The organism is Escherichia sp. MOD1-EC5990, from assembly GCF_002965285.1.
Taxonomy (GTDB): Bacteria; Pseudomonadota; Gammaproteobacteria; order Enterobacterales; family Enterobacteriaceae; genus Escherichia; species Escherichia coli_F.
Window position 1 is genome coordinate 115,344 of record NZ_PTRV01000010.1, and the last position, 57,671, is coordinate 173,014.

General features: G+C 48.6%; 49 protein-coding genes, 1 pseudogene and 1 riboswitch (2 of these 51 cut by a window edge). Of the genes and pseudogenes, 22 read left to right on the forward strand and 28 right to left on the reverse strand.

Annotation, left to right across the window (positions count from 1 at the left end):
• From BEB42_RS13945 to BEB42_RS13955, 4 genes are all read left to right on the forward strand, one after another.
• Positions 1-1,069: the 3' portion of a terminase ATPase subunit family protein gene (locus tag BEB42_RS13945; RefSeq protein ID WP_105267421.1), read on the forward strand. 704 nt of this gene lie to the left of the window's left edge; the window shows 1,069 of its 1,773 coding nt (coding positions 705-1,773); its start codon lies off the left edge, out of view; the stop codon is at positions 1,067-1,069.
• Positions 1,069-2,103, forward strand: coding sequence for a phage portal protein (locus BEB42_RS13950; protein WP_000038157.1), 1,035 nt, complete (start codon positions 1,069-1,071; stop codon positions 2,101-2,103). The genes BEB42_RS13945 and BEB42_RS13950 overlap by 1 nt, the downstream gene beginning before the upstream one ends.
• A gap of 503 nt (positions 2,104-2,606) precedes the next feature.
• The gene (locus tag BEB42_RS27025) at positions 2,607-3,056 is read left to right on the forward strand and encodes an AAA family ATPase (protein ID WP_272897075.1); all 450 of its coding nucleotides are present in this window, start codon (positions 2,607-2,609) and stop codon (positions 3,054-3,056) included.
• An 8-nt stretch (positions 3,057-3,064) separates the two neighbouring features.
• Positions 3,065-4,822: an AAA family ATPase gene (locus BEB42_RS13955; protein ID WP_272897076.1), complete on the forward strand. Its 1,758-nt coding sequence runs from the start codon at positions 3,065-3,067 to the stop codon at positions 4,820-4,822.
• A 223-nt stretch (positions 4,823-5,045) separates the two neighbouring features.
• Here the strand turns inward: BEB42_RS13955 and BEB42_RS13960 are convergent, their stop codons facing one another.
• The 8 genes from BEB42_RS13960 to BEB42_RS13990 form a co-directional block, all read right to left on the reverse strand.
• The gene (locus BEB42_RS13960) at positions 5,046-7,337 is read right to left on the reverse strand and encodes a replication endonuclease (protein ID WP_105267422.1); all 2,292 of its coding nucleotides are present in this window, start codon (positions 7,335-7,337) and stop codon (positions 5,046-5,048) included.
• Entirely contained in the window at positions 7,327-7,602 is a 276-nt protein-coding gene (locus BEB42_RS13965; protein ID WP_000027664.1) for a DUF5405 family protein, read from the reverse strand. The genes BEB42_RS13960 and BEB42_RS13965 overlap by 11 nt, the downstream gene beginning before the upstream one ends.
• Positions 7,599-7,823 carry a TraR/DksA C4-type zinc finger protein gene (locus BEB42_RS13970; RefSeq protein WP_001113264.1) on the reverse strand — a complete coding sequence of 75 codons (225 nt, stop codon included), beginning with the start codon at positions 7,821-7,823 and terminating at the stop codon, positions 7,599-7,601. The genes BEB42_RS13965 and BEB42_RS13970 overlap by 4 nt, the downstream gene beginning before the upstream one ends.
• Before the next feature lie 2 nt (positions 7,824-7,825).
• Positions 7,826-8,125 (reverse strand): DUF5405 family protein, encoded by a 300-nt coding sequence (locus BEB42_RS13975; protein ID WP_001277898.1) that lies wholly within the window; start codon positions 8,123-8,125, stop codon positions 7,826-7,828.
• Positions 8,125-8,349: a DUF2732 family protein gene (locus BEB42_RS13980; RefSeq protein ID WP_000557703.1), complete on the reverse strand. Its 225-nt coding sequence runs from the start codon at positions 8,347-8,349 to the stop codon at positions 8,125-8,127. The genes BEB42_RS13975 and BEB42_RS13980 overlap by 1 nt, the downstream gene beginning before the upstream one ends.
• 63 nt (positions 8,350-8,412) lie before the next feature.
• Positions 8,413-8,913 carry a hypothetical protein gene (locus BEB42_RS13985; RefSeq protein WP_000217671.1) on the reverse strand — a complete coding sequence of 167 codons (501 nt, stop codon included), beginning with the start codon at positions 8,911-8,913 and terminating at the stop codon, positions 8,413-8,415.
• Entirely contained in the window at positions 8,910-9,080 is a 171-nt protein-coding gene (locus BEB42_RS26490) for a hypothetical protein (protein WP_001005162.1), read from the reverse strand. The genes BEB42_RS13985 and BEB42_RS26490 overlap by 4 nt, the downstream gene beginning before the upstream one ends.
• A gap of 10 nt (positions 9,081-9,090) precedes the next feature.
• Positions 9,091-9,366 (reverse strand): regulatory phage cox family protein, encoded by a 276-nt coding sequence (locus tag BEB42_RS13990; RefSeq protein ID WP_000043869.1) that lies wholly within the window; start codon positions 9,364-9,366, stop codon positions 9,091-9,093.
• 114 nt (positions 9,367-9,480) lie between these two features.
• Between BEB42_RS13990 and BEB42_RS13995 the strand changes: the two genes are divergently transcribed.
• Together BEB42_RS13995 and BEB42_RS14000 are read left to right on the forward strand one after the other, a co-directional pair.
• Entirely contained in the window at positions 9,481-9,780 is a 300-nt protein-coding gene (locus BEB42_RS13995; protein ID WP_001350698.1) for a helix-turn-helix domain-containing protein, read from the forward strand.
• A gap of 115 nt (positions 9,781-9,895) precedes the next feature.
• Positions 9,896-10,909, forward strand: coding sequence for a site-specific integrase (locus BEB42_RS14000; RefSeq protein ID WP_000985260.1), 1,014 nt, complete (start codon positions 9,896-9,898; stop codon positions 10,907-10,909).
• Between the two features lie 276 nt (positions 10,910-11,185).
• On the opposite strand, the gene BEB42_RS14010 is transcribed toward BEB42_RS14000, so the two are convergent.
• Positions 11,186-11,503: a hypothetical protein gene (locus tag BEB42_RS14010; RefSeq protein ID WP_001353116.1), complete on the reverse strand. Its 318-nt coding sequence runs from the start codon at positions 11,501-11,503 to the stop codon at positions 11,186-11,188.
• Positions 11,504-11,916: 413 nt separating this feature from the next.
• Between BEB42_RS14010 and yegS the strand changes: the two genes are divergently transcribed.
• Complete coding sequence (gene yegS, locus BEB42_RS14015; protein WP_000807383.1) at positions 11,917-12,816, forward strand: lipid kinase YegS; 900 nt, start codon at positions 11,917-11,919, stop codon at positions 12,814-12,816.
• Between the two features lie 81 nt (positions 12,817-12,897).
• Here yegS and BEB42_RS14020 read toward each other — a convergent pair whose 3' ends face one another.
• The 8 genes from BEB42_RS14020 to fbaB all read right to left on the reverse strand — a co-directional run bounded on the left by BEB42_RS14020 (position 12,898) and on the right by fbaB (position 20,427).
• Positions 12,898-13,671: a DeoR/GlpR family DNA-binding transcription regulator gene (locus BEB42_RS14020; protein ID WP_001295426.1), complete on the reverse strand. Its 774-nt coding sequence runs from the start codon at positions 13,669-13,671 to the stop codon at positions 12,898-12,900.
• A 105-nt stretch (positions 13,672-13,776) separates the two neighbouring features.
• A complete protein-coding gene (gene gatD / locus BEB42_RS14025) occupies positions 13,777-14,817 on the reverse strand; it encodes a galactitol-1-phosphate 5-dehydrogenase (RefSeq protein WP_000844255.1) in 1,041 nt (346 codons plus the stop codon).
• A gap of 47 nt (positions 14,818-14,864) precedes the next feature.
• Entirely contained in the window at positions 14,865-16,220 is a 1,356-nt protein-coding gene (locus BEB42_RS14030; protein ID WP_000490663.1) for a PTS galactitol transporter subunit IIC, read from the reverse strand.
• Between the two features lie 3 nt (positions 16,221-16,223).
• The gene (gene gatB, locus BEB42_RS14035; protein ID WP_000823264.1) at positions 16,224-16,508 is read right to left on the reverse strand and encodes a PTS galactitol transporter subunit IIB; all 285 of its coding nucleotides are present in this window, start codon (positions 16,506-16,508) and stop codon (positions 16,224-16,226) included.
• A 34-nt stretch (positions 16,509-16,542) separates the two neighbouring features.
• Positions 16,543-16,992, reverse strand: coding sequence for a PTS galactitol transporter subunit IIA (gene gatA / locus BEB42_RS14040; RefSeq protein ID WP_000182883.1), 450 nt, complete (start codon positions 16,990-16,992; stop codon positions 16,543-16,545).
• 9 nt (positions 16,993-17,001) lie between these two features.
• Positions 17,002-18,264, reverse strand: a complete 1,263-nt coding sequence (gene gatZ / locus BEB42_RS14045) for a tagatose-bisphosphate aldolase subunit GatZ (protein ID WP_074500748.1) — start codon at positions 18,262-18,264, stop codon at positions 17,002-17,004.
• Between the two features lie 28 nt (positions 18,265-18,292).
• The gene (gene gatY, locus BEB42_RS14050; RefSeq protein WP_000558569.1) at positions 18,293-19,147 is read right to left on the reverse strand and encodes a tagatose-bisphosphate aldolase subunit GatY; all 855 of its coding nucleotides are present in this window, start codon (positions 19,145-19,147) and stop codon (positions 18,293-18,295) included.
• Positions 19,148-19,374: 227 nt separating this feature from the next.
• Positions 19,375-20,427: a class I fructose-bisphosphate aldolase gene (gene fbaB / locus BEB42_RS14060; RefSeq protein ID WP_000129551.1), complete on the reverse strand. Its 1,053-nt coding sequence runs from the start codon at positions 20,425-20,427 to the stop codon at positions 19,375-19,377.
• Positions 20,428-20,683: 256 nt separating this feature from the next.
• Here fbaB and BEB42_RS14065 point away from each other — a divergent pair, with 256 nt between their 5' ends.
• From BEB42_RS14065 to BEB42_RS14075, 3 genes are read left to right on the forward strand one after another with little or no spacing between them, the layout of a single operon-like run.
• On the forward strand, positions 20,684-21,961 hold the full coding sequence (locus BEB42_RS14065; RefSeq protein WP_000858470.1) for a nucleoside permease: 1,278 nt from the start codon (positions 20,684-20,686) through the stop codon (positions 21,959-21,961).
• Positions 21,958-22,962 (forward strand): ADP-ribosylglycohydrolase family protein, encoded by a 1,005-nt coding sequence (locus BEB42_RS14070; protein ID WP_000846199.1) that lies wholly within the window; start codon positions 21,958-21,960, stop codon positions 22,960-22,962. The genes BEB42_RS14065 and BEB42_RS14070 overlap by 4 nt, the downstream gene beginning before the upstream one ends.
• On the forward strand, positions 22,959-23,924 hold the full coding sequence (locus tag BEB42_RS14075) for a carbohydrate kinase family protein (RefSeq protein WP_000011987.1): 966 nt from the start codon (positions 22,959-22,961) through the stop codon (positions 23,922-23,924). Before BEB42_RS14070 ends, BEB42_RS14075 begins: the two co-directional genes overlap by 4 nt.
• Here BEB42_RS14075 and BEB42_RS14080 read toward each other — a convergent pair.
• The 5 genes from BEB42_RS14080 to rcnR all read right to left on the reverse strand — a co-directional run bounded on the left by BEB42_RS14080 (position 23,898) and on the right by rcnR (position 27,659).
• On the reverse strand, positions 23,898-24,644 hold the full coding sequence (locus tag BEB42_RS14080) for a GntR family transcriptional regulator (RefSeq protein ID WP_000434038.1): 747 nt from the start codon (positions 24,642-24,644) through the stop codon (positions 23,898-23,900). The two genes, BEB42_RS14075 and BEB42_RS14080, sit on opposite strands and share 27 nt — an antisense overlap.
• Positions 24,645-24,695: 51 nt before the next feature.
• Complete coding sequence (locus BEB42_RS14085) at positions 24,696-25,514, reverse strand: glycoside hydrolase family 25 protein (RefSeq protein ID WP_001353115.1); 819 nt, start codon at positions 25,512-25,514, stop codon at positions 24,696-24,698.
• Between the two features lie 64 nt (positions 25,515-25,578).
• A complete protein-coding gene (gene thiD, locus BEB42_RS14090) occupies positions 25,579-26,379 on the reverse strand; it encodes a bifunctional hydroxymethylpyrimidine kinase/phosphomethylpyrimidine kinase (protein ID WP_000822293.1) in 801 nt (266 codons plus the stop codon).
• Positions 26,376-27,164 carry a hydroxyethylthiazole kinase gene (gene thiM, locus BEB42_RS14095; protein ID WP_001195624.1) on the reverse strand — a complete coding sequence of 263 codons (789 nt, stop codon included), beginning with the start codon at positions 27,162-27,164 and terminating at the stop codon, positions 26,376-26,378. The genes thiD and thiM overlap by 4 nt, the downstream gene beginning before the upstream one ends.
• A gap of 34 nt (positions 27,165-27,198) precedes the next feature.
• A riboswitch (TPP riboswitch) is annotated at positions 27,199-27,295 on the reverse strand.
• A 91-nt stretch (positions 27,296-27,386) separates the two neighbouring features.
• Complete coding sequence (gene rcnR, locus BEB42_RS14100) at positions 27,387-27,659, reverse strand: Ni(II)/Co(II)-binding transcriptional repressor RcnR (protein WP_000019944.1); 273 nt, start codon at positions 27,657-27,659, stop codon at positions 27,387-27,389.
• A gap of 120 nt (positions 27,660-27,779) precedes the next feature.
• Between rcnR and rcnA the strand changes: the two genes are divergently transcribed.
• A complete protein-coding gene (gene rcnA / locus BEB42_RS14105) occupies positions 27,780-28,601 on the forward strand; it encodes a nickel/cobalt efflux protein RcnA (RefSeq protein WP_000134587.1) in 822 nt (273 codons plus the stop codon).
• A 218-nt stretch (positions 28,602-28,819) separates the two neighbouring features.
• Positions 28,820-29,158, forward strand: coding sequence for a Ni(II)/Co(II) efflux transporter accessory subunit RcnB (gene rcnB, locus BEB42_RS14110; RefSeq protein WP_000153074.1), 339 nt, complete (start codon positions 28,820-28,822; stop codon positions 29,156-29,158).
• Between the two features lie 81 nt (positions 29,159-29,239).
• Here rcnB and BEB42_RS14115 read toward each other — a convergent pair whose 3' ends face one another.
• From BEB42_RS14115 to apbC, 6 genes are all read right to left on the reverse strand, one after another.
• Positions 29,240-30,274, reverse strand: a complete 1,035-nt coding sequence (locus BEB42_RS14115) for a putative fimbrial-like adhesin protein (protein ID WP_000702197.1) — start codon at positions 30,272-30,274, stop codon at positions 29,240-29,242.
• Between the two features lie 15 nt (positions 30,275-30,289).
• Positions 30,290-32,770 (reverse strand): fimbrial biogenesis outer membrane usher protein, encoded by a 2,481-nt coding sequence (locus BEB42_RS14120; protein WP_105267423.1) that lies wholly within the window; start codon positions 32,768-32,770, stop codon positions 30,290-30,292.
• Between the two features lie 15 nt (positions 32,771-32,785).
• Entirely contained in the window at positions 32,786-33,460 is a 675-nt protein-coding gene (locus BEB42_RS14125) for a fimbria/pilus periplasmic chaperone (RefSeq protein WP_000677343.1), read from the reverse strand.
• Positions 33,461-33,540: 80 nt separating this feature from the next.
• Entirely contained in the window at positions 33,541-34,083 is a 543-nt protein-coding gene (locus BEB42_RS14130) for a fimbrial protein (protein ID WP_105267424.1), read from the reverse strand.
• A gap of 295 nt (positions 34,084-34,378) precedes the next feature.
• Positions 34,379-34,660 carry a YehE family protein gene (locus BEB42_RS14140; protein ID WP_001046488.1) on the reverse strand — a complete coding sequence of 94 codons (282 nt, stop codon included), beginning with the start codon at positions 34,658-34,660 and terminating at the stop codon, positions 34,379-34,381.
• Between the two features lie 262 nt (positions 34,661-34,922).
• Positions 34,923-36,032 (reverse strand): iron-sulfur cluster carrier protein ApbC, encoded by a 1,110-nt coding sequence (apbC, locus tag BEB42_RS14145; protein ID WP_001005448.1) that lies wholly within the window; start codon positions 36,030-36,032, stop codon positions 34,923-34,925.
• Positions 36,033-36,163: 131 nt separating this feature from the next.
• Between apbC and metG the strand changes: the two genes are divergently transcribed.
• The 10 genes and pseudogenes from metG to BEB42_RS14195 form a co-directional block, all read left to right on the forward strand.
• Positions 36,164-38,197 (forward strand): methionine--tRNA ligase, encoded by a 2,034-nt coding sequence (gene metG / locus BEB42_RS14150; protein WP_010359719.1) that lies wholly within the window; start codon positions 36,164-36,166, stop codon positions 38,195-38,197.
• 140 nt (positions 38,198-38,337) lie between these two features.
• Positions 38,338-42,135 (forward strand): DUF4132 domain-containing protein, encoded by a 3,798-nt coding sequence (locus tag BEB42_RS14155; RefSeq protein WP_105267425.1) that lies wholly within the window; start codon positions 38,338-38,340, stop codon positions 42,133-42,135.
• A gap of 12 nt (positions 42,136-42,147) precedes the next feature.
• On the forward strand, positions 42,148-45,942 hold the full coding sequence (locus BEB42_RS14160) for a DUF4132 domain-containing protein (protein WP_105267426.1): 3,795 nt from the start codon (positions 42,148-42,150) through the stop codon (positions 45,940-45,942).
• Between the two features lie 9 nt (positions 45,943-45,951).
• Positions 45,952-49,596 (forward strand): annotated as a pseudogene (locus tag BEB42_RS14165) (DUF4132 domain-containing protein).
• Positions 49,597-49,656: 60 nt separating this feature from the next.
• Complete coding sequence (gene yehK, locus BEB42_RS14170) at positions 49,657-49,974, forward strand: protein YehK (RefSeq protein WP_000636945.1); 318 nt, start codon at positions 49,657-49,659, stop codon at positions 49,972-49,974.
• A gap of 915 nt (positions 49,975-50,889) precedes the next feature.
• Positions 50,890-51,978 carry an ATP-binding protein gene (locus BEB42_RS14175; protein WP_001353106.1) on the forward strand — a complete coding sequence of 363 codons (1,089 nt, stop codon included), beginning with the start codon at positions 50,890-50,892 and terminating at the stop codon, positions 51,976-51,978.
• 10 nt (positions 51,979-51,988) lie between these two features.
• Positions 51,989-54,268, forward strand: a complete 2,280-nt coding sequence (locus BEB42_RS14180; protein WP_001294347.1) for a DUF5682 family protein — start codon at positions 51,989-51,991, stop codon at positions 54,266-54,268.
• The gene (locus BEB42_RS14185; RefSeq protein ID WP_001353104.1) at positions 54,261-55,397 is read left to right on the forward strand and encodes a VWA domain-containing protein; all 1,137 of its coding nucleotides are present in this window, start codon (positions 54,261-54,263) and stop codon (positions 55,395-55,397) included. Before BEB42_RS14180 ends, BEB42_RS14185 begins: the two co-directional genes overlap by 8 nt.
• On the forward strand, positions 55,394-57,385 hold the full coding sequence (locus tag BEB42_RS14190; protein WP_001087214.1) for an SWIM zinc finger family protein: 1,992 nt from the start codon (positions 55,394-55,396) through the stop codon (positions 57,383-57,385). Before BEB42_RS14185 ends, BEB42_RS14190 begins: the two co-directional genes overlap by 4 nt.
• Before the next feature lie 131 nt (positions 57,386-57,516).
• A protein-coding gene (locus BEB42_RS14195; protein ID WP_001353103.1) for a YehR family lipoprotein crosses the window boundary here: on the forward strand, positions 57,517-57,671 show its start. 307 nt of this gene lie beyond the right edge of the window; 155 of the gene's 462 nt are visible here — the first part of the coding sequence; its start codon is at positions 57,517-57,519; its stop codon lies beyond the right edge, outside the window.

Sequence of the window (57,671 nt, forward strand, 5' to 3'; positions counted from 1 at the left end):
TCTCGGCACCAACTCCAACACCGCACAGAGCCATAACGGCGACCTGTACGTCGACGAGATTTTCTGGATCCCGAATTTTCAGGTACTGCGTAAGGTGGCATCAGGTATGGCCTCACAGAGTCACCTGCGCTCGACCTATTTCTCCACCCCGTCCACGCTGGCGCACGACGCCTACCCGTTCTGGTCAGGTGAACTGTTCAACCGGGGACGCGCCAGCGCCGCCGAACGCGTGGAAATCGACGTCAGTCATAACGCCCTTGCCGGTGGGCTTCTCTGTGCGGACGGCCAGTGGCGGCAGATTGTCACCATTGAGGACGCCCTGAAAGGTGGCTGCACGCTGTTCGACATTGAACAGCTCAAACGCGAAAACAGCGCCGACGATTTTAAAAACCTGTTCATGTGTGAATTTGTTGACGACAAGGCGTCGGTGTTCCCGTTCGAGGAGCTGCAACGCTGCATGGTCGACACGCTGGAAGAATGGGAAGACTATGCGCCGTTTGCCGCCAATCCGTTCGGCTCCCGCCCGGTCTGGATTGGTTACGACCCGTCACACCGTGGCGACAGCGCCGGATGCGTGGTACTGGCACCGCCGGTGGTGGCCGGTGGCAAATTCAGAATACTTGAGCGTCACCAGTGGAAAGGCATGGACTTTGCCACTCAGGCGGAATCCATCCGCAAACTCACCGAAAAATACAACGTCGAATACATCGGTATTGATGCCACCTGCCTCGGTGTCGGCGTGTTCCAGCTCGTGCGCTCGTTCTATCCCGCCGCGCGCGATATCCGCTACACGCCGGAAATGAAAACCGCAATGGTGCTCAAGGCAAAAGACGTCATCCGCCGTGGCTGTCTGGAATATGACGTCAGCGCCACCGACATCACCAGCTCGTTTATGGCTATCCGCAAGACCATGACCAGCAGCGGACGCAGCGCCACTTATGAGGCCAGCCGCAGCGAGGAAGCCAGCCACGCCGACCTCGCCTGGGCGACCATGCACGCCCTGTTAAATGAGCCACTCACCGCCGGTATCAGCACCCCGCTGACATCCACCATTCTGGAGTTTTACTGATGAGCAAGAAAAAAGGGAAAACACCGCAACCTGCGGCAAAAAAAATGACCGCCAGCGCCCCGAAAATGGAGGCATTCACCTTTGGTGAGCCGGTGCCGGTACTCGACCGCCGTGACATTCTGGATTACGTCGAGTGCATCAGTAACGGCAGATGGTATGAGCCGCCGGTCAGCTTTACCGGTCTGGCGAAAAGCCTGCGTGCTGCCGTGCATCACAGCTCACCGATTTACGTTAAACGCAATATTCTGGCCTCGACATTTATCCCGCATCCGTGGCTTTCGCAACAGGATTTCAGCCGCTTTGTGCTGGATTTTCTGGTGTTCGGTAATGCGTTTCTGGAAAAGCGTTACAGCACCACCGGTAAGATCATCAGACTGGAAACCTCACCGGCAAAATATACCCGCCGTGGCGTGGAGGAGGATGTTTACTGGTGGGTGCCGTCCTTCAACGAGCCGACACCTTTCGCGCCCGGTTCCGTGTTTCACCTGCTGGAGCCGGATATTAATCAGGAGCTGTACGGCCTGCCGGAATATCTCAGCGCCCTTAACTCTGCCTGGCTGAATGAGTCGGCCACGCTGTTCCGCCGCAAGTATTACGAAAACGGCGCGCATGCCGGATACATCATGTACGTCACCGATGCCGTGCAGGACCGCAACGATATCGAAATGCTTCGCGAAAACATGGTGAAGTCGAAAGGCCGCAATAACTTTAAAAACCTGTTTCTCTATGCCCCACAGGGGAAAGCCGACGGCATTAAAATTATCCCGCTCAGTGAAGTGGCGACGAAGGACGATTTTTTTAATATCAAAAAAGCCAGCGCCGTTGACCTGCTGGATGCGCACCGCATCCCCTTTCAGTTGATGGGCGGCAAGCCGGAAAACGTCGGGTCTCTGGGTGATATTGAGAAAGTGGCAAAGGTCTTTGTCCGCAATGAACTTATCCCGCTACAGGACAGGATTCGGGAAATAAACGGCTGGCTCGGTCAGGAGGTCATCCGCTTTAAAAACTACTCACTGGACACTGACAACGGCTGAACATCGCCGCCTGCGGGCGGCTTTTTTACACCCCGTCATCACGCCCTCACACGCTCACCACCGCACAAAACACCCCGCAGACACACCAGCGCCTCAACGGGCAGACTAAGCGCCGTCACGACGCGCTGAGACGCTGAAAAAATAAAATCAGCACCACCGCCAGCGCGCAGTGCTTTCCCCGCCTCGCCCGCCCGCTTCATGGGGCGGTTTTAATGCAGTTGCATGATGAAACTGAAATCACATCAGCACTGACCGAAACTGACAAAAAGAATAGTATCTGACACATGCAAAAACACGCACTTAATATACGCCTATCTATAGCTCCTACAGGATTGTCAAAAAACGACCAACTCGTCATAGCGTAAACACATTTGGCTCAACGAACACTTACGTTATATGCCTCTTGAACATATCAAAGTCTTAAGGTAGATCTTTACCACTAAGTGGCTATATTAAGCTGCTTTTTTACATACAATAAAAGCTTTATCGTATGAGGCATAAAAATGGAACTTAGATTAAAAAATGTTACCAGTTATAAGAAAGACGCCTTCACAATACTGAATCTTGAAAAAAGAGTAAACATACTATACGGCCAAAATGGTTGTGGCAAATCTACCATTTCAAATTATTTCTACGACTCTACACACACAGATTATAACGAGTGTGAATGTACCCTTCTTGACAATTACAAACCTCTTGTTTACAACACTAAATTTATTGAAGATAACTTCTATAATGCACAGGAACAAAAAGGTGTTTTTACATTAAGTAAAGAAAATGCAGATATTGAAAAACAATTAATTGAAAAAGAAGCAATTAAACAGCAACTCACAGAGCAATATAGACAAAAAAAAGGAGTGTTATTGAAATTAGAAGCAGAAATGGAAAAAAAAGAAAATGAATACATCGAATCGATCTGGAAAAAACAGAACCAATCAGAAACTCTGTACTAAAAACCTTAATGAAAGGTAAAGTTGGCTATAAAAGACCTTTTTTTGAGATGATAAAATCATCCTCACCAATCACCTTTATTAATTTAAATGATATAGCAAAAGAATACTCTATACTATTAGAAAATAGAAACAATGAAACCGCATTAATAACTCCTTTACATCCATATATCCCATCAATTGATGATGTAAATACATTAGCAACACCTATAATAGATACAAGCAATAGCTATTTATCAGAAACCATTAATAAACTTCATAATCTTGACTGGGTAAAAAAAGGTAAAGAACATTATTTAGACGGTTCTACATGTCCGTTTTGTCAGGAAAAAACTATTAGTCACGAATTTTTAAATGCCCTTAAATCAATATTTGACGAAAGTTATTCAAAGAAAGTAAAACATCTCTCAGATATAAAGTCAGTTTATGAGAAAAATACCATATATCATTTTAACGAAATACAAAACAATATATCATCATGTGCACTAATCAATGAGAAAGATAAAGAGAACATTATTTCCAATATTAAAATATTGCAAAACATTGCAGAAAAAAATTTAATAAACATTATTGATAAGATCAACAATCCATCAACATGCGTTACATTAGAAATTGATAAAGAACTAGAAAATCATGTTCAGGAAAGCATAGGCGCTGTTAACAAGAAAATAAGAGACATAAATGATAAGGTTAAAAAACTCAAAGAGTATGAGAATAAAATCGGAAAACAAGTTTGGGGGGCTCTCCATGCTTTTTGCAGCGATGATTTAGAGAATTTATCCAAACACAAAGAAAAATTCTTTGATATCAAAAAGAAAGTTCATGATGAATTAAATAATATTGAGCAACAAGGAAAAGAAAATAATCTCACAATAAAAGCATTGCGAGATAAAATATCTAACATTGATTCTACGATAGACTCAATAAACACCCATTTAAAAAATCTAGGGATCTCTGGTTTTTGTATTGAAAAACATGCAGAAAGAAAAGATATGTACATTATATCTCGACCAGGGCATACAAAAAACCAAAATGTTTATAGATCTCTTAGCGAAGGTGAAAAAACACTAATAACGTTTCTTTATTTTTTAGAGTGCTGTAAAGGTAAAACCGATAAAAATGATACCGATAGCAGGGATATTTTTATTGTTATTGACGATCCAATATCTAGTCTATCGCAAAACTATGTCTACGACATCGCATCAATTATTCATCACCACATTATAAAAAATGAATTAACAAAGAAGGTATTAATCCTTACTCACAATCTTTATTTCTTTCATGAACTTATTAAGCTATCTCCTAAAAGCAGAGAAGACAAACTATTTAAGAAAAACTATTATCTAGGTAGAGTAACGAAAAATGATTTTAGTATAATTACTGAAATACAAAAAAACAGCATACAGAATGAATATCAATCTTTGTGGCAAATATTAAAAGATGCAAAAGATGGCAAAGCAAACAAAATCATAATACCGAATATTATGAGAAACATACTAGAATATTATTTTGCATTTGTTCATAGAACAGATGCTCTACAAGATGAATTAACAAAGTTGGCACGCGACGATAGCAACAGTGATTTCAAAGCATTCTACAGATACATTAACAGAGGTTCTCACTCTGATGCGGTAAATATTACTGATATGGGCGACATAGACCCAGATAAATACCTAAAACAATTGAGAACAATATTTTCAGCTACTGGTGACGAAATGCATTATTTAAAAATGATGGACGAACTAGAAGAGGAGAACGTTACCGCTTAGGCCGCATATTATCGTTTTGGGTAAGAACGACGGTGCTTACGCACCGTCTCCCAACGCCCAAAGCGGTAGCGGTTGTACTGGCGTACATTCACTAGCTTTAACATGAGGCAATCTCCATGCCAGCACTATTGTTGCCAATAGCAGCCTTTATACCCTTTGTACAAAGCTAATACCAAGAGTAATGCAAAGTAGATGTCCCAAGCGGTAACGGGGCTATTCTATGTCAAACACAGAAAAAATCAAAGCGCCCTATGAATCCCCCCCAACCATCAGCGACCGGATACGTGAATTTTTTCCCGTCATAATTTACGGTCGCTCCACGCGCCAGCGCCTCAAGCTCCCATCGCTGCGGCATGATACCGTTCTGAGCAAGGTCAACGCGGATACGGGTGATTTGCAATCGTTCAGACCTGGTCAGTCTGGCAGATGGTGCAATTTCATGCGGTTTTAACGGGCTTCCGTTTCTTTGCTGACGGTTTGGCGTTCTCAGGTCGTATTTTAATGCGCCCCTGAGCGCCCTCACGACCTCCGGTTCATTCCATTCAATAACACCGTCATCAACCAGATTAAGCACTGCTGCGGCGTGCTCAGAAGGTGTGGGAGCCGGTAACGAAGTATCACTACCGGTGAGCTTTCCACAGTTATTGACAGGACTCCGAGGCGCGGCGATGCCGCTTTTTAAAGTCAAAGGCTCAACGACCGGAACTTTCGGCACAATGCGCCAGTCCGTCGTTCTGGTGATATGAATATGACGCGCGCCGAGATGCGGCGCGTAAATGCCGACCACTCTCTCGACTTCTTCCTCGTACTCGTTAACGTCATCCGACGGGCTACGGGCAACCCTGACAGTCTGACAATCGCGCGGGACATTTGCCCCACCCTGCGCGCTGATATACAACGCAAAATCACCACTGTCTGCGGCAGCGCGAGCAGCCTCGACGCGTTCGTCAAACTCATCAGCAATACTGACGCCGCGAGGCAATTTGCGTAGTTCACGGTAAGCCCCCATTGTCGGCAGGCCAACCGTTTTAAATTGCGGAATTCGCCACGTTGACGCCCATGCGGTAACAGCCGCAGCAGTATCTTTCAGCGGCCTGCCGGTATCATTATCGAGCTGACCATCCAGTGCATAGCCATCGATGTTTTTTGAGATGTATTTTGCGATATACCCCGCAGCACCGCCCCGGTTAAGATGTTTTGCCTGAAAACGGTTTCGCGCGGCTCCTCTTTCGTCGCCATCCTCTTTGAGCGCATAGCGACGCATGATTTCGATAATCTGGTTACGCTGGCGTGGATTACAAAAAAGCATCATATGCCAGTGCGGCGTTCCGTCGTGGTGTGGCTCGACGACACGCAAACCGTAGACCTGTAAATCATTATCCTTGAATGCCGTGCGCATCAGGCTCCAGATATGGCAGAGATAACGCTGCGCATCCTTTGGATTAAATGCCTCATCGTTCCAGCCGTGATTTAGCTGGACGGTTTTACTTTCGCCTTTTCCGACCTGACGTGTCGGGTGATACTTTGACGGCGCGGTAAGCGTGATAAACATCCCCACATCACCCTCTGCGGCGGCGTAACGCTCAATACCGGCAATGGTGTTCATCAGCTCCATCCGGCGAATTTCAGGATTAGAAATACTGCCCATCACCTTACTGATAAGGTCGATGCGTTCGCCGGTTTCCCTGTTTTCAAGGTCACACGATTTAAGAAATTCCAGATTTGCCTGGCGGCGTGCACGCACATCACGAATGGCATGTTTACTGGCATAAGGTGAACGGTCTTTATTGACCTCCCCGACAGCAATCAGTAACGCCTCATGCCAGCGCATACGCTGGCCTTTAAGCTGACTAATCCACCACTCATCGTTAAACAGGCGGGCAATGGCAGAATATGCCTGCCTCGTGGTCATCTGTCCTTTACGGTATTTTTTCCAGTAGAGCGGGGAAATATTGAAAGCACGTGCAGCGCCAGCAACATGACCATAGAGGTGAGCCTGCGCCTCATCCGTAAACAGCGATTCTTTTTCGCCATGCGCATCCACCCAGGCATCGCAGAGTTCCTCATACATCATGAAAAGCTGCGATGAGATACGGGCGGCAAACTTTTTCAGCTCCTTATCATTCATCCCCGGCAGACGCGCATAATGGTCACGCTCTGCCAGAAACAGCAACGACGCGTCGGTGTTCATTTCATGGCGCTGATTCACACGCTCAATGCGCGGCCATAAACGACGCTGAAAAGTGGATGTGAGGAAATAAAACCCGTGCACCGGGCTTTTATTGCGCCGGATGTAGTCATAGCGTGAAGTAAACAGCGAGCGCAAAAAGTAAGGCAGGCGGTTAATCGTGGATAAAACACCTTGCACCTGACGCATCTCGTCACGTGTAAGGGGTCTTTCGCGCCCGACGGCCTCGCGTGGCGCGTTCCATGCATAAGCACCGGTAAACGTCTTACCGGTGCCTGCGGCAAATGCTGACGGAGGGACAAAACGCCCGGAGGCTTTAACGGCCATATGAGCCAAAAGCCTCTGAACAACGCTTGCTGAGTTGCTCAACCTGCGCGTTTAAATCAGCAAAAGACTTTGCGCTTCCGGTCAGAATATCGTGATGCATCAGGCCGGAAACGAGCTGGCTTAATTTCGGGTAATAACCAACCACCGCCAGCCATTCCTGACCGGCGTTTTTACCGCTTTCCGCTCTCTTTTTCTCGTGGAGAATAAACTGAAAGCTGTCACTGGTAACGACATAACGTTCGCCAATTTCAATACGAATACTCATGCCGTTCTCCGGTAATGTTTGTTTTTTGCTTCAAAGACTGACTGACAGGAAACACAACGCGTGGCTGACGGATAAGCCGCACGACGGGCAGCAGGTATTGGCGCGTCACACTCTTCGCAAACCAGCGCAGAAGCACCGCAATGTTTTACCCTTGCCGCGTTAATCTGGCGCTCCAGTAATTCAGCCTGTTGTTCCTGAATAAAATCTACGTTGTCCGGCATTATCAGCTCCTTTTATCGTTAAGTTTCCTGGATACATCAGCGCAATAACTGGCAAGTTCTGTCGTTAATTTTGTCAGTTCATCCACTGAGGAAATTTGCTTGTGGAATACAGCGCGTTTAACAAGTAAATTGACCACATCAGACAGGAGGTTTAATTCATTCTGATAAATCGCGATAACAGATTCAGTGATGTCGCGTTTTTCTTTATCAAGACAAAGTTGAATAAGAGACAAATCGCCATTTTTCATAACGGCGATTTTTAAGGCGTTATTCAGTAATACAACTGAATGAGAACAGGACATCAAAGTACCTCCCCGCGAGACAATCCGATATTGTGAAATTTTTCCGACTCCTGACTGAGCAGCTCGACTATCTCCACGCGGGATAACTCCGCCTTTGTGATATGGCGAATCATGGCGTCAAGATGAGAAGAAAAGCGCGTCGCAGCGTCGGCCTGTGCTTCGGTTCTGGCCTGTTGCAGCAGTAATGCGTATTTACCGCACTGATTTTCAGAAACTGTATGCATGACTTTCTCCGGGCAAAAAGAAGCCCCGCACGATTAAGCGCGTTAAAAACTCTGGTTAATTACTTAATGCAGATATTGCTCTGGTTTTACCGACGTCAGAATTGTCGGTGCATACTCAAACAGACTGAATAATTCACGTAATGCACGGAATAAAGCATCACGCCAGTAACATGATTCCTCATTAATTCGCCAGTATGGCTGGTTAAATTCTTTTTCTGTCAGTCGTGCGTGCATAAATAAAGTGCGACGCTGACTGACTGTTAAAAAACTAATATATGCATACTCACTTGCGCCAACCTGACGGCGTTTTGAGAATGCCCCACGCAACTCATCAATTGCACATACCAGTCGTTCACGTTCGACGTCGTTCATTTCTTCAAAACGCATCGTTGCGTGACGCTGTTTTAACTGCGCATGAAAGCAAACCGTTAGCCGTTCGCGCTCCATCATCTGATTATAATAATCACATGTATCCTGCCAGCGAGGAACGGCAAGATGCTTACCAATTATCCGGCGCATAGCTGCTGGCTGTTTTTCAACGAGATTGAGCGTCATCACTGTCATTTCCATACCCTCCGGCTTTTCAGAAAGGTCAGAGCCTTTTTTAACGGACTCTGTTTTTTGGTGCGGATAATGATTCCCTTACGCCCCTTACCATGGGTGATGGTGAAGTCAATCGCCCTGGGGCTTTCGTTACGCAATAACTGAGCAATACAACGAGGCTCGTTCATACGGTTCTCCTTAACGTGGTTCACCGAGACCTAACCACATCAACCAGCCGTCACGAATCTCTTTAGGGCGGCTTTCATAAGCCAGTTTTAGTCCGTTATTCCATGCCGGAAGGTATACCCAATATTCACCTGCACGACCTGAAGCTGATTGTGGATCGGTCATATCAATTACAGGCAGCTTTCCTTTATCGATCATCCGACGAACCGCTCCTGTCGATTTTCCTATTAGTTTTGCGAACTCCTGATAAGGAATCGCATCAGTCATGAGTGTTACTTGCTTGCTCATGTCGTCCCCCAGCCCTCATGAATTGCGTTTAATGCCTTATAATGCCTTTTAGTGCCCACATCCAAGCACTAAACAATCTACATCTAAACTAAATACTATTGAGATCTAAACACCATGTCAAACACGATAAGCGAGAAGATAGTCTTAATGCGAAAATCAGAGTATTTGAGCAGACAACAACTTGCTGATTTAACAGGGGTTCCGTATGGCACGCTGAGTTACTATGAAAGTGGTCGTTCAACACCTCCAACAGATGTCATGATGAACATCCTGCAGACCCCACAATTCACCAAATACACTTTATGGTTCATGACCAATCAGGTCGCTCCTGAGTCCGGGCAAATTGCGCCCGCTCTCGCACACTTTGGGCAAAACGAAACAACGTCGCCCCACTCCGGTCAAAAGACTGGTTAACAATTTATCGTGAATATATTCATCACAAGTGCCTACTATTGGTGGCTAAATTTCAGCCACCACGAAAAAAGCGATTAGTAGTAGCAAAAAAAAGTACCACTCGGAGGGTTTTCTGATGGCAATCAAAAAACTCGATGATGGTCGATATGAAGTGGACATCCGCCCTACTGGACGTAACGGAAAACGCATCCGTAGGAAGTTTGATAAGAAAAGCGAAGCTGTCGCTTTCGAAAAATACACGTTGTACAACCACCACAATAAAGAATGGCTATCAAAACCAACAGACAAACGACGTCTGTCGGAACTGACACAGATCTGGTGGGATTTAAAGGGTAAACACGAAGAGCATGGGAAATCTAATCTTGGAAAAATTGAAATCTTCACAAAAATAACGAATGACCCATGCGCATTTCAAATCACGAAATCCCTTATCAGCCAGTACTGCGCCACCCGAAGAAGCCAGGGTATTAAACCTTCGAGTATCAATCGTGATTTAACATGTATTAGCGGCATGTTTACAGCCCTGATTGAAGCGGAGTTATTCTTTGGTGAGCACCCTATCAGAGGGACAAAGAGGCTTAAGGAGGAAAAACCAGAAACAGGCTATCTCACACAGGAAGAAATTGCCTTACTGCTTGCAGCACTTGACGGCGACAATAAAAAGATTGCGATTCTTTGCCTGAGTACAGGAGCACGTTGGGGAGAAGCAGCTCGTTTGAAAGCAGAAAATATCATCCATAACCGCGTCACGTTTGTTAAAACGAAAACAAACAAACCACGCACCGTCCCGATTTCAGAGGCTGTTGCCAAAATGATCGCGGATAACAAACGAGGTTTTTTATTCCCTGATGCTGATTACCCTCGCTTCAGACGAACAATGAAAGCAATAAAACCGGATTTGCCAATGGGGCAAGCCACACATGCACTAAGGCACAGCTTTGCCACTCATTTCATGATTAATGGAGGAAGTATTATCACGCTACAACGGATACTAGGTCACACGCGGATTGAGCAAACTATGGTTTACGCTCATTTTGCGCCAGAGTACCTTCAGGACGCCATTTCTCTTAATCCGCTAAGAGGTGGTACTGAGGCCGAGAGTGTCCACACAGTGTCCACAGTAGAGTAACGTTTAAGGGCTTTCAGTGGTAATTTATGCCGCTCAAACCCGCATTGTACCGTTGAAAGCCCCTACTGGTGACACCCTAAATCTCCCTTACACGGGCTTATTTTTTATGCATAAACCATAGAGACGGATTGATCCCAGGTGACCGTCTTCCATTGACCACATCGATAGAATCCCCCTTCATAGCACGATGCCTTTCACTTAACGGCATCGTGCTCGTACAGGCTCCGGCTACGCACAACCAGAACGCGCATGTTTGACGCTTACAAAAAAATATTCTCACTCTCCACATTTGAATGTCAGACGCGCGACGCCATGTAATCCTGCCCCTTCAGTCTTCAGGTTAACTATCTGCATTTTTTTGCCCTGAGTAACACAGAAATTAGCTGCATCATTTTTCACTATATTTTCCGCACCAGATATTCTTCCCCTGGCTAAAGATGCTTCGGCTTCAGTGTAGTATTGGTTATCGAGTTTACGCTGGATATTACTTTTATAGGCAAGACCGAATTTACCGATACTTGTCTCATCATTATGCACAGCACAACCAGACATAAGAAAAACACTAATTAATGATATAGCAGCTGTCTTTTTCATCTCACCTTCCCCCATTAAATACCAACGACACGCTATGGTGTTTAAATATAATAATGGCATGATTATTATAATTGAATAGGATTATAATAAATGTTCTGTACAACATTTCCTACATAAGTAGGAATTACAAACATGAAGGCCCTTCCCAGGTACCCCCATGAGGGCTTTAATATATTTAGAATAAGATATTGAAGATGCCACTGTTTAGTTGAATATTAGGTATATGTTCTTTTTTGAAATTTATCGGTGGCTACCGTTAACATTCACTGTCCCCATTGCAAGCTCCTGGTGGTAACCACTGAATCCCCCATACTTGAACTGACTTTTTATCCTCCGATTTTCATCCTGTTCTGACTCCACCTTTTCTTTTCTGCTCTACACTATCTACAGACCAATCATAAAGGCATACGATTATGGCAGAATTTCCCGCCAGCTTACTGATTCTTAACGGCAAAAGTACTGACAATCAACCCTTGCGCGAAGCAATTATGCTGTTGCGCGAGGAAGGAATGACGATCCATGTGCGGGTCACCTGGGAGAAAGGCGATGCCGCCCGATTTGTAGAAGAGGCCCGGAAGTTGGGCGTCGCAACGGTGATTGCCGGTGGTGGCGATGGCACCATTAATGAAGTTTCTACGGCGTTGATTCAGTGTGAGGGGGATGACATACCCGCGCTGGGAATTTTGCCATTAGGAACCGCCAATGATTTTGCCACCAGTGTAGGGATTCCTGAGGCACTGGATAAGGCGCTGAAACAAGCAATTGCTGGTGACGCTATTGCGATTGATATGGCGCAGGTCAACAAACAAACCTGTTTTATTAATATGGCAACGGGTGGGTTTGGGACACGTATTACCACAGAAACGCCGGAAAAATTAAAAGCAGCGCTGGGTGGCGTCTCTTACATCATTCACGGCTTAATGCGCATGGATACACTGCAACCGGACCGTTGTGAAATCCGCGGTGAAAACTTTCACTGGCAAGGTGACGCACTAGTCATTGGTATTGGTAACGGCCGTCAGGCAGGTGGCGGTCAGCAATTGTGCCCGAACGCATTAATTAACGACGGCTTACTGCAACTGCGCATTTTCACCGGCGATGAAATTCTTCCGGCTCTCGTATCAACCTTAAAATCTGACGAAGATAACCCGAATATTATCGAAGGTGCTTCGGCGTGGTTCGATATACAAGCGCCACACGAAATTACCTTTAATCTTGATGGCGAACCGTTGAGTGGACAAAACTTTCATATTGAAATACTTCCGGCAGCATTGCGCTGTCGATTACCACCGGATTGTCCATTATTGCGTTAATCAAATTTCTCTTTCTTAATTCAGGGAGTATCAGTGATGCCGGATTCGGTGTACACACCTTATCCGGCATAAAGAACAATGCTACACCGTAATTAATTTCACCCGTGTCTTCTGCAATGCCAGTTTATCCACCTCTGACACGGCATCATCGGTAATAATAATGTCAATTTTTTCGATTGGTAGTACCTGATTAAAACCGCGACGGTTAAATTTCGATGAATCGAGAACGGCAATCACTTTATTAGCGGCTGTGACCATCGCACCGCTAATCGAATAACCTTCATTAAAGGTCGTAATACCATTAACCGCATCAATACCATCAGCACCGACAAACATTAAATCGGCATTAATATCCTGCAATGAACGCTCGGCAATGGAGCCATGCATCGAGCGCGTTTTATGGCGGACCGTGCCACCACAGACGACCAGAGTAATGTCTTTATTTTCGGAAAGGGCAAACGCCGCCGGGAGACTGTTGGTAATCACCGTGATATTTTTGGCGGTCATTAAACCTTCGGCGATAAGCATTGTCGTACTTCCGCTGTCGAGAATAACGGTCATCCCTTCGTGGATCATTTTGACTGCCGCCTGCGCTATTCTGTTTTTCGGTGCGCTGGCGAGCTGAAATCGCTCTTTAAACCCGACTTCCTGGGTCTCGGTTTCACTATTACCGGACATTATTTTCGCCGCACCGCCATGAAAGCGCGTAACCACGCCTTTTTGTTCGAGAAAGCGCAAATCGGCACGGATTGTCGCTTCCGAGGCAGCAAATACTCCCGCCAGATCCTGAACAAGCACGGTTCCCTGTTCATTCACTAATTGGATGATCTTATTCCTTCGCTCGAATGAATTCATCGTCATTTACCCATATTCAATTGTGGCTAGTGTAAACGAAGGGGGACCATTGGTGAATGATCTGTTTTGCACAATACCGGGCCAGCATCACGCTGGCCCGCGGTTTCAGGGAATAAGCAACACTTTGCCCGGCATAGCATTACGAGCGATGTCACGCACCGCCTGGGCGAAGCTTTCAAAGCTTCCACGGTGAGCGATTAATGGCTCCAGGCTTAACTTACGTTCTGTCAGCAACCGGCTCGCCGTTTCCCACTCCTGCCCCGGCCAAGGGCTGGAGTAGTTCATCCAACTGCCGATAACCGTCAGCTCTTTACGTAATATTTTGCCAAACGTTGTCGATGTTAAATGCAGATCCTGATGCAACGTGCCCACCAGCGCCAGCTGGGCATGAGGCCCGGCAATCTCTACCGCCAGTTCGACGGTTTGCGGGACGCCAGCCGTCTCGAGGATAAGCTGATTAAAGCGCAGCTCGCGTAAAACGGGCTGCATTTGCGGCGCGCTCATTTCAAGGCTGTTAAATGTTTGCATCGCACCGAAAGATTTTGCCAGTGCCAGTTTTTCTGAGCTAATGTCGATAGCCGTCACACTCTTTGCTCCCAGCGCGACAGCGCACTGAATGGCCAGCAGGCCAATGGTTCCGGCACCAATAATAATAACGTTTTTATTCTCACAACCTTGCGCTAAATGGAAAGCATGCAGGCCAACGGTAATCGGTTCAATAAAAGCCCCATCCTCAATAGGCATATGCGCAGGTAGAGCAAAGACATTTTTCCGCTTAACGACAATATATTCGGCAAACCCACCATCACGCCGTGAGCCAATAAAATCATATTTTGCGCACTGGGAATAAAACCCTTTCAGACACTCTGGACAAGTAAAACAGGGTAATAACGGCACACAGGCAACCGCATCGCCAGGATGTAAATCATCAACACCGGATCCCACAGCATCAATATAGCCGCTAAATTCATGGCCTAACGTTATTGGATAATAATGTGCACCATTTTTAAAAATTCTGGGTAAATCGGAACCACATAATCCCGAGCTGGCAATTTTTACCCGCACCTCATCCTGATGTTTAATTTCAGGAATGACTCGTTGGGCAACGCGTACGATACCATCAGTATCATTCACCACTGATTTCATAAAAACTCCTGATTATTAAGGGGGATAAACTCCCCCTCAGGTAAAAATTATTCTGCGAGAACGGCTTTCTCTTGTTTAATAAAGCCGCGCGCTCTACGCCAGGTCATGAAAATACCGGTAAGATAAATGGCACCGATAATAATGAAACCGGGAATATTTTGCGGGGAGAAAACCTGAATCAGTAACCAGGTAATGGGAGAACCGCCCTGATCCATTGAAGCCACCATGCCCCCGGCTTTTAACGCCCCAGCATTAGCCGCCAGTTGGGTGTGCAAACCAATAGTTTGCGTCGCGATCCACAGGGTGATGCTCATAATGATGACACCCGAGATTAAGGTGCGGAACAGATTTCCACGATGCACGGCAACTGCCATCGCAACAAAGAAGCCGATGGTGGCAAGGTCGCCAAACGGCAGTACCTGATTACCCGGAACACAAACAGCAATTAAAATGGTGAGCGGGATAAAAATCAGGCTTGCCGATACCACCGCCGTATGCCCCAGCAGCAACGCCGGATCAAGGCCAATCAGGAACTCCTGACCGCCGAACTTCGCCTGTAAACGACTACGGGCCTGCTTAGCGATGGGCGTTAAACCATCCATGATGGGTTTAATCACCCGTGGCATCAGCAGCATAACTGCCGCCGTTTTTACCGCCAGCTGCAATACACCTTTGACATCGTAACCCGCGAGGATGCCGATAATCAGCCCCATAACAAAGCCCACAGTGACAGGTTCGCCAAATGGGCCAAATTTGCGCTGAATATCGTCGGCGCTAAATTTAATACGGTTAACGCCTGGGATTTTCTCGATGATAGCATCCACCAGCACCGCAATTGGCCCCAGATACGCCGACGTACCGTGCGGAATAGCAATGCCTTCCAGCTCAAAGAAATTTCGGGTATCGCGGGCAAACCAGTCGCCGAGCTTATAAACAAACGCCGCGTGAATTACCACACCCGCCATCCCTATCATCCATGAACCGGTTGCCAGATGCAGCAATGCGCCGGTGAAGGTCATATGCCAGATATTCCATATATCAACATTTACCACCCGCGTCATACGGGTCAGTAGCATCGCCACGTTAACCAGAATCGCAATCGGAATCGCCACCAGCGCAATTTGCGACGCCCAGGTCATTGGTGAAGAGCCCGGCCAGCCGACATCGACCACATGCAGATTCAGGTCGAAATTTTCCGCCATCGCTTTCGCCGCCGGGCCAATGGAATCCAGCATTAAGCCAATCACCAGGCCGATGCCAACAAAGCCAATCCCGATATGCAGACCCGCTTTAAAGCAATCGCCTGCCTTCATGCCTAATATCTTAGAAAAAATAATGATGACAATCGGCAACATGACCGTAGGGCCGAGGTCGAGAATATAACGCATGACTTCTGAAAACATAGGTCACCCCTGTAAGATAGTCAGAATTTTATTTTGTAATGCTTCGATACCGACACCAGAAACAAAAGGCATGCCGTGAACTAACGGAATATCGCCAAAACTGCGGTCAACTCTGGCGGTAGTACAAATAAGATGTACACCATCCATATAGGTTTCTATTTCATTAACCCGACACTGGATTACTTCAACGGGGATATTATGGCTATGGCACAACTCTTTAATTTCTTCCGCCGCCATCGTAGAGGTCGCAACCGCGCCTCCGCAAGCGACAATAATCTTGCGTTTCATAATCAATCCTTTTTATTGGTACAGAGGTTTTTGGTTATTCGGAATCTAAAATATGCTGTGTGAAATATTCCTTTAATTGCGATTCAGAAATGGTGATTAGCGTTTCAACGATATCTGGTTGCTGCAACTTGCCAAATAAGCACCGCAAAAGCTTCAGTTGCTGCTGCGGATTTTCGACAATCAGCGCGATAATCAACGACACCGCCACGTCGTTATCATCATCAGCTTGCTGAAACTTTATTTTATTCGCCGGTCTTAACAGATAAATGGCTGACGACTTAGCATGAATCGCCTCACAATGCGGTATTGCAATGGCGTGCTGTTCAAGCATTATCCCGGTGGGGAATTCTGCTTCTCTGGCAATTAATGCCTGTGGCCAGGTTTCATGAACCACACCTTTCGCGATCATCTCATTACCGATATGGGTTAAAACTTCGCTACGATCGACAAAAGAAATTCCGCTACGAACAAACAGGTTAGTCATATACCGTCCTTATTCCGCACAGCCGTAGCGATAGGCACGCAAAACATCATAAATTTTATCCATAATCAACTGATACGGTATTGCCGATAATTCCCCGGACTGTATGCGTTCAAATTGTTTGGGTAGATACTGACTAATCATGCCCAGTGGGATGTCCACGTCTTCCAGATTCGCCATCATCGTTTCAACGCTATTCTTAATTCGACTATGCGGCCAGTAATAACGAATACGATCCGACAGGCTGTAACGAATATCCAGTAATGAATCGTTAAAACCCGTGCGATAATATTTTTTCCAGTACTGCGGTTCATCGAGCATCACTTCTTCAATCACCGCCAGGCAACTGCTACGATTTTCGGGGCCGATAAGCTCTTGCTCAATTTGTGCCAACGCAAATATCGCCTCACGTAGAGCAAAGGTTAATGCTGGCCCTACTTTCAAAATTGCAAAGTGATCGCGGACTAATTCCCAATAAGCCGTCCGGGTCTGGTAATCGGTAGAATGTGCTTCATAAACCATTCGGGTGTTTTCTATCCATTGCGCCAGCGCCTGCGCTTCTTGCGGCTGATAATGGATAATGTTGCTATGGTCAAACTCCACGCCTGGCTGCACCACGATGGCAATCACGCGTGTTAACGCCTCTGCCAGCCCACGAGCAATAAAGGCCTTTTGATGCGTACGTAAAGTATTGGCGGCATCTTCAACCCGGGTAATGTGTACTGACTGAATGGCGCTGGCCTCACCGCCCGGAACCGGAACTTCGGTGCCAATGACATAGCTCAGTTGCTCACGCTGGCAATCTGTCGCCACACTCTCCGCTGCGTGGCAAAGCACGGCAGCACGTTCAGCAACCGTTTCTGGCGCTAATGGTATTGGATCCCCCGCACATGACATTGACGCATCAAGGTGAATTTTACTGAACCCCGCTCGAACATATGCTTTTACCAGCTCGACGGATTTTTCCATCGCCGTATCCGCATTTTCTTGCTGCCAGCAGTTCGGTCCCAGATGGTCGCCGCCGAGAATGATACGCTCACGAGCAAATCCGACTTTATCGGCAATCGCAAACACAAATTCGCGAAAGTCCGCCGGTGTCATTCCGGTATAACCGCCAAATTGATTGACCTGGTTTGACGTTGCTTCAATCAGCACTTTACGCGTGCTGTTGCGATCAAATGCCAGCGCCGCTTCGATAACCAACGGATGGGCAGAACAGACTGAACATATGCCAATATGTTCACCAGCTTTATGCCGGGCAATTAACGTTTTCATGTTTTTTCCTTGTTAAATGGCAGGTGCGTTATGCCCTGCCCTCGCAGCCACAATCGGCAATCACTTTGCTCACCACATCGCGCATTGCGGATTTAGCCGACTGCAAATAATCCCGGGGGTCAGTCGCTTCAGGGTGCTCGGTCAGGTAATTTTTTAACGCCTGCGAGAATGCATTTTTAAGCTCCGTTGCAACGTTGATTTTGCATATCCCCAATTTAATGGTTTGCTGAATATCCTTAGTCGATAACCCTGACGCGCCATGCAGCACCAGCGGTAAGTTCACCCACTGGCGAATGTTCTCCAGTCGAGAAAAATCAAGCGCCGGTGCGCTGGCATACATACCGTGAGCCGTGCCGATGGCGACCGCCAGGGAATCAATCCCGGTTGCCTCGGCAAATTCACGCGCCTGAACGGGGTTGGTATACAACGCATCAGCTTCATTGACTTGCACATCATCTTCCTGGCCGCCAAGCTGCCCCAGCTCTGCTTCGACGCTGACATCAAAGCGATGGCAAAAATCCACCACCTCTTTGACCCGTGCAATATTTTGCGCATAAGGCAGATGCGAGGCGTCGATCATTACCGAGCGCACACCTGAACGAACTTTCTGAGCGATATCGTCAAATTTCGTGTGATGGTCGAGGTGAATCGCCAATGGATGGTGATAGTGCTTCGCCATCGCGCTGACCAGCGCCACCAGATTTTCTGTACCAGCATGAGTAAATGTACCGGGCGTTCCGGCAATGATGACCGGCGCATGCATGCTGGCAGCGGTTTCCACCACCACGTGCATCGTTTCGAGATTATGAATATTGAATGCCGGAACCGCGTAACCGCCGCGCTGCGCGTTGTTCAGCATTTGCTTTGTCGATACCACATGCATTTTCACATCCTGTTATTTATTTTCGATTTCAAAATATAATGAAATTTTTTGTTTCCAAATGTCGCGATATCGATCACAAAAAATACAATATGAAAATCAATCCAGAATGACAGGCAATAAAAACGGCCTCCCGGGGGAAGCCGTAACAAAGTGCACGTTGTTTTATGTCAGATGCGGCGCGAACGCCTTATCCGCCCTACGGGGTAGTGCTGTTCGTATGAGGCGTATCAGGCGATAGTAATTTTGCTATCGAGATAAACGTCCTGCACGGCGTTAATCAGTTTCACGCCGTCAGCCATCGATTTCTTGAACGCCTTACGTCCAAGAATCAGCCCCATTCCGCCAGCGCGTTTGTTGATGACCGCAGTACGCACTGCATCGCTGAGGTCAGTTTCACCGCCTGCAGCACCGCCGGAGTTTATCAACCCTGCCCGGCCCATATAGCAGTTAGCTAACTGATAACGCACCAGATCAATCGGGTTTTCGCTGGTCAACTTGCTGTACACGCGATCGTCGGTATAACCGTAATTAATCGCTTTATAACCGCCGTTATTTTCCGCCATTTTTTGTTTGACGATATCTGCACCTATGGTTGCCGCCAGATGGTTCGCCTGACCTGTCAGGTCGGCGGAAACATGGTAATCAACGCCATCTTTCTTAAAGGCGGAGTTACGCAAATAGGCCCACAGCACGGTCACCATGCCCAGCTCATGCGCGCGTTCAAAGGCCGCAGAAATTTCTTCAATCTGGCGACGTGACTCTTCCGAGCCAAAATAGATAGTCGCCCCAACCGCCACCGCGCCCATGTTGAACGCCTGCTCCACGCTGGCATACAGCGTTTGATCGTAGGTATTCGGGTAACTTAGCGTCTCGTTGTGATTAAGTTTGACGAGGAATGGAATGCGATGCGCGTAACGCCGCGATACCGATGCCAGCACGCCGTAGGTTGACGCCACACAGTTACAGCCCGCTTCGATCGCCAGTTCAACAATGTTTTTCGGGTCAAAGTAGAGCGGGTTAGCGGCAAATGAAGCTCCGGCAGAGTGCTCAACGCCCTGGTCAACCGGCAGAATAGAAAGATATCCTGTGCCAGCCAGACGCCCAGTGTTGTACAACGTCTGCATATTACGTAACACCGCTGGCGGGCGATTATTGTCAATCATCACGCGGTCTACGTAGTCATGTCCGGGGAGATAAAGCTGGTCAGAAGGAATAGTCATACAACGGTGCTGTAAAAGGTTGTCGGCGTCTTTGCCAAGCAACTGCGCAATATCTGTCATTACTATGCTCCCGTAAATTCCGATTGGATATCGGCTATGGATTGTCCTGGCCCGCCTTTTGCGGGCAATCATAATCCTGGTCGTTACAGGCGAGTTTTTCCATCTTTTGGATGTTTTTTCAGCGTTTTCTGTTGGCTCGATTCATCAGAAAAAATGTTACCGCGGTCAATTTTTCACCACAAAGGTATTTAAAAGGTATTATTAAATGGTATTGTCATCGCGTACCTTACATTACCTGTCATGAAGGAATTAAAAGATGAAAACAACAGCAAAGCTGTCGTTCATGATGTTTGTTGAATGGTTTATCTGGGGCGCGTGGTTTGTGCCATTGTGGTTGTGGTTAAGTAAAAGCGGTTTTAGTGCCGGAGAAATTGGTTGGTCGTATGCCTGTACCGCCATTGCAGCGATCCTGTCGCCAATTCTGGTTGGCTCCATCACTGACCGCTTTTTCTCGGCGCAGAAAGTGCTGGCGGTATTGATGTTCGCTGGTGCGGCGCTGATGTATTTCGCTGCGCAACAGACCACTTTTGCCGGCTTCTTCCCGTTACTGCTGGCCTACTCGCTAACCTATATGCCGACCATTGCGCTGACTAACAGTATCGCTTTTGCCAACGTGCCGGATGTGGAGCGTGATTTCCCACGCATTCGTGTGATGGGCACTATCGGCTGGATTGCCTCCGGTCTGGCATGTGGATTCTTGCCGCAAATGCTGGGTTATGCCGATATCTCTCCGACTAACATCCCGCTGCTGATTACCGCCGGAAGTTCTGCTCTGCTCGGTGTGTTTGCGTTTTTCCTGCCTGACACGCCGCCAAAAAGCACCGGCAAAATGGACATTAAAGTCATGCTCGGACTGGATGCGCTGATCCTGCTGCGCGATAAAAACTTCCTCGTCTTTTTCTTCTGTTCATTCCTGTTTGCGATGCCGTTGGCGTTCTATTACATCTTTGCCAACGGTTATCTGACCGAAGTCGGCATGAAAAATGCCACCGGCTGGATGACGCTCGGCCAGTTCTCTGAAATCTTCTTTATGCTGGCATTGCCGTTTTTTACCAAACGCTTTGGTATCAAAAAGGTATTATTACTTGGTCTGGTCACCGCTGCGATCCGCTATGGCTTCTTTATTTACGGTAGTGCGGATGAATATTTCACCTACGCGTTACTGTTCCTCGGCATTTTGCTGCATGGAGTAAGTTACGATTTTTACTACGTTACCGCTTACATCTATGTCGATAAAAAAGCCCCCGTGCATATGCGTACCGCTGCGCAGGGGCTGATCACGCTCTGCTGCCAGGGATTCGGCAGTTTGCTCGGCTATCGTCTTGGCGGTGTGATGATGGAAAAGATGTTCGCTTATCCGGAACCGGTAAACGGACTGACTTTCAACTGGTCCGGGATGTGGACTTTCGGCGCGGTGATGATTGCCATTATCGCCGTGCTGTTCATGATTTTTTTCCGCGAATCCGACAACGAAATTACGGCTATCAAGGTCGATGATCGCGATATTGCGTTGACACAAGGGGAAGTTAAATGAAAACAGAACGTATTCTCGGTGCTCTTTACGGGCAGGCGTTAGGGGATGCGATGGGGATGCCGTCCGAGCTTTGGCCACGCAGCCGCGTTAAAGCACACTTTGGCTGGATTGACCGTTTTTTGCCTGGCCCAAAGGAGAATAACGCGGCCTGTTATTTTAACCGCGCCGAATTCACCGACGATACCTCAATGGCGCTGTGTCTGGCGGATGCGTTACTGGAACGTGAAGGCGAGATCGATCCGGATCTGATTGGGCGTAATATTCTCGACTGGGCGCTGCGTTTCGACGCCTTTAACAAAAACGTACTAGGTCCGACCTCGAAGATTGCTCTCAACGCCATTCGCGACGGTAAACCCGTTGCTGAACTGGAAAACAATGGCGTGACCAACGGCGCAGCGATGCGCGTCTCGCCATTAGGTTGTTTGCTTCCGGCGCGCGATGTTGATTCCTTTATTGATGATGTGGCGCTGGCGTCCAGCCCGACCCATAAATCCGATCTGGCGGTTGCAGGTGCGGTAGTCATCGCATGGGCGATTTCCCGTGCCATTGACGGAGAAAGCTGGTCAGCGATTGTTGATTCTCTACCCTCGATTGCGCGACATGCACAGCAAAAACGCATCACCACCTTCAGCGCCTCACTGGCGGCACGCCTGGAGATTGCGCTGAAAATTGTGCGCAATGCCGACGGCACCGAATCCGCCAGCGAACAGCTTTACCAGGTCATTGGCGCAGGTACCAGCACTATTGAGTCCGTTCCGTGCGCCATTGCGCTGGTTGAACTGGCACAAACCGACCCGAACCGTTGCGCCGTCCTGTGCGCTAACCTTGGCGGCGACACAGACACCATCGGTGCTATGGCGACGGCAATTTGCGGCGCGTTGCATGGCGTTAACGCTATCGATCCTGCGTTAAAGGCGGAACTGGATGCGGTAAATCAGCTTGATTTCAACCGCTATGCCACAGCGCTGGCGAAGTATCGTCAACAACGGGAGGCGGTATGAGCGGCGCTCGATTACACACGCTGCTGCCTGAATTAACCACGCGTCAGCCGGTGATGGTCGTCGGCGCGGCGGTCATTGACGTGATCGCCGACGCTTATGCCCTCCCCTGGCGAGGGTGCGATATCGAACTGAAACAGCAGAGCGTTAACGTTGGCGGCTGCGCACTGAATATTGCCGTGGCGTTAAAGCGCCTCGGCATCGAAGCGGGTAATGCCTTGCCGCTCGGTCAGGGGGTTTGGGCGGAGATTATTCGCAACCGGATGGCAAAAGAGGGCTTAATCAGCCAGATCGATAACGCCGAAGGTGATAACGGCTGGTGTCTGGCGCTGGTTGAGCCGGATGGCGAACGCACTTTTATGTCATTCAGCGGTGTGGAAAATCAGTGGAATCGCCAATGGTTGGCGCGATTAACCGTTGCGCCTGGCAGCCTGCTCTATTTTTCCGGTTATCAACTGGCCTCGCCCTGCGGCGAATTGTTAGTGGAATGGCTGGAAAAGCTGCAAGACGTGACGCCGTTTATCGATTTTGGCCCACGTATTGGCGATATCCCGGACGCATTACTGGCGCGGATCATGGCCTGTCGACCTTTAGTGTCACTCAATCGTCAGGAGGCTGAGATTGCCGCCGAACGTTTTGCTTTATCCGCAGAGATAACAACACTTGGCAAGCAATGGCAGGAGAAATTTGCCGCGCCGTTGATCGTTCGTCTCGATAAAGAAGGCGCATGGTATTTCAGCAACGACGCTTCTGGCTGCATTCCGGCATTTCCAACGCAAGTTGTAGACACCATTGGGGCGGGCGACAGTCATGCCGGTGGCGTACTTGCCGGGCTGGCCTCTGGTCTGCCACTGCCGGATGCCGTATTGCTGGGCAATGCAGTGGCGTCGTGGGTTGTCGGGCATCGCGGCGGTGATTGCGCGCCAACCCGCGAGGAACTACTCCTCGCACACAAAAACGTATAGATCACTGCGACAGTGGCTGATGCTGTACTCAATAGGCCGTTGCTGTTGGTCAAGCGCCACTTGCTTGATCACCAGCACCGGTATTTTACTATCTAATTGAATATGTGACTGAAACTCGGCATCCGGCATCCGGGCGCTAACGCGGGAACGGGTACGTTGTGGGTAAATGTGCTGGCTGCGGAAGTAGTCATAAAGAGAAATTCCGATGGCATCAACATCATGAATTAAATGCGCCGGAACCCACGATTCCTCAATCGATACCGCTTCTTCATCGACATAGCGAATACGCTTAAGCAAAAAGACATCACTTCCCGCTTCGACCGCCAGCTGCTGCGCGACTTCTTCGGGACATTTCACGACACGCTTGTTAACCCATAGCGTATCGGGCTTTTTCCCGCGCAATACCACCTGCTGAGAAAAACCTCGCGCTTCTTTCAACGAGTATTCGAAGATGTTGTTGATCTGCGTGCCATAACCGCGCGAACGCGTCACCACCCCCTCTTCTTCCAGCGCCTGCATCGCCTTGCGCACCGTAATGCGCGAAACGCCAGTTAACTGACTTAAATCGCGCTCGCCGGGTAAAATATTGCCATGTTCCAGCACCCCGCTGCGCACGGCATTTTTCACCGTTTCGGCAAACTTAATATAAAGCGGCGTGTTATCCGCCGCTAAAATACGTTCGTTCAGTTGGGCAATCAGCTGGGTATGCGCTTGTTCCATTTGTCTTTTTCCTGCCAGGGAGTCTGGTGGGAGTATATCACTGCTTCTTATTTAAGGCGTTTCTTTAATCCCATCAACGAATGCCTGCAACTCCTCCACCGTGCCATTAAACACATTAAAATCCACCGGACCATTAATGCCATCTACCTGTCCACGGTCGGAATGCTGCCAGAAGCGCCAGGCCATGCCGTCATTGTCCGGACGACGTTGATAATAGTGAGCCACCCACCACGGATATTCATTGAAATAGCCCGCCAGATTGGTGTGATAAAAAACGGCTCCTGAGTAAATAATCGGCTTTTTTCCCGTGCGTTTTTCGACCATTTTTAGCCACTGACTTACCCGCTTGCGTAATTCTTTTGCCGATAATTTTCCCCGTTCTTCTACGTCCAGCACGGCAGGGAGATCGCCTTGTGAGAAATCCACCGTTTGCAGAAATAATCGCGCCTGAACTGAAGCGGATACCGACGGGGAGAAATAATGATACGCCCCGCGCAGCAAGCCATTTTCGCGGCTTAGTTGCCAGTTACGCGAAAAATACGGATCCACCAGCTTTTCGCCTTCCGTCGCCTTGATAAAGGCAAATTGCAAGCGAATACCGTTATCGCGCATTTTAGCCACCCGCTGCCAGTCGATCCGCTCCTGCCAGCGCGAAACATCTATTCCGTGAATGGTATAAGCGGCAGGAATGCGAATAGAAAAAGATTTGACCGGGCGATAACCGTAGAAGTGGATGTAGTCTTTAATCTGAATTGCTGTCGAATAGAAAAAATTCACCGTCTGACGCGGATAAATCGCAACGATAGAAATGAGCCCCAGAGCGCATAATAAAGCGGTGAATTTTTTTCGACTGGTGATTCTCAGTTGCATTGGTTTCATCCCTGAATGTCAGCGCCAAAGACTGACAATAACCAAAGCAGCTATAGTACGGTGCTCACCACCAGGCGTGGAAGTGGTGAACCGGACCAATACCGTCGCCAACTTCCAGCGTGTCGGCCTGGGCTAACGCCGATGAAAGCCAGCTTTTTGCCTCCTGTACGGTGTCAGCCCAGTTTGTATGGCGCGGGCGTAGTGCAGCCAACGCCGCAGAGAGCGTACAACCAGTGCCGTGGGTGTTTTTGGTCATAATGCGCGGTGCAGTAAACCGTTGTTCCCCCTCTCGGGTAAACAGCCAGTCCGGGCTTTGCTCATCATCCAGATGACCACCTTTCATTAGCACTGCGCCACAACCCATCGCCAACAGCGATCGCCCTTGTTCCAGCATTTCCTGTTCGTTGCGCGCGTGTGGCGCGTCGAGCAAGGCGGCAGCTTCGGGCAAGTTTGGCGTTATTAATGAAACCTGTGGCAATAATCGACTGCGCAGCGTGGCAACCGCCGAAGGTGAAAGCAGAGGGTCGCCGCTTTTTGCCAGCATAACGGTGTCGAGTACCACGTTTTGGATCTGATAACGTTGCAACCGTTCTGCCACCGCTTCAACAATATCGGTTTCCGCCAACATACCGATTTTAGTGGTGTCGATTCGCACATCAGTGAACACCGAATCGAGCTGGGCGGCGACAAAATCAGGCTCAATGCGATACACCGACTGTACGCCACGGGTATTTTGCGCCACCAGTGCAGTAATAACTGAGCAACCATAAGCGCCAAGTGCCGAGAAGGTTTTAAGATCGGCCTGAATCCCTGCGCCACCGCTCGGATCAGTACCGGCAATCGTCAGAGCGTTAATTCGTTTCATGCCTGCACCTCCTGCGTCAATTGCCAGAGCGCATCAAGAAAATGGGGAACAAAACTGCCAGGCCCTTCACTTCTGGCGACGGCGCGTTCTCCGGCTTGTTTCATCCAGTGACAGGCAGATGCGACATTTTCCAGCGTATCACCTGGTAACGCACAACAGGCAGCGACAACCGCCGATAATGCACAGCCAGTTCCTACCACTTTGGTCATTAACGGATCGCCGCCGTGAATGCCAACGGTGCGACGACCATCGGTAATATAATCCACCTCGCCAGTGACCACGACGATTGCGCCAGTTTCCCGTGCCAGTGTTTGTGCAGCAGGTATCGCGTTAGCCGCGGCGTCAGTGGTGTCCACTCCCCGTCCACCATTAGCAACGCCAGCTAATGCCATGATTTCCGAAGCATTACCACGTATCGCTGCCGGTTTAAAAGATAAAAGTTCATGACAAAAATGGCGACGATAATCGAGTGCGCCAACCGCGACCGGATCAAGCGTCCAGGGCGTTTGGGAGTGTGTTGCCTGTTCAACGGCAGCACGCATTGCCTGTGCGCGTGGCTGCGTCAGCGTGCCGACGTTAATTAGCAAGGCACTGGCGATAGCCGCAAACTGACTGGCCTCTTCTGCTTCGATAACCATCGCTGGCGATGCACCGAGCACCAGTAAAGTATTGGCAGTAAAGGTTTGCACCACATCATTGGTCATGCAATGCACAAGAGGAGAGTGTTGGTAAAAGAGGTTTAACGCGTGCGCTGATTGCGCGGAACTCAGCAGGTCGACTTGCATAGTTTGCTCCTGCCATAACGTGAAGAAGCAATGACCTGGTGGTCTGTGACTTCCCTACGCTGGCATTATCCAGATCAGGTGATACGGGTATTTCTCAGCCTTCACGCAGAAGGGCACCCCGAGTCGTTTGGTTGCGATGATGAATCGCAGAGATGGATGGTAATGTCCCGCGCACACGTTGTAAACGAGGAAAAACGGCGGGATTACAATAACGTTGTGAAATTATTTGATATATGAATCCAACACCTTCAGAACGACATCCAGATCTTCTTCACGTTTTAGCTCATCCCCCTGGTGAACGATGTGTTCCGTCAGATGCCCCTTAATCACTTCGCGCATCAGGCCGTTTACCGCGCCACGGATAGCAGCAATCTGTTGTAGAACAGCTGCGCATTCGTGCGGCTCGTCGAGCATTTTCTTGAGCGCCACGACCTGACCCTGAATCTTACTGGCACGCGCTTTCAGTTTCTGTTTATCACGGATTGTATGAGACATGGCAACACCTGGTTAACAAGAACATGAAAAATCATAGCACTATTATTCTACTGGGGGGTAGTATCAGGTACTGGGGGGGAGTAGAATCGGATTGCCGAATTAATACTAAGAATTATTATCATGACCGAATTTACCACTCTTCTTCAGCAAGGAAATGCCTGGTTCTTCATCCCCAGCGCCATCTTACTTGGTGCGCTTCATGGCCTGGAACCAGGGCACTCAAAAACGATGATGGCGGCGTTTATCATCGCCATCAAAGGCACCATTAAACAGGCGGTGATGCTCGGACTGGCAGCAACCATTTCGCATACCGCGGTGGTCTGGTTGATTGCCTTTGGCGGGATGGTGATCAGCAAACGTTTTACTGCTCAATCTGCAGAACCGTGGCTCCAGTTGATTTCCGCGGTGATCATTATTGGCACCGCGTTCTGGATGTTCTGGCGTACCTGGCGCGGCGAACGCAACTGGCTGGAGAATATGCACGGGCATGATCATGAGTATCATCACGATCACGAAGATCACCACGACCATGGACATCATCACCATCACGAACATGGGGAGTATCAGGATGCTCATGCACGAGCCCATGCCAATGACATTAAACGACGCTTCGATGGTAGAGAGGTCACCAACTGGCAAATTTTGTTATTTGGCTTAACCGGTGGCCTTATCCCCTGCCCGGCAGCAATTACCGTGCTGTTGATTTGCATTCAGTTGAAAGCCCTGACACTGGGCGCAACACTGGTCGTCAGTTTCAGCATTGGCCTTGCGTTAACGCTGGTCACCGTAGGCATTGGCGCAGCAATCAGCGTTCAGCAGGTCGCAAAACGCTGGAGCGGATTTAACACTCTCGCTAAACGCGCCCCCTATTTTTCCAGTCTGTTGATTGGCTTAGTTGGTGTGTATATGGGCGTACATGGCTTTATGGGCATAATACGATAACTCAATCCTTTAGGCTTGCATGTTATCTTCAGCCCAGGATGATTCTTAAATCAGCTATTTCCGCTGGCTCTCTGCTCGCTAAGGATGCTTTTAGGGCATCCTTTCATTTACACTTTTTACGAAATCATGGGATCACTAACAAAATATCGCTTGTCAGTTATATTGTATGGCAGGAAAGATATGCGACTGATATTACAGATCCCCAAAGTGGAGAGTTTATGACCATTAAAAATAAGATGTTGCTGGGTGTGCTTTTGCTGGTTACCAGTGCCGCCTGGGCCGCACCAGCCACCGCGGGTTCGACCAATACCTCGGGAATTTCTAAGTATGAGTTAAGCAGTTTCATTGCTGACTTTAAGCATTTCAAACCAGGCGATACCGTCCCAGAGATGTACCGCACCGATGAGTACAACATTAAGCAGTGGCAGTTACGTAACCTGCCCGCGCCTGATGCCGGGACGCACTGGACCTATATGGGTGGCGCGTACGTGTTGATCAGCGACACCGACGGTAAAATCATTAAAGCCTACGATGGTGAGATTTTTTATCATCGCTAAAAAAAGCCCCCTCATCATGAGGGGGAAATGCAGACACCTTGTTATTTTTTATTATTAGCCACTTGCTCGTCTTGCTTGTTATTAGTCGTATTTCACGTTGATTAATGCGGTTGCCTCCAGTGCGCCAGATTTAATTTTATTTGTATCGTAGACGTAGTAACTGGCAGTTATCGGAATTGAAACCGTTGTATCTGTAAGTTTTGACTTTGCCGCAATTTCTTTTAAATTTGTGTATTCTTTACTGCTGTTAGTGATATTTAAAAGTGTGACTGGAGAACCATTACTTTCAAGAATAAATCCTACGCCATTATCTTCCGCACCTTTCAGTATTGTGTTGCTGTTGGTTAACAAGTCAGAACTTGATAAATACACCTGCATTTTCCGTGATGTTTGATTTTGTTGACCTAATAAGTTTTTACAACGCAGAACAATATCCCCTTTGTTACTATTTATTGTTGCTTTGTTACCTGTAGCTGGTAATTGTGAAACGGGAATACTCTCTAAAGTAATTAATAAATCGTCCGGTTTGCAGGTTGTGGTTATCGGGTTGTATGACAATGTCAGATTAAAGGAATAGACACCTGCATTTTGTGCCAATGCATTTCTGTAGCTATTTACACATGCATCCCATGACTTGCCACCGAATAAACACAGTAAAAATTGTACTGCAGCACTCCCGCGTGTCGATGATGAAGCACTGGATAATGTCGCAACACCATTAATCATCACTGAACCGCCGCCCCCCGCAGAAACATTCACTTTTGCATTACTGGCCGCAGGTGTCACCGTTACCGAATAACCATTGGTGAAACTGGTCTGATTATTTGACAACGTGATGTTGTTTTTATTGGTCCATTCAAAATGTAAATTTAATTTAATGGTATCGTTATAAAGTCCAACAATAATATCCGACGGGCTCATAGGGGTGATAGTATTTGTACTCACGCATGACGAATCATTAAAATTATGCTCATATGTTGCCGTTTGTGTTTGAGTCAGTGCAAAATCCCCCTGAACAGCAAAATTATGCTGGGCAGATAACTCTCCATAACATGCTGCATAACTCACAGGCATTACCATCATAATTAATATAAATAACATTATGCGAATTTTCATAGAGCCACCCGATTATTACTGGCAAATATAGTTCCTATTTTCATCAATCTCTTTACCGAAGGTGATTGTGCATGAGAGCCCTTGTTGTTTATCAATTGCCACATTAACCGATGGCGGTACATCATTAGTGCGAATAAATAACTGGCTTCCCTGACCGACAACACCAATATTGTGACCGTGGATATCATTGACTTCATAACCAAACGTTAATGGTTGCCCATCCGCTCTTAACGCTTTTATAAACCAGGGCTTGTGCTGATCGGTATCAAAATTAACCAGTACAACCGCGCCGCGAAAAGGGGCGGCAATGTTCCGGTTGCCACGTAATTCTGCTTCGCTATCGCTTTGCGACACATCCAGCATCAGGTGATTTTCCCGATAAGGTGTCATTCCGTCGTATACCACCACTCCATTACGGTTTGTTGTGCGATATTTTTGCCCATTGACATAAGCATCTTTAATTCCTGGCGCATTCATCACAGCAAACGTTTCGGAAAGACGGTTCGCCAGATTAACGCCACCCGACCAGGCGACAATGCCCCCTGAAAGACTGGCTCCAGCCTGTCGATAAGTACTCGACTGACTATAACTGCCATTCACCGTTGCCACCGGCGCGTTCCAGGTTAAATTCGCTCCAGCTGTCGTTTCATTTCCCTGATGCTGATGACTCAGGTTGACCCCATAGTTAAATTGATCCCGGCTTCCAACGGTTCCCGATAATCCCGTATTATTTGAGGCAAAACCCTGATCATCAAATGTCGTTGAGTTAGACATATATATTTGCCGACGAGGCGTCGTAACGTCATCACCCCAATCAAAGGGAATCGATATAAAAATATTAAAACGTTTCTCTTCATGATGATTCTCGTCATAAGCCTGGCTTGCTGCGAGGGTATAGCTTATCCGTCGCAGGTTGTTGGAATAACTCAACTGATAATCCTTACTGCTGCCGCTACGCCCCCAGTAATCTCGCCATAACGTACTTAAGGACACAGAACCCCAGCCTTCTGGCAATGACTGGCTCATATTGGCAGAAAAGCTATTTTTACGGCCAAAATCGTTCTGGTAATAATCGGCAATGTCATAGATATCGTTTTCATCACGGCGATAATTATCTTTATTGTTTGCCCAAACGTGATCGTTAAATGTCCGGTAATCACGCGACGAATAACGCCAGGCCGCCAGACCAAAACGCGTCGACGTTTGGCTCACAAATTTGTTGTAGGCAATTTGATAACTTTGCCCGTCAAACACATCGCCGTTGTCTTGTTTACTATGCGACTTCGTGGCATCGACGGAAATGGCACCAATGCGTGTATTCCAGCCAGTCCCCAAAGTGAACGCGTAATAATTATTCGCGACCATCGATCCGCCATACAGCGTCAATAAGTTATTAAAACCATACTGATAACCCGCCTGAACAAAATCACTTTGTTTGCTCGCCCCTTCAATATGGCTACGACCTGCCGCAAAATCATATTTCGACACGCCGGGTTGCAGCATATTCGGCACTGCTGCATAAGGCACCAGATAGGTGGTTACCGAACCGTCCGCCTCTTTCACGCTGACATCAAGATCTGCTCCACCACCGGCCAACTGCAAATCTGTAATCGCAAACGGGCCAGGAGGAACCTCTTTCTGATAAACCACAAAACCGTTCTGTTCAATAGTTACCAGCGCGTTACTCTGAGCAATCCCCTGCACCCGTGGAGTAAAATTTTGTTTCGAGTTAGGCAACATCTGCATATCACGAAACAACCGCACACCGCTGAAGCGAACAGAATCAAAAATATCGCTTGATGTGTACATATCACCCACGCGAAGCGTGCCGAGAAGTTGGGCAAATCCACGTTCCAGATACAGGGTATTGCTTTTCCACACCCCTGGATTGCTATTTGTTTTACTGAAACTGGCATCAGAATGCAGTTGCCACCCCAGTAAATTTAACCCGCTGTTAAAACGTACATATGTACTCTTGCTATTACCCGACGCTTTATAGTCGCTGTAATACTGACTCACATAATAAGAGGTATAAAACGCATTAATACCCCGCTCCCAGTTTTCCGGTGGAACATAGCCACTTTCCAGTTCTTCCACCCACGCCTGCGGTACACTGAAATCGAGACGAAAAACTCCGATATCCCAGGTATAGCTCCCACCGTGAACAAGTTGCTCAAATGTTAAACATTGCTTACCGCTGGCAAAGTTATCGGTATTAATGCCTAACCGCTTGATAATTTCCCTGGATAAACATGTTTCTTGCGGGTTGTCTTTAACAATAATCTCATATTTCCCGCGCCATTGCTTATTGACATAAATATCGATGTCATACTGCCCCGGCAAGGGTTGATTATCATCAAGACGAATATTTGCAACCTGCTGGTCTTTCATTCCACCTATCATAAAATGGGTATCAAAGGTTTCTTCAGCTGCATAAGCTTCAATGCCGAGCAATAACGCTACGATTGCTGATGCAAGTGGGGTCATTCTCAACATAGGCAGCTCCTGCAATTAAATTTTGTCACTAATATAGTTGCCATGGTCATCGATAATGGTCAGATACCAGTTATTCGCATTATTACTTTTGACATTAATACTCTGACTTTCCAAGGGGGCAATCATAATAGTTTCATAATTGACTTTGACATTATTAGCTTTGACATCCGAAATCGTTACCCAATTTGCTGAGTCATTTTTTATCACCAATCCATTGCCACTGCGATTTACCAGTAACTTTTTAAATGTCGCTTTATTTACCGGTGCAATACCCGCAGGCCGGTAAAACAATTTGATTCTGTTTTGCATTGCAAATTTCAGTGCATTCTTGCCCTCTTGCTCTGGACTATTTGGTGGAATATCCAGAACATTCAGATAAAAAATGCTCTCTTTATTAGTGGGCAGTTTATTCGACATAATTTTGATTTTTACTTGCTGCCCGGAATTTGCCCCTATTTTTGCCACTGGTGGCGTTAACATGAAAGGAACCTGAATTTTTTCAGGTGGTAACGACGTATCGCCATCATCAATCCACGCCTGCAGCAGCGAAGAACGGTTTCCCTGGTTCATCAACTGCACCATCACTTCTTTATTTTCTGCCGGGTAAATAATGCGCGTCCCGTAGATAACAATTCCGGCATGCGCAGGAAGGACCATAGAAGAAATGAGTAAAGCTAATAATCCTTTCATCTTAATGCCTCTTAAATTAAAAGGCCGCCATGGGGATAGCGGCCATGTTTATTACCTGGAGAAATTTGAAATTTTATTTATTAATCCTGCGCCACACGCATAACCAGAGAAGATAACACATCACCTGATCGCACTGAATTATCTGTCAGCTTCAGGTATTTTGCTTTAAACGGAATAGCATATTGACCTTCCGCTGTTTTATAACTCTCAATGTTAAAAGGTGCAGAAACATCCAGGACATCACTGTTATCACCTAAATAGAGATAGTACCCCACGGTATCGTTGCTACTGGCTATCGCCTTATCGTTTCCGGTTATTTTATCGTTGGTAATCAACGAGAGTTTTACACCAGCAACTTCTTTCGGACAGCTAATTTTTAACATGCTGCTGGTTACACCGACTGCATCATCATAGGTCGAGTATTTAGCTTTACCTTCAAAGACAGTGGTTGGTACAGTTGGCATATTAATACTTACTGAATCGCCACCCGCTTCGAATTTACACGGAGATTCTGCAATATTCCCTTTAATGGTTAATGTTCCGGTATCAACGTCTGCGGCAAATACCCCAGCGCTCATAAAAAAAGAAGAAAAGACAGCGGCAGCAATAATTGAACGTTTCATAATATGTTCCTTAATAAAATTTATTTTTTGGTTGTTAAGAGTCTGTATCTCTTGGAAACAAATTTCTCACATCAAAAAAGTTGCCGCAATGTAAACATATTGTTTTATTGATTTAAAACAAATTAACTATTGCAATATAAATACAACAAATACTTAAGCATATTAAATATTTATCACATCTATTAATTAATGCAGATTTTTTTAAATGGTATTATTAATATCAATAAAAAAGCTGAAATCATTCACGCGAATGATTTCAGCTTTCTAAATCCGCTTAAAAAACCAGGGTGGCAAATTAATCGTAGCGATTTAACACGATTCGACGTTTGCTATCACTACCTGCAACAACCACTTCTGTCGTCACACCTTTGACTGGCGAAGAAACCTGATGACGGGTATCAACATCATACGTTAACTGACCACAATGCTGTTGAGGTTGACCATTAACCATAGCCATACTGCATGTTGGGGGACTGATCCTGCCATTAATCGTTAATGTGGCAGTCTGTGAAGAGAACGCGGGAGAAGCCATTCCATAGGCAAGAAAAATAATTCCTGATAGCCAGTACTTATTCATTGAACGTTATCCCTGTAGTAAAGGTTATGCCTGGATAGAATGAGTGCATAACAAACTATAGCTGTACATCCACTACACAGCCACGAAGGATGATAATGATGCATTGCCTGTACGATCAATCGACTTTATAGAGTTTCGGACGAAGGTCCGCAGAATATTCGCAGCATTAAATAAGTGTTCATTAATGCGGCAAAAACAAATACACCGCATCAATGTAACATCTCTGCGGTGTATGAAAAACAACCAAAAAGGTTAATACGCGTCAGACCGCGCGGAAGGAAATCTCGCCAGGAATGACTTCTCCCTGCCAATAAAGCTGGGCTGCAACGCGGTCAGCCAGCTGGCGGTAGATAGCGGTAAATTCGCTCTCCGGACGGCTGATAACTGTTGGCGTGCCTTTATCGAGATCTTCACGTAAGGAAATGTGTAACGGCATCTGCCCCAGCAACTGCGTGTGGTATTTCTCGGCCAGTTTCTCTGCACCACCGGTACCGAAAATCGGTTCATGGTGACCACAGTTACTGCAAATATGCACACTCATGTTCTCGACAATACCGAGCACCGGAACCTCGACTTTCTCGAACATCACAATGCCTTTTTTCGCATCGATCAACGCAATGTCCTGCGGGGTGGTGACCACTACCGCGCCAGTTACTGGAATGTTTTGTGCCAGTGTCAATTGAATGTCACCGGTGCCTGGCGGCATATCAAGCACCAGATAGTCGAGATCCGGCCACAAGGTTTCCTGCAACATCTGCATTAACGCCTTGCTCGCCATCGGACCACGCCACACCATCGCATTGTCGTCAGTGACCAGATAACCAATTGAATTGGTTGCCAGTCCATGAGACATAATCGGTGCCATATGGGTACCGTCCGGCGAAGTTGGACGCTGATTTTCTGCGCCCAGCATGGTGGGTATTGATGGGCCGTAGATATCGGCGTCCAGAATGCCGACTTTCGCCCCTTCCGCCGCCAGTGCCAGCGCCAGATTTACCGCCGTGGAGGATTTACCCACGCCGCCTTTACCGGAGCTGACCGCAATGATGTTCTTCACGCCGTTAATTCCCGGCTGATTCTTCACGCGTTTTAAGGTGGCGATATTGTGCGACAGTTTCCAGTCGATAGCTTTCGCCCCGGTGATGCGCAGCAGTTCAGCGCTACATTGCTCTTTTAACTCTTCGAACGCGCTATGCCAGACGAATGGCATAACCAGTTCCACATGCAACGTGTCGTCCATCCAGGCGACATGGTGCAACGCTTTCAGCGTGGTGAGGTTATGCTTCAGGGTTGGGTGCTGAAAATTGGCCAGTGTCCCGGCGACCATTGCGCGCAAGGCTTCTGGTGATTTGGCCTGGGATTGTTCGTTCATCCCGACTCCTTTTTTGTATAGATAAACCATCAGCTGATAGTTTACCTGAAGAATATAGAGAAGTACTTACTTAACATTTTCCCATTTGGTACTATCTAACCCCTTTTCACTATTAAGAAGTAATGCCTACTATGACTCAAGTCGCGAAGAAAATTCTGGTGACGTGCGCACTGCCGTACGCTAACGGCTCAATCCACCTCGGCCATATGCTGGAGCACATCCAGGCTGATGTCTGGGTCCGTTACCAGCGAATGCGCGGCCACGAGGTCAACTTCATCTGCGCCGACGATGCCCACGGTACACCGATCATGCTGAAAGCTCAGCAGCTTGGTATCACTCCGGAGCAGATGATTGGCGAAATGAGTCAGGAACATCAGACTGATTTTGCAGGCTTTAACATCAGCTATGACAACTATCACTCGACGCACAGCGAAGAGAACCGCCAGTTGTCAGAACTTATCTATTCTCGCCTGAAAGAAAACGGTTTTATTAAAAACCGCACCATCTCTCAGCTGTACGATCCGGAAAAAGGCATGTTCCTGCCGGACCGTTTTGTAAAAGGCACCTGCCCGAAATGTAAATCCCCGGATCAATACGGCGATAACTGCGAAGTCTGCGGCGCGACCTACAGCCCGACTGAACTGATCGAGCCGAAATCGGTGGTTTCTGGCGCTACCCCGGTAATGCGTGATTCTGAACACTTCTTCTTTGATCTGCCTTCTTTCAGCGAAATGTTGCAGGCATGGACCCGCAGCGGCGCGTTGCAGGAGCAGGTGGCAAACAAAATGCAGGAGTGGTTTGAGTCCGGTCTGCAACAGTGGGATATCTCCCGCGATGCACCGTACTTCGGTTTTGAAATTCCGAACGCGCCGGGCAAATATTTCTACGTCTGGCTGGACGCGCCGATTGGCTACATGGGTTCCTTCAAGAATCTGTGCGACAAGCGCGGCGACAGCGTAAGCTTCGATGAATACTGGAAGAAAGACTCCACCGCCGAACTGTACCACTTCATCGGTAAAGATATCGTTTACTTCCACAGCCTGTTCTGGCCTGCCATGTTGGAAGGTAGCAACTTCCGCAAGCCGACCAACCTGTTTGTTCACGGCTATGTAACGGTGAACGGCGCGAAGATGTCCAAGTCTCGCGGCACCTTTATTAAAGCCAGCACCTGGCTGAATCATTTTGACGCTGACAGCCTGCGTTACTACTACACTGCGAAACTCTCTTCGCGCATTGATGATATCGATCTCAACCTCGAGGATTTCGTCCAGCGCGTGAATGCCGATATCGTTAATAAGGTTGTAAACCTGGCATCCCGTAACGCGGGCTTTATCAACAAGCGTTTTGACGGCGTGTTGGCAAGCGAACTGGCTGACCCGCAGTTGTACAAAACCTTCACGGATGCCGCTGAAGTGATTGGTGAAGCATGGGAAAGCCGCGAATTTGGTAAAGCAGTGCGCGAAATTATGGCGCTGGCTGATCTGGCTAACCGCTATGTCGATGAACAGGCTCCGTGGGTGGTGGCGAAACAGGAAGGCCGCGATGCCGACCTGCAGGCAATTTGCTCGATGGGCATAAACCTGTTCCGCGTGCTGATGACTTACCTGAAGCCGGTACTGCCGAAACTGACCGAGCGTGCAGAAGCATTCCTCAATACGGAACTGACCTGGCATGGTATCCAGCAACCGCTGCTGGGCCACAAAGTGAATCCGTTCAAGGCGCTGTATAACCGTATTGACATGAAGCAGGTTGAAGCACTGGTGGAAGCGTCTAAAGAAGAAGTGAAAGCCACTGCCGCCCCCGTGACTGGCCCGCTGGCAGATGATCCGATTCAGGAAACCATCACCTTTGACGACTTCGCTAAAGTTGACCTGCGCGTGGCGCTGATTGAAAACGCAGAGTTTGTTGAAGGTTCTGACAAACTGCTGCGCCTGACGCTGGATCTCGGCGGTGAAAAACGCAATGTCTTCTCCGGCATTCGTTCTGCCTACCCGGATCCGCAGGCACTGATTGGTCGTCACACCATTATGGTGGCTAACCTGGCACCACGTAAAATGCGCTTCGGTATCTCTGAAGGCATGGTGATGGCTGCTGGTCCTGGCGGGAAAGATATTTTCCTGCTAAGCCCGGATGCCGGTGCTAAACCGGGCCATCAGGTGAAATAATCCCCCTTCAAGGCGCTGCATCGACAGCGCCTTTTCTTTATGAATTCCTAAAGTTGTTTTCTTGTTTGTTCAACGCTCTTAATTTTTTTCATTAACTGCTAGCATCCGCTTATAACTGGATATAAATACAGGGAACGCGGATGAAGAGTTATATCTACCAGGACGAAAAATCGCATAAATTCTGGGCGGTGGGGCAGCAAGGTAACGAGTTGCATATCAGTTGGGGAAAAGTTGGCACCCAAGGGCAAAGCCAGATAAAAAGCTTTGCGGATGCTGCGGCGGCGGAAAAAGCGGAACTGAAGCTTATCGCTGAGAAAACGAAAAAAGGCTATGTGGAAGACGCTTCGGCAAACGTGCATATCCCCCCCGTCACCAAAGTCACTCCTGACGTTGAAACTTCACCCGAGAGTAAAAACAAACGCCCATGGCTGGCTGATGATGCAGTCATTCCGCTAACCGACGATATTAACCGATTTGCTTTTCCACATCGCTCTCGCCCCAGAGATATCAATTATCTGCACAAAGATGGTCAAATATGGAAGCGCATCGCGAATAACACCAGGGCATATGACCCCGACAATAATTACCGCTCTTATCCAGAAAACTGGCAGCAGGCTTTTGCTGAGTTACAAATGCGAGTTCAGGGTAATCAACCGACAGGGAGTGCGCAATCTGATGCAGCATTGCTCTGGGGCTTTTGGAACTCTTACTCTCAAGATGAACTGGTCGATGACTTAGTCATTCGCTGTGGTCTGGAAAGTGCCGTTGAAATCGCCCTTCTCGCTCTTCAACTCAAATATAAACCAGTAAAAGGCGCAGTAACCACCATCATTCCACCTAATCACGAAGCAGAATCGCTACCGAGTTGGCATCAACGTCTATGTCATCATCTTTCACTCGCTTCAGAAGATGAGTGGCAACGCTGTGTGGATAAAGTGCTTACTGCTATTCCGACGCTATCCCCAGCACGGCAACCTTTTGCCGCGTTACTGCTCCCTGAACGCCCGGATATTGCCAATGCTATGGCGCTACATTATGCAGACCAAAACGTTCCGGCGATAACCTGGTTAAGACTGGTAGTAACCGATGATATAGCTCTGACTACAGCAGAAAAATACGACTTCCCACCGTTGTATCGTGATTTTCGCGCTTATCTGGCAATGTTGCTGGCAAATAATGGGGGGCGCGGTGTAAGCCGGATACTTACTGAGTTTGTGGAAGAGCATTCTGACAATCCCACTTATCTCTTCGAGCGCATCAGCGAGACTGAAGATCTTGTCAAATGGCTATGGAAAACGAATCACCCGGATGCGATTCAAATTCTGATCCTCGGTGTAAATGGCAAGAAAAAGCACCTGGAATACTTAAGCAAAGCCTGCCAAAAACATCCCGCTGCGGCTATTGCCGCTTATGCTACTTTGCTGGCAATACATGAAGATGCACAGTGGCGCAACGCGCTTGTCAAACTGATTACCGTCACGCCAGAGTTAGTCACTGACGTCATTCCCTGGGTTAATGCTAAAGCGGCAGGCATCTTATCTGAATGTCGTCCTCAGTCAGTAGCTAAAGAATGTGAGTATGCCACTGCGGATATGTTGCCGCAGCTATTTGTCGCTCCACCGTGGATAATAAATAAGAAGAAAAATGTAATACCCGTATTTGATTTACCTGTGCTTCCCATTCCTGCCGTCACGGATATCACACCAGGAATTACAGAGTTAATCAGTCACACTGACATATCCAGATTCAGTGAAATCGCGAAATATCAGGCATCACAGCAAACCTTATTTACCGACCTACCACTAATTGAAAAAGAAAGCTGGGAGACATCTTTCATTCCTTTTACACCAGAACAACAAATCCTTTGGCAATTAGGTTTTAATGAATGGCTGCATTGCGAAGATGACTTACATGAAAAAAAATACATACCGCAAAGCGCTGTTGATGCCTTGTTGCGCTTTGATTTTCCAGCACTAAAAGCTGAGTTTGCGAAATATCACAACAATGCCAACAAAAGCTGGAATTTATCTGCGCTTTGTTACTTACCGGGACAACAGGCGATTTCATTTCTCAACCAAATAATCATTGAGGAGCGATATTCAGGTGAGAAAGAGATTCTGGCAGTTTTTGGTAGTACGGCCATTCCTGCGTTTATGACCTGCTTGCAACGAGATCATCAACGACTGTGGATATTCACCCTCTTTATTGGGGCCAGTGAACTAGCCTTACCAATGGCGCAGCGGTTACAGAAAAAAATGGCTTACAAGGATGCCGTTAATTGGCTGGCAAATAACCCGCGCCATGCCGCCGCCGGGCTACTGCCTTTGGCACTGGACAAACCGTGCCAAAATCGGGAATATGCCCGCCAGGCGCTCCGCCTGCTAGTGAAATTAAACCAGCGAGAAACGATTGAGAAAATCGCGCAAGGATATAATCAACCTGATGTTTTAGCTGCGCTGGCAACATTATTTGATAGCGATCCTCTGGAAGAATATCCCGCAAAAATCGCCCCACTGCCCGGCTTTTATCAGTTCACCTTATGGCGCAGACCACGGCTTAAAAGTAACAACCTGCCTCTACCAGATGACGCTATGCGCCACCTGGGCACTATGCTGAGCTTTCCTCGCGACATTACCGCCTACGCTGGGCTGGAGATCATCAAAGAAACCTTCACTCGCGAATCACTGGCTGACTTTGGCTGGGATCTGTATACCGCCTGGACAGAAGCTGGCGCACCCGCAAAAGAAAACTGGGCATTTACTTCGCTGGGGATTTTAGGCAATGACGACACCGCGCGTAAATTAACCCCGCTTATCAGTGCCTGGCCTGGGGAATCACAGCATAAACGGGCGGTGTCCGGGTTGGATGTATTAGCTGATATTGGCAGCGATGTTGCGCTAATGCTGCTTAATGGCATTGCGAAAAAGATTAAATTCGTTGTATTACAGGAACATGCCCGCGAGAAAATCAACATAGTTGCTGAAAACCGTGGGCTGACTATGGCCGAACTGGAAGACCGCCTGGCTCCAGATTTAGGGCTTGATATCAACGGCTCGCTGATACTTAATTTCGGCCCACGTCAATTCACCGTTGGTTTTGACGAAACCTTAAAACCTGTAGTGCGCGATGCAAACGGCAAAGTCCTGAAAGATTTACCCAAACCAAATCAGAGCGATGATAAAACACTGGCAACTGACGCCGTTAACCTCTTCAAACAATTGAAGAAAGATGTGCGCGCCATTGCCAGTCAGCAGATTGATCGTCTGGAGCAGGCTATGTGCCAGCGCAGACGCTGGACGGCAGAACAGTTCCGCCTGTTTCTGGTGGAGCATCCGCTGGTACGTCACTTAACCCGACGGCTGTTATGGGGAGTATATACTGAAGAAAACACGCTGATTGCCTGCTTCCGGGTCGCAGAAGACAGCACTTACAGCGATGCGCAGGATGAGTTATTCACGCTGCCAGCAGGAAACATCGGTATACCGCATGTGCTGGAAATCCCCCCTGAATCTGCCGCTGCATTCAGGCAAATTTACGCTGATTACGAACTGCTTCCCCCCTTCCAACAGCTCGATCGTGGTAGTTATCGTCTTGCTGATAATGAACGGAATACCCACGACCTGACACGCTGGCAAGGACAGCTCTGTCAGGCCGGACGTATTGTCGGGCTAGAGCGCCGAGGCTGGCAACGTCTGGAAGAAAGCGGCAGCGTCTATGCGATGCGCAAATCTACCCCTTATGGCGATCTCGAACTTGAAACAGAACATTTTTCATTAATTTATGGTGAAACAGGTTATGGCGACCTGTTACCTGTTGAAAGCGTAAAAATCACCTCGCCAGATGATCGCTACGGTAAACAACCTTTACTTACTTTTTCCATGCTCGACGACATCACCGCCAGCGAGTTGATTAACGATGTTGAATCACTTTTTGATTAAAAGGACTTTGCAATGAAAACCTATATTTATCAGGACGAAAAATCACATAAATTCTGGGCAGTGGAGCAACAGGGAAACGAGCTGCATATTAGTTGGGGCAAAGTTGGTACCAACGGGCAAAGCCAGGTAAAAAGCTTTGCTGATGCTGCGGCGGCGGAAAAAGCGGAACTGAGGCTGATTGCGGAGAAGATGAAGAAGGGGTATGTGGAGCAAGCGAAGGATAATTCTTTGCAACCTTCCCAAACGGTAACGGATTCTCTCAAGGTAGCGGCCTTATCCACCATTATTCAGGAACAACCCTTTTGCGTAGCAGAAGCCCGTGTGGCTGACAAAAATACAGATGATGTTTTACCGTGGCTGGCGAAAGATATTGCTGTCGTTTTTCCGCCCGAAGTTGTACACACCACGTTAAGCCATCGCCGCTTTCCCGGAGTTCCTGTTCAGCAAGCAGACAACTTGACCCAGTTACGTCGCTTAGCCTGTAGCGTGTCGCAACGGGATAATAAAACAGCCACATTTGACTTCAGCGCCTGTTCTTTAGTATGGCAAAACACCGTCGCCCAGGCGATCAGTCAGATCGACTGCCTGAAAACAACACAGTTACCATCACCAGTAATGGCTGTACTCACGGCACTTGAAATGAAATGCACAAGATATAAAGTGCGTGAGGATGTTATGGATCAGATCATTCAGGAAGGCGGTCTGGAATATGCTACTGATGTAATAATACACCTTCAACAGATTGATATTGAATGGAATTATGCGAATAATATCATTATTATTCTGCCGTCTGGCATTGCACCTGATAACTTGCAGCAATATTCCAGTTTTGAATTACGCCTACGGAAACATTTATCACTGGCGGAAGAGTCTCTCTGGCAAAAATGTGCACAAAAACTCATTGCCGCAATTCCACATATTCCAGAATGGCGGCAACCATTAATTGCTTTGTTATTACCCGAAAAACCAGAAATTGCACATGAAATTGCCCAGCGTCTACTGGGGAAAAAAAAATTACCCTCGCTTGAGTGGCTAAAAATAGTGGCGACTGATGAGCACATTCTTGCCTCATTAGAAAAATATCACGAGCCATATGCCATTTTTGATGATTACTATTGTGGTGCGATATGGTCAGCCACCGTATTACAGGAGCAAGGTGTTGCAGCCCTGCCCCGATTTGCTCCCTATGCCGCAAGTGACTACTGCGCCGATGTGTTGCGTCATATCAATCATCCGTTCGCATTAACACTGCTTATACGTGTAGCCGGGCATACTAAACGCTGTCACGATCGAATGACGAAAGCCTGCGCTGCGTTCCCACACGCAGCACTGGCAGCACTGGCGGAACTTCTAGTGCAAAAAGAAGAGAATAGTTGGCGCATTATGCTAATGACGATGCTTATCTCGCAACCAGCACTGGCAGAACAGGTCATTCCCTGGCTTTCGACACCCGCAGCTGCAGTGCTGAAATCATGCCAGCAACAACTGACACAGCCCTCAAACCATGCCAGCACCGATCTACTGCCGGCCATAGTAGTCTCCCCACCATGGCTTTCGAAAAAGAAAAAATCGTCGATTCCGGTGCTTGATTTAGCACCATTAGGCATTGAGCCAATCAGTTATCTGACAGAAGAAATCAGTAATCAACTTTTGGCGAAATATATCTGGTATTCAAAACACATCACGGTTAGTCATGAAGAAAGTACTGCCAATCTGTTGGCAAGGATGGGTTTTCAACTACGGATCGCTGGTACATATATTAAAGCTCCCGAAGCGGTAGTTGAGGCATGGCTAAATGAAGATTATTCAACCTTAATAAGTGAATTTAAGGTGTTTCATTCACCTACCGGGCATTATTGGCATTTGGGGATTTTGACAACATTGCCGCTGGAGAAAGCAATAAGAGCATGGAATGCCCTTACTGTATCTCCGCATACCGATACCGAATACGCCATGTTACATTTTGGACTCAAAGGATTACCTGGGTTAGTAAACTCACTTGCACGCTATCCACAGGAAGCCTTGCCCATAACGAATTACTTCGCAGCGAGTGAGCTGGCTCCTGCCGTCGCCCGCGCCTTTAACAAACTCAAAACTCTACGACAAGACGCCCGCACCTGGCTGCTGAAATATCCGGAACATGCCATTATCGGCCTGTTGCCTGCGGCACTCGGCAAAGCTGGTGAAGCCCAGGATAACGCCCGCGCCGCCTTACGTATGTTGATTGAAAGTGGTTATCCGTCATTACTGCAAGAAATCGCCCAGCGTTATAACCAGCCGGAAGTAACCGATGCGGTGAACGCTCTACTTGCGCTCGATCCCTTAGATAATCACCCGACTAAAATCCCGACACTTCCGGCCTTTTATCAGCCATCGCTCTGGACACGCCCGGTATTAAAAGCAAACGCCCAATCACTGCCAGATAGCGCCCTCTTCCACCTCGGTGAAATGCTCCGCTTCCCTCAGGAAGATACGCTGTATGCGGGGTTATTACAGGTGAAAGACGCCTGTACTGCCGACTCACTGGCTGAGTTTGCCTGGGATCTGTTTACCGCCTGGGAGACCGCTGGCGCGCCGTCGAAAGAGAGCTGGGCGTTCACTGCATTAGGTGTTCTTGGCAACGATGACACCGCCCGCAAACTGACGCCATTAATCCGCGCCTGGCCTGGTGAATCCCAGCATAAACGCGCCACCGTCGGGCTGGATATTCTCGCTGCTATCGGTAGTGATATCGCCCTGATGCAGCTTAACGGCATCGCCCAGAAACTGAAATTCAAAGCATTACAGGAGCGGGCAAAAGAAAAAATTGCCGACATTGCCGAAAGCCGCGAACTCACAGTGGCAGAACTTGAAGATCGCTTAGCGCCCGATCTCGGTCTGGATGATAACGGTTCGCTGCTGCTGGATTTCGGGCCACGGCAGTTCACCGTCAGCTTTGATGAAACCTTAAAACCGTTTGTGCGTGATGCTTCCGGCAGCCGCCTGAAAGACTTGCCTAAACCGAACAAAAGCGATGATGAAACCCAAGCGAACGATGCAGTTAACCGCTACAAACTGCTGAAAAAAGATGCGCGTACCGTTGCCGCCCAGCAGGTGGCAAGGCTGGAATCCGCCATGTGCCTGCGCCGCCGCTGGTCGCCAGAAAACTTTCAGCTCTTTCTGGTTGAGAATCCGCTGGTCTGCCACTTAACCCGCCGTCTGATTTGGGGCATTTATAGCGCAGACAACCAGTTACTGGCGTGCTTCCGTGTGGCGGAAGATAACAGCTACAGCACCGCTGACGATGATCTTTTCACCCTGCCGGAAGGCGATATCTCTATAGGTATTCCTCACGTTCTGGAAATATCACCGACGGATGCCGCCGCCTTTGGTCAGCTTTTTGCCGACTACGAGCTGTTACCGCCGTTCCGCCAGCTCGACCGCAACAGTTATGCCCTGACTGAAGTCGAACGAAACACCAGCGAACTAACCCGCTGGGCAGGCAGAAAATGCCCGAGCGGTCGGGTTATGGGGCTGTCGAATAAAGGCTGGGTGCGTGGTGAACCGCAGGACGGTGGCTGGATCGGCTGGATGATCAAACCTCTGGGCCGCTGGTCATTAATCATGGAAATCGATGAAGGATTTGCAGTTGGTATGTCGCCAGCCGAACTCAGTGCCGAGCAACTCTTAAGCAAGCTGTGGCTATGGGAAGGCAAAGCAGAAAGCTATGGCTGGGGGATTAATTCAACACAGGAAGCGCTGTTCTCCGCACTCGATGACATCACCGCTAGCGAGTTAATTAACGACATCGAAGCCCTGTTTGAATAAGGAATGAGCATGGACAAGGAATTACCGTGGCTGGCGGATAACGCCCAACTGGAACTGAAATATAAAAAAGGCAAAACACCACTCAGCCATCGCAATTGGCCGGGCGAACCGGTGCCTGTTATCACTGAAAGCCTCATCCAGACACTGGGTGATAAATTGCTACACATTGCTGAGAAGAAAAAAAACATCGTCTGGCGTTATGAAAATTTTTCACTGGAGTGGCAGTCGGCCATTACGCAAGCCATCAACTTGATCGGCGAGCACAAACCCTCAATTCCGGCCCGGACAATGGCGGCGCTAGCCTGTATCGCGCAAAATGATAGCCAACAGTTGCTCGACGAAATCGTCCAACAAGAGGGACTGGAATATGCGACTGAAGTGGTGATTGCACGCCAGTTTATTGTACGGTGTTATGAGAGTGATCCTCTGGTAGTAACATTGCAGTATCAGAACGAGGACGATGGTTATGGTTATCGCTCAGAAACCTATAACGAATTCGATCTCCGACTGCGTAAGCATCTCTCTCTGGCAGAGGAAAGCTGCTGGCAGCGTTGCGCCGACAAACTCATTGCCGCACTGCCAGGAATACCCAAAGTTCGCCGTCCTTTTATTGCACTCATCCTCCCGGAGAAACCAGAAATCGCCAATGAGTTGGTAGGCCTTGAATGCCCGCGGACTCATTTTCATTCTAAGGAGTGGTTAAAAGTTGTTGCTAATGACCCCAGAGCGGTGAAAAAACTCGAACGCTACTGGAGCCAGGATATATTTAGCGATCGGGAAGCCAGCTACATGTCGCATGAAAACCACTTCGGCTACGCGGCCTGCGCTGCCCTTTTGCGCGAATAAGGACTGGCAGCCATTCCACGCCTGGCAATGTATGCCCATAAAGAAGATTGCGGTAGCCTGCTGGTACAAATTAACCATCCGCAAATTATTCGCATCTTGCTGTTAGTTGCCGATAAAAACAAACCCAGCCTGCAGCGTGTGGCTAAATACAGTAAAAACTTTCCCCATGCGACGCTCGCCGCACTGGCAGAACTACTGGCGTTAAAAGCCCCCCCTACGCGCCCTGGTTATCCTATCATCGAAGACAAAAAGCTGCCTGCACAGCAAAAAGCACGTGATGAATACTGGCGTACGCTGTTACAAACGCTGATGGCATCGCAGCCACAACTGGCAGAAGAGGTGATCCCGTGGTTAAGTACTCAAGCCCGGGCAGTGGTGAATAGTTATTTATCGGCATCGCCAAAACCGGTTATTGATAGCACCGATAACAGCAGTCTGCCTGAAATCCTCGTTTCACCACCATGGCGTGGCAGGAAAAAGACTTCCATAACTCACTTTTCGCTACCTGAACTTACGCTTGTACCGCAAGCGTATAGGTCGCCGAATAAACACTGGACGCCGGAACAGCAAACTGCAATTGACCATTTTAGCGCCATGTCTTTTGACGAACGTCTCGTAAGCAGAGGGGCAGATACCTTCTTGCGGGAATTAGGTTTTGAAGATCACAGGTGGAAGTTTAATGAGTTTATTCTCACAGGACAGTTGGATGCTCTGGATACCGATCAACTAGAGACACATACTTCATTAGGAAGATTGCTCAATTATCAGGCAAAACAGACTGAAAATAAACACTACCGGGAAGAGGCCGCCAGCGCATTACTGGCACAAGATAGCGTTGCGTTGATGGAGGGGTGGCGAACTTTCCAACGCAAATTTAATTACACTGATGAAAAGCGTTGGGGAGTGTGGAATCTGTACCTTATCGCGCAGATGCCGCGCGAAATGGCGGTATCGTGCTGGCAACAAATTGTTGCGGCTGATTTTCATTACACCGGGGTAGAATATCTGTTAAGTGTCCTGGGTACCGATGCTTTGCCCGGATTAATCACCGCCTTTGCCCGACATCCCAAAGAGATATTTCCGCTGCTGATTCATTTTGGCGCAACAGAACTGGCGCTGCCCGTTGCCCGCGTCTGGCATCGTTTTGCGGGCCAGCGTAATCTGGCTCGCCAGTGGATTTTACAATGGCCGGAGCATACGGCTACGGCGCTGATCCCATTAATCTTTGCCAGGTCTGGCGATAACAGCGAAGCGGCACTCAGCGCTCTGCGTTTACTGTATGAACAAGGGCATGGCGAATTACTGCAAACCGTGGCAAACCGCTGGCAGCGTACAGATGTATGGCCTGCCCTGGATCAATTACTTAAACAGAGTCCAATAGAGATTTACCCAACACGCATTCCAAAAGCTCCTGATTTCTGGCATCCGACAATGTGGTCCAGACCGAGACTTATCACGAATAATCAACCTGTTACTGATGACGCTCTGGAAATTATTGGCGAAATGCTGCGCTTTACCCAGGGCGGACGTTTTTATTGCGGGCTGGAACAACTGAAAACGTTCTGCCAGCCACAAACGCTGGCCGCTTTTGCCTGGGATCTTTTCACCGCGTGGCAACAAGCTGGTGCTCCCGCAAAAGACAACTGGGCATTTCTGGCGTTAAGTCTCTTTGGCGACGAAAGCACGGCACGGGATCTGACGACACAGATCCTTGCCTGGCCTCAAGAGGGCAAATCTGCCCGTGCTGTCAGTGGTCTGAATATACTTACCCTGATGAATAATGATATGGCGCTGATACAGCTGCATCATATATCGCAACGGGCGAAATCCCGTCCCTTACGTGATAACGCGGCGGAATTTCTTCAGGTGGTCGCAGAAAATCGTGGACTAAGCCAGGAAGAGTTAGCGGACAGATTAGTCCCAACACTGGGCCTGGATGATCCGCAGGCGTTGATATTTGATTTTGGACCCCGGCAGTTTACCGTTCGCTTCGATGAAAACCTCAACCCGGTTATCTTTGATCAGCAAAACGTTCGCCAGAAAAGTGTTCCCCGGTTGCGCGCCGATGACGATCAGCTGAAAGCACCCGAGGCACTGGCCCGACTAAAAGGGCTAAAAAAAGATGCCACTCAGGTGAGCAAAAACCTGCTCCCGCGTCTTGAAACTGCCCTACGCACCACTCGACGCTGGTCGCTGGCAGATTTTCATTCTCTGTTTGTTAATCATCCCTTTACTCGCCTGGTTACTCAGCGATTAATATGGGCGGTTTATCCGGCAAATGAACCGCGTCGTTTACTTAACGCCTTTCGTGTGGCCGCTGAGAGGGAGTTCTGCAACGCACAAGATGAGCCAATTGACCTGCCTGCGGATGCTCTGATTGGCATTGCCCACCCGTTAGAAATGACAGCAGAAATGCGCAGTGAATTTGCACAGGTTTTTGCCGATTACGAAATTATGCCGCCTTTTCGCCAGTTGATGCGGCGCACAGTGCTGCTCACACCTGACGAGTCAGCCAGTAACAGCCTGACTCGCTGGGAAGGTAAATCCGCAACCGTTGGGCAACTTATGGGAATGCGATACAAAGGCTGGGAGTCAGGTTTTGAGGACGCATGTGTCTATGACCTGGGCGAGTATCGGCTGGTCCTTAAGTTTTCACCCGGTTTTAACCACTACAGTGCTGATAGCAAAGCGCTAATGAGCTTCCGTTCTCTTCGAGTGTACCGTGACAATAAATCTGTCACTTTTGCCGAACTCGATACGTTTGATTTGAGTGAAGCGTTAAGCGCACCTGACGTCATTTTCCATTAAAACACAGCGGGCAGTGATGCGACTGCCCGTTATCAACACGACTTACCACCGGGAAAAGCGATGATCGTGCAAAAAGAGCTGGTCGCTACTTATGATTATGAAGTCCCTGTACCTGAAGATCCGTTTTCCTTCAGACTTGAGATCCATAAATGCTCTGAATTATTTACAGGTTCCGTCTATCGACAGGAACGATTCCGGCTACGTCCAACATTTCATCAACGTGATGGAGAAGATGCCGACCCGCTAATAAATGATGCGTTGATTTATATAAGAGATGAATTTATTGATGAGCGAAAATTACGAGGTGAATCACCAGAAACGGTAATAGCCATTTTTAATCGTGAACTACAGAACATATTCAACCAAGAAATAGAATAATATACTCTAAATAATTCAAATTGGTCCGATCCGGCACAACCTCCCAAGGGGCAGGATTATAAATCTCACTCACTGAATTGCAATGGAGTGTGGATATGGTTATAATTTACTCGTTGGTACGAAATGTTGCACAATCAGCAAGTTATCGTCAAAGTAGTAAATAAAAGAACCTGCCTCACCAGCAGGTTTTTTTATTTTCCGCGATCTGGTTTCCAGATATTTTTCGCCAATAGCCACCATAAATACTCACATCCCGGTCAAATGTACGTTAATTATAAAATCGATGAATTAATAAATAAGAAAAAAGTTATCGGGTGAATTAATGGAAGCAATAATCATTTTATTAAAGGGGGAAGCGGTATTTTCCCCCTTAGATGCGTTTCAATTTGCCCGTTACTTCAACAAATCAATCAGCCGTAACAGAGCCACTAATAACTCCAGTACGGCAATGAGCACGGTTAACTTTTGTGTCAGCGTGTCCATCCGCTCTCCTTATTAAGGAGCGCAACACCAGCATCTTACCCTTACACTGCCTGTCGATACTGGTTTACGTATGTTGGACCACGATGTTGCACTCCGGATCAGGGCACTACCTGCGGCACCACCCGTCCGGTAGCCAGGACTTGAAATGGGTTCGATCCGGCGCAACGTCCCAACAGTCAGGATTATAAATCTCATTATCTTAATTGCAACGGGGTCCACCGATGGTTATAATTCGTTCGTTGGAACACGATGTTGCACAGGCCGTGGTGTTAGGCCTGAAAGTAGTAAATAAAAGAACCTGCCTCACCAGCAGGTTTTTTTATTTACTGTGATCTGCTTTCCAGATATTTTCCGCTCAAACAACTAATGCGCCAAACATTTATTGCGCGTAAAATATCGTTTATTTCATTAATACATTTCAGGGATGAATATATGTCACCGCAGAATAATCATCTGCAGCGTCCGCCTGCCGCTGTGTTATACGCCGATGAACTGGCAAAATTAAAACAAAATGATCACGCACCTTGCCCGCCCGGTTGGCAGTTAAGTTTGCCTGCGGCCCGTGTTTTTATCCTTGGCGACGAAGCACAAAATATTAGCCGTAAAGTCGTGATTAGCCCCTCCGCTGTCGAACGCATGTTAGTCACTCTCGCTACCGGGCGCGGTTTGATGTTGGTGGGGGAACCTGGCACCGCAAAATCGCTCCTGTCTGAATTACTGGCAACCGCTATTAGCGGCGATGCCGGGTTAACCATCCAGGGCGGCGCATCTACCACCGAAGATCAAATCAAGTACGGCTGGAACTACGCCCTGCTTATCAACCATGGTCCGTCAACGGAAGCGCTGGTCCCTGCCCCGCTCTACCAGGGAATGCGCGACGGCAAAATTGTCCGTTTTGAAGAGATAACGCGTACACCACTGGAAGTACAAGACTGTCTGTTAGGTATGCTTTCTGACAGGGTTATGACGGTGCCGGAACTCACTGGTGAAGCCAGTCAGCTCTATGCGCGGGAAGGCTTTAATATTATTGCTACTGCCAATACCCGCGATCGCGGCGTCAATGAAATGAGTGCCGCACTCAAGCGTCGCTTCGATTTTGAAACTGTCTTTCCGATTATGGATTTCGCCCAGGAGCTGGAGCTTGTCGCCAGCGCTTCGGCACGTTTGCTGGCCCATAGCGGTATTCCGCATAAAGTGCCTGACGCGGTACTGGAGTTACTGGTCCGCACCTTCCGCGATCTGCGTGCCAACGGCGAAAAGAAAACCTCAATGGATACCCTTACAGCGATTATGTCCACCGCTGAAGCCGTTAACGTAGCACACGCCGTGGGTTTCCGCGCCTGGTTTTTAGCGAATCGCGCTGGGGAGCCTGCCGACCTGGTAGACTGTATTGCCGGAACCATCGTCAAAGATAACGAAGAAGATCGCGCACGTCTGCGCCGTTACTTCGAACAGCGTGTCGCTACACATAAAGAAGCTCACTGGCAGGCTTATTATCAAGCTCGCCACCGCCTGCCGTGAGGAAAGATGCATGAGCGAGCCGTTAATTGTCGGCATCCGGCATCATAGCCCAGCCTGTGCCAGGCTGGTGAAATCGTTAATCGAAAGACAGCGGCCACGATACGTATTGATTGAAGGCCCTGCTGATTTTAATGACCGGGTAGACGAACTGTTGTTAGCCCACCAGCTTCCGGTAGCTATTTACAGTTATTGCCAGTATCAGGACGGTGCGGCCCCTGGGCGTGGTGCCTGGACGCCATTTGCTGAATTTTCGCCGGAGTGGCAGGCGCTACAAGCCGCACGTCGTATTCAGGCACAAACTTACTTCATCGATTTGCCTTGCTGGGCACAAAGTGAAGAAGAGGATGATTCGCCTGATATGCAAGAGGAAAGCCAGGCCTTGCTGCTGCGTGCTACCCGCATGGATAACAGCGACACCTTGTGGGATCACTTGTTCGAAGATGAAAGCCAGCAAACTATATTACCCTCTGCACTGGCGCACTATTTTGCACAACTGCGGGGCGACGCCTCCGGCGATGCACTCAATCGTCAGCGCGAAGCCTTTATGGCCCGCTGGATTGCATGGGCGATGCAGCAAAATAATGGCGACGTATTAGTCGTCTGCGGAGGCTGGCACGCTCCGGCACTTGCAAAAATGTGGCGCGAATGCCCGCAAGAAATTAACAAGCCAGAATTGCTCTCACAGGATGATGCCGTTACAGGTTGCTATCTCACGCCATACAGTGAAAAGCGCCTTGATGTGCTGGCAGGATACCTTTCAGGAATGCCAGCCCCGGTCTGGCAAAACTGGTGCTGGCAGTCAGGTTTGCAGCAGGCAGGTGAACAACTACTAAAAACGGTTCTTACCCGTTTGCGCCAGCACCACTTGCCTGCTTCAACCGCGGATATGGCTGCCGCTCATCTACATGCGATGGCGCTGGCACAGCTGCGCGGTCATACACTACCGTTACGCGCTGACTGGCTGGATGCCATAGCAGGCTCGCTGATTAAAGAAGCCTTGAATGCGCCGTTGCCGTGGAGCTATCGCGGCGTTATTCATCCCGATACCGATCCGATACTGGTAACGTTGATAGACACATTAGCAGGTGACGGATTCGGTAAACTTGCCCCCTCGACGCCACAGCCACCTCTGCCAAAAGATGTCACCTGCGAACTGGAACGTACCGGAATCTCTCTTCCGGCGGAGCTTACCTTAAATCGCTTTACCCCCGATGGACTGGCGCAAAGTCAGGTGCTACATCGGTTGGCAATACTGGAGATTCCCGGCATTGTGCGCGAGCAAGGAAGTACACTGACGCTGGCGGGCAACGGTGAAGAACGCTGGACATTAACCCAGCCACTTAGCCAACATGCGGCATTGATTGAAGCCGCCTGCTTTGGTGCCACACTCCAGGAGGCCGCACGCAATAAATTAGAAGCCGATATGCTGGACGCGGGTGGAATCAGCGGCATCACCACATGTCTTAGCCAGGCAGCGTTAGCGGGTCTGGCGTCCTTCAGTCAGCAATTACTGGAACAACTCACATTATTAATCGCCCAGGAAAATCAGTTTGCCGAAATGGGCCAGGCGCTGGAAGTGCTTTACGCCTTGTGGCAGCTCGATGAAATCAGCGGTATGCAAGGCGCGCAGATATTACAGACGACGTTATACGCGGCTATCGATCGCACACTGTGGCTATGTGAATCCAACGGCAGGCCGGATGAGAAGGAGTTTCACGCTCACCTGCATAGCTGGCAGGCGCTTTGCCATATCCTGCGCGATCTAAATAGCGGCGTTAATTTACCCGGCGTTTCGCTTTCTGCGGCGGTAGCCTTACTGGAACGTCGCAGTCAGGCGATTCATGCCCCAGCGCTGGATCGCGGTGCGGCCCTTGGCGCGCTGATGCGTCTGGAACATCCCAACGCCAGTGCCGAAGCGGCGCTGACGATGCTGGCACAATTATCCCCGGCACAATCTGGCGAGGCGCTGCACGGTTTGCTGGCATTAGCCCGCCATCAACTGGCCAGTCAGCCTGCATTTATCGCCGGTTTCAGCAGCCATTTGAATCAACTGAGTGACGCCGATTTTATTAACGCCCTGCCCGATTTACGCGCGGCGATGGCCTGGCTACCGCCACGAGAACGCGGGACGCTGGCGCATCAGGTGCTTGAGCATTACCAGCTCGCTCAGCTTCCCGTTTCGGCGCTGCAAATGCCGTTGCATTGCCCACCGCAAGCCATTGCACATCATCAACAGCTCGAACAGCAGGCACTGGCATCACTGCAACACTGGGGAGTTTTCCATGTCTGAACTGAACGATCTTCTGACCACTCGTGAGCTACAACGCTGGCGATTAATTCTTGGCGAAGCGGCAGAAACGACGCTTTGTGGGCTGGATGACAACGCCCGGCGGATGGACCACGCGCTGGAGTGGCTGTACGGGCGCGATCCTGAACGGCTCCAGCGTGGTGAACGCTCCGGTGGATTAGGTGGCTCAAATCTCACCACCCCTGATTGGATCAACAGTATTCACACGCTGTTTCCGCAACAGGTGATTGAGCGGCTGGAAAGCGATGCTGTACTGCGCTATGGCATTGAAGATGTAGTGACAAATCTCGACGTGCTGGAACGTATGCAGCCCTCTGAAAGCCTGTTACGCGCCGTTTTGCACACCAAACATCTGATGAATCCCGAAGTGCTGGCTGCCGCCCGCCGGATAGTGCGCCAGGTTGTTGAAGAAATTATGGCGCGACTGGCAAAGGAAGTTCGTCAGGCTTTTTCTGGTGTCCGCGATCGCCGTCGCCGCTCATTTATTCCACTGGCGCGTAATTTCGATTTCAAAAGTACTCTGCGCGCCAACCTGCAACACTGGCACCCGCAACACGGCAAGTTGTATATCGAATCCCCCCGCTTTAACAGTCGCATTAAGCGCCATAGCGAACAATGGCAGCTGGTGTTACTGGTTGATCAAAGCGGATCGATGGTTGACTCGGTGATCCACTCAGCGGTGATGGCGGCCTGTTTATGGCAGTTACCCGGCATTCGTACCCATCTGGTCGCTTTTGACACTAACGTCGTCGATCTCACTGCCGACGTTGCCGATCCGGTAGAGTTATTAATGAAAGTACAATTGGGCGGCGGGACCAATATCGCCAGTGCCGTGGAATATGGTCGGCAACTTATTGAACAACCAGCGAAAAGCGTCATCATACTCGTGAGCGATTTTTATGAAGGGGGTTCATCATCTTTGCTGACGCATCAGGTGAAAAAGTGTGTCCAGAGCGGCATCAAAGTGCTGGGACTGGCAGCGCTCGATAGCACCGCAACACCTTGCTACGACCGCGATACAGCCCAGGCGCTGGTAAATGTCGGCGCACAAATAGCTGCCATGACACCGGGCGAACTGGCTACCTGGCTTGCGGAGAATCTTCAGTCATGAATTCACTACGTCCGGAATTATTAGAACTGACACCGCAGGCCCTGACGGCGTTAAGCAATGCTGGTTTTGTGAAGCGCAGCCTTAAGGAACTGGAAAATGGCAATGTCCCGGAAATCTGCCATGAGAACGGCGCTTTAATCGCCACCTTCAGTGACGGTGTCCGTACCCGGCTGGCGAACAGTCAGGCACTGAAAGAGGCTCAATGTAGCTGCGGGGCCAGCGGCATGTGCCGTCATCGCGTGATGCTGGTGTTAAGTTATCAACGACTTTGTGCCACCGCCCAGCCTACGGAAAAAGAAGAAGAGTGGGATCCGGCAATCTGGCAGGAAGAACTGGCTACCCTGCCCAATACCACGCGTAAACGCGCGCAGGCGCTGGTCGCTAAAGGCATCACCATTGAGTTGTTCTGCACACCGGGCGAAATTCCCTCTGCCCGCTTACCGATGAGCGATGTGCGTTTTTATTCCCGCAGCAGCATTCGTTTCGCCCGTTGTGATTGTATTGAAGGAACGCTGTGTGAACACGTAGCACTGGCTGTGCAGGCCTTCGTCGAGGCCAAAAATCAACAAGCGGAATTTACTCATTTGATCTGGCAGATGCACAGTGAACACGTCACATCATCTGACGATCCGTTTTCCAGCGACGAAGGTAAAGCATGTCGTCAATATGTTCAGCAATTAAGTCAGGCATTATGGCTGGGCGGGATCAGCCAACCGCCAATCCACTACGAGGCCGCTTTCAGCCGCGCGCAGCAAGCGGCGGAACGCTGCAACTGGCGTTGGGTAAGTGAATCACTACGACAGCTACGGGCAAGCGTTGATGCCTTCCACGCCCGCGCCAGCCACTATCATGCCGGAAAATGCTTGTGCCAGATTGCGGCGTTAACCAGTCGCTTGAACAGTGCACAAGAGATGGCGCGACGTGACAGTGTCGGTGAGGTACCGCCCATACCGTGGCGCACGCTCGTCGGCGCAGGCATTGCTGGCGAAGCAAAGCTTGATCATTTGCGGCTGGTGTCACTAGGTATGCGTTGCTGGCAGGATAATGAGCGGTATGGTTTACGCATCTGGTTCACCGATCCCGACACCGGCAGTATTTTGCATCTTTCGCGCAGTTGGCCGAGAAGTGAACAGGATAACTCTCCAGCGGCAAAACGGCGGCTGTTTAGTTTTCAGGCTGGCGCGCTGGCGGGTGGGCAAATTGTTTCACAAGCAGCAAAACGCAGTGCCGATGGCGAGTTGCTGTTAGCTACCCGCAACCGCTTAAGCAGTGTTGTTCCGCTGTCGCCTGATGCCTGGCAAATGTTGAGCGCACCACTGCGCCAGCCGGGCATTGTGGCTTTGCGGGAATATTTACGCCAACGTCCGCCAGCCGCCATACGACCGCTTAACCAGGTCGATAACTTATTTATTCTGCCAGTAGAAGAGTGCATTTCACTCGGTTGGGACAGCAGTCGGCAGACACTGGATGCGCAGGTAATCAGTGGCGAAGGTGACGATAATGTGCTGACGTTATCACTGCCAGCTTCAGCCAGTGCGCCCTTTGCTGTTGAACGCATGGCAGCTCTGTTACAACAAACAGAAGATCCCGTTAGTCTGGTTTCTGGGTTTATCAATTTTGCTGAGGGGCAATTGACACTGGAACCACGAGTAATGATGACGCAAACCCGCGCCTGGGCACTGGACGCAGAAACTTCGCCTGTGGCACCGCTACCTTCTACCAGCGTTCTGCCTGTACCGTCTACCACTCATCAGTTACTGATGCGCTGTCAGGCGTTGCTTATTCAACTGCTCCATAATGGCTGGCGCTATCAGGAACAGAGTGCCATTAGTCAGTCAGAGTTGCTGGTCAATGAACTCACCGCGATGGGTTTTTATCGGCTGGCACATGTGTTGGGACAATTTCGTAATACAGAAGGCGAGGCACGGGGAGAAGCAATGAATAACTGCGTTTTGCTTTGCGAACAATTATTAACCTTGCTTGAGTAACAAGAACAAATAGTGCTTTTTACAAAGAGTTCTACTCCAGTTCCGGACTGCTCACGCCAAGGTATTAGGCATATCCTATATGGCCCCTGGTGTGGTCACCAGTTCCTTGATTAAATAAAATGGAGTTTTACATGAAGGCTTTCAATAAGCTGTTTTCCCTTGTTGTTGCATCTGTTCTGGTTTTCTCTCTTGCTGGCTGCGGTGACAAAGAAGAATCGAAGAAATTTAGCGCTAATCTGAACGGTACTGAAATTGCTATTACCTATGTCTACAAAGGTGACAAGGT

Excerpts from the sequence above, each read along its gene's own strand:
- BEB42_RS13950 (WP_000038157.1), top strand. The coding sequence starts at position 1,069 with ATGAGCAAGAAAAAAGGGAAAACACCGCAACCTGCGGCAAAAAAAATG.
- BEB42_RS27025 (WP_272897075.1), top strand. The coding sequence starts at position 2,607 with ATGGAACTTAGATTAAAAAATGTTACCAGTTATAAGAAAGACGCCTTC.
- BEB42_RS13955 (WP_272897076.1), top strand. The coding sequence starts at position 3,065 with ATGAAAGGTAAAGTTGGCTATAAAAGACCTTTTTTTGAGATGATAAAA.
- BEB42_RS13960 (WP_105267422.1), bottom strand. The coding sequence starts at position 7,337 with ATGGCCGTTAAAGCCTCCGGGCGTTTTGTCCCTCCGTCAGCATTTGCC.
- BEB42_RS13965 (WP_000027664.1), bottom strand. The coding sequence starts at position 7,602 with ATGAGTATTCGTATTGAAATTGGCGAACGTTATGTCGTTACCAGTGAC.
- BEB42_RS13970 (WP_001113264.1), bottom strand. The coding sequence starts at position 7,823 with ATGCCGGACAACGTAGATTTTATTCAGGAACAACAGGCTGAATTACTG.
- BEB42_RS13975 (WP_001277898.1), bottom strand. The coding sequence starts at position 8,125 with ATGTCCTGTTCTCATTCAGTTGTATTACTGAATAACGCCTTAAAAATC.
- BEB42_RS13980 (WP_000557703.1), bottom strand. The coding sequence starts at position 8,349 with ATGCATACAGTTTCTGAAAATCAGTGCGGTAAATACGCATTACTGCTG.
- BEB42_RS13985 (WP_000217671.1), bottom strand. The coding sequence starts at position 8,913 with ATGACAGTGATGACGCTCAATCTCGTTGAAAAACAGCCAGCAGCTATG.
- BEB42_RS26490 (WP_001005162.1), bottom strand. The coding sequence starts at position 9,080 with ATGAACGAGCCTCGTTGTATTGCTCAGTTATTGCGTAACGAAAGCCCC.
- BEB42_RS13990 (WP_000043869.1), bottom strand. The coding sequence starts at position 9,366 with ATGAGCAAGCAAGTAACACTCATGACTGATGCGATTCCTTATCAGGAG.
- BEB42_RS13995 (WP_001350698.1), top strand. The coding sequence starts at position 9,481 with ATGTCAAACACGATAAGCGAGAAGATAGTCTTAATGCGAAAATCAGAG.
- BEB42_RS14000 (WP_000985260.1), top strand. The coding sequence starts at position 9,896 with ATGGCAATCAAAAAACTCGATGATGGTCGATATGAAGTGGACATCCGC.
- BEB42_RS14010 (WP_001353116.1), bottom strand. The coding sequence starts at position 11,503 with ATGAAAAAGACAGCTGCTATATCATTAATTAGTGTTTTTCTTATGTCT.
- yegS (WP_000807383.1), top strand. The coding sequence starts at position 11,917 with ATGGCAGAATTTCCCGCCAGCTTACTGATTCTTAACGGCAAAAGTACT.
- BEB42_RS14020 (WP_001295426.1), bottom strand. The coding sequence starts at position 13,671 with ATGAATTCATTCGAGCGAAGGAATAAGATCATCCAATTAGTGAATGAA.
- gatD (WP_000844255.1), bottom strand. The coding sequence starts at position 14,817 with ATGAAATCAGTGGTGAATGATACTGATGGTATCGTACGCGTTGCCCAA.
- BEB42_RS14030 (WP_000490663.1), bottom strand. The coding sequence starts at position 16,220 with ATGTTTTCAGAAGTCATGCGTTATATTCTCGACCTCGGCCCTACGGTC.
- gatB (WP_000823264.1), bottom strand. The coding sequence starts at position 16,508 with ATGAAACGCAAGATTATTGTCGCTTGCGGAGGCGCGGTTGCGACCTCT.
- gatA (WP_000182883.1), bottom strand. The coding sequence starts at position 16,992 with ATGACTAACCTGTTTGTTCGTAGCGGAATTTCTTTTGTCGATCGTAGC.
- gatZ (WP_074500748.1), bottom strand. The coding sequence starts at position 18,264 with ATGAAAACGTTAATTGCCCGGCATAAAGCTGGTGAACATATTGGCATA.
- gatY (WP_000558569.1), bottom strand. The coding sequence starts at position 19,147 with ATGCATGTGGTATCGACAAAGCAAATGCTGAACAACGCGCAGCGCGGC.
- fbaB (WP_000129551.1), bottom strand. The coding sequence starts at position 20,427 with ATGACAGATATTGCGCAGTTGCTTGGCAAAGACGCCGACAACCTTTTA.
- BEB42_RS14065 (WP_000858470.1), top strand. The coding sequence starts at position 20,684 with ATGAAAACAACAGCAAAGCTGTCGTTCATGATGTTTGTTGAATGGTTT.
- BEB42_RS14070 (WP_000846199.1), top strand. The coding sequence starts at position 21,958 with ATGAAAACAGAACGTATTCTCGGTGCTCTTTACGGGCAGGCGTTAGGG.
- BEB42_RS14075 (WP_000011987.1), top strand. The coding sequence starts at position 22,959 with ATGAGCGGCGCTCGATTACACACGCTGCTGCCTGAATTAACCACGCGT.
- BEB42_RS14080 (WP_000434038.1), bottom strand. The coding sequence starts at position 24,644 with ATGGAACAAGCGCATACCCAGCTGATTGCCCAACTGAACGAACGTATT.
- BEB42_RS14085 (WP_001353115.1), bottom strand. The coding sequence starts at position 25,514 with ATGCAACTGAGAATCACCAGTCGAAAAAAATTCACCGCTTTATTATGC.
- thiD (WP_000822293.1), bottom strand. The coding sequence starts at position 26,379 with ATGAAACGAATTAACGCTCTGACGATTGCCGGTACTGATCCGAGCGGT.
- thiM (WP_001195624.1), bottom strand. The coding sequence starts at position 27,164 with ATGCAAGTCGACCTGCTGAGTTCCGCGCAATCAGCGCACGCGTTAAAC.
- rcnR (WP_000019944.1), bottom strand. The coding sequence starts at position 27,659 with ATGTCTCATACAATCCGTGATAAACAGAAACTGAAAGCGCGTGCCAGT.
- rcnA (WP_000134587.1), top strand. The coding sequence starts at position 27,780 with ATGACCGAATTTACCACTCTTCTTCAGCAAGGAAATGCCTGGTTCTTC.
- rcnB (WP_000153074.1), top strand. The coding sequence starts at position 28,820 with ATGACCATTAAAAATAAGATGTTGCTGGGTGTGCTTTTGCTGGTTACC.
- BEB42_RS14115 (WP_000702197.1), bottom strand. The coding sequence starts at position 30,274 with ATGAAAATTCGCATAATGTTATTTATATTAATTATGATGGTAATGCCT.
- BEB42_RS14120 (WP_105267423.1), bottom strand. The coding sequence starts at position 32,770 with ATGTTGAGAATGACCCCACTTGCATCAGCAATCGTAGCGTTATTGCTC.
- BEB42_RS14125 (WP_000677343.1), bottom strand. The coding sequence starts at position 33,460 with ATGAAAGGATTATTAGCTTTACTCATTTCTTCTATGGTCCTTCCTGCG.
- BEB42_RS14130 (WP_105267424.1), bottom strand. The coding sequence starts at position 34,083 with ATGAAACGTTCAATTATTGCTGCCGCTGTCTTTTCTTCTTTTTTTATG.
- BEB42_RS14140 (WP_001046488.1), bottom strand. The coding sequence starts at position 34,660 with ATGAATAAGTACTGGCTATCAGGAATTATTTTTCTTGCCTATGGAATG.
- apbC (WP_001005448.1), bottom strand. The coding sequence starts at position 36,032 with ATGAACGAACAATCCCAGGCCAAATCACCAGAAGCCTTGCGCGCAATG.
- metG (WP_010359719.1), top strand. The coding sequence starts at position 36,164 with ATGACTCAAGTCGCGAAGAAAATTCTGGTGACGTGCGCACTGCCGTAC.
- BEB42_RS14155 (WP_105267425.1), top strand. The coding sequence starts at position 38,338 with ATGAAGAGTTATATCTACCAGGACGAAAAATCGCATAAATTCTGGGCG.
- BEB42_RS14160 (WP_105267426.1), top strand. The coding sequence starts at position 42,148 with ATGAAAACCTATATTTATCAGGACGAAAAATCACATAAATTCTGGGCA.
- yehK (WP_000636945.1), top strand. The coding sequence starts at position 49,657 with ATGATCGTGCAAAAAGAGCTGGTCGCTACTTATGATTATGAAGTCCCT.
- BEB42_RS14175 (WP_001353106.1), top strand. The coding sequence starts at position 50,890 with ATGTCACCGCAGAATAATCATCTGCAGCGTCCGCCTGCCGCTGTGTTA.
- BEB42_RS14180 (WP_001294347.1), top strand. The coding sequence starts at position 51,989 with ATGAGCGAGCCGTTAATTGTCGGCATCCGGCATCATAGCCCAGCCTGT.
- BEB42_RS14185 (WP_001353104.1), top strand. The coding sequence starts at position 54,261 with ATGTCTGAACTGAACGATCTTCTGACCACTCGTGAGCTACAACGCTGG.
- BEB42_RS14190 (WP_001087214.1), top strand. The coding sequence starts at position 55,394 with ATGAATTCACTACGTCCGGAATTATTAGAACTGACACCGCAGGCCCTG.